Origin of the sequence: Ruminococcus intestinalis (genome assembly GCF_014288065.1) — a bacterium.
Classification (GTDB): Bacteria; Bacillota; Clostridia; order Oscillospirales; family Acutalibacteraceae; genus Ruminococcoides; species Ruminococcoides intestinale_A.
In genome coordinates this window covers 230687-288357 of record NZ_JACOPS010000002.1, presented here as the reverse complement: position 1 = coordinate 288357, position 57671 = coordinate 230687, and the positions used below count along the sequence as shown (strand labels likewise).

The 57671-nt window shown below is 47.6% G+C and carries 52 protein-coding genes (2 of these 52 running past the window's edge); 8 read left to right on the top strand and 44 right to left on the bottom strand.

Going from position 1 to position 57671, the window contains the following annotated elements; translation table 11 throughout:
- The 17 genes from H8R91_RS05525 to H8R91_RS12075 all read right to left on the bottom strand — a co-directional run.
- Nucleotides 1–239, bottom strand: the 5' portion of a protein-coding gene (locus tag H8R91_RS05525) for a metal-dependent transcriptional regulator (protein ID WP_186935196.1). It extends 136 nt beyond the left edge of the window; only the first 239 of its 375 coding nucleotides appear in the window; it begins with the start codon at nt 237–239; the stop codon falls past the left edge of the window.
- Between the two features lie 16 nt (nt 240–255).
- Nucleotides 256–2004, bottom strand: a complete 1749-nt coding sequence (locus tag H8R91_RS05520; RefSeq protein WP_178877570.1) for an ABC transporter ATP-binding protein — start codon at nt 2002–2004, stop codon at nt 256–258.
- Nucleotides 1997–3805 carry an ABC transporter ATP-binding protein gene (locus H8R91_RS05515; protein WP_186935195.1) on the bottom strand — a complete coding sequence of 603 codons (1809 nt, stop codon included), beginning with the start codon at nt 3803–3805 and terminating at the stop codon, nt 1997–1999. Before H8R91_RS05515 ends, H8R91_RS05520 begins: the two co-directional genes overlap by 8 nt.
- A gap of 122 nt (nt 3806–3927) precedes the next feature.
- Nucleotides 3928–5409: an ABC transporter ATP-binding protein gene (locus H8R91_RS05510; protein ID WP_015535773.1), complete on the bottom strand. Its 1482-nt coding sequence runs from the start codon at nt 5407–5409 to the stop codon at nt 3928–3930.
- Nucleotides 5409–6086, bottom strand: a complete 678-nt coding sequence (locus H8R91_RS05505) for an energy-coupling factor transporter transmembrane component T family protein (protein WP_186935194.1) — start codon at nt 6084–6086, stop codon at nt 5409–5411. Before H8R91_RS05505 ends, H8R91_RS05510 begins: the two co-directional genes overlap by 1 nt.
- A 3-nt stretch (nt 6087–6089) precedes the next feature.
- On the bottom strand, nt 6090–6695 hold the full coding sequence (locus tag H8R91_RS05500; protein ID WP_005423602.1) for an MptD family putative ECF transporter S component: 606 nt from the start codon (nt 6693–6695) through the stop codon (nt 6090–6092).
- 117 nt (nt 6696–6812) lie between these two features.
- On the bottom strand, nt 6813–7868 hold the full coding sequence (locus tag H8R91_RS05495) for a helix-turn-helix domain-containing protein (protein ID WP_366477202.1): 1056 nt from the start codon (nt 7866–7868) through the stop codon (nt 6813–6815).
- Nucleotides 7869–7965: 97 nt separating this feature from the next.
- Complete coding sequence (locus tag H8R91_RS05490; RefSeq protein WP_257324825.1) at nt 7966–8088, bottom strand: TnpV protein; 123 nt, start codon at nt 8086–8088, stop codon at nt 7966–7968.
- Nucleotides 8089–8310: 222 nt separating this feature from the next.
- Nucleotides 8311–9723: a relaxase/mobilization nuclease domain-containing protein gene (locus H8R91_RS05485; RefSeq protein WP_186935193.1), complete on the bottom strand. Its 1413-nt coding sequence runs from the start codon at nt 9721–9723 to the stop codon at nt 8311–8313.
- Between the two features lie 54 nt (nt 9724–9777).
- Nucleotides 9778–10110, bottom strand: coding sequence for a hypothetical protein (locus H8R91_RS05480; RefSeq protein WP_186935192.1), 333 nt, complete (start codon nt 10108–10110; stop codon nt 9778–9780).
- A complete protein-coding gene (locus H8R91_RS05475) occupies nt 10107–10961 on the bottom strand; it encodes a nucleotidyl transferase AbiEii/AbiGii toxin family protein (RefSeq protein WP_186935191.1) in 855 nt (284 codons plus the stop codon). Before H8R91_RS05475 ends, H8R91_RS05480 begins: the two co-directional genes overlap by 4 nt.
- Nucleotides 10958–11566 (bottom strand): type IV toxin-antitoxin system AbiEi family antitoxin domain-containing protein, encoded by a 609-nt coding sequence (locus H8R91_RS05470; protein WP_002576209.1) that lies wholly within the window; start codon nt 11564–11566, stop codon nt 10958–10960. The genes H8R91_RS05475 and H8R91_RS05470 overlap by 4 nt, the downstream gene beginning before the upstream one ends.
- Nucleotides 11567–11661: 95 nt before the next feature.
- Nucleotides 11662–11973: a CD1845 family protein gene (locus H8R91_RS05465; protein WP_002576210.1), complete on the bottom strand. Its 312-nt coding sequence runs from the start codon at nt 11971–11973 to the stop codon at nt 11662–11664.
- 155 nt (nt 11974–12128) lie between these two features.
- Nucleotides 12129–12473, bottom strand: a complete 345-nt coding sequence (locus tag H8R91_RS05460) for a plasmid mobilization protein (RefSeq protein ID WP_186935190.1) — start codon at nt 12471–12473, stop codon at nt 12129–12131.
- Nucleotides 12470–13276, bottom strand: coding sequence for a DUF3848 domain-containing protein (locus H8R91_RS05455; protein WP_186935189.1), 807 nt, complete (start codon nt 13274–13276; stop codon nt 12470–12472). Before H8R91_RS05455 ends, H8R91_RS05460 begins: the two co-directional genes overlap by 4 nt.
- Before the next feature lies 1 nt (nt 13277).
- Nucleotides 13278–20108 carry a helicase-like domain-containing protein gene (locus H8R91_RS05450; protein WP_436286328.1) on the bottom strand — a complete coding sequence of 2277 codons (6831 nt, stop codon included), beginning with the start codon at nt 20106–20108 and terminating at the stop codon, nt 13278–13280.
- 830 nt (nt 20109–20938) lie between these two features.
- Nucleotides 20939–21295 (bottom strand): TnpV protein, encoded by a 357-nt coding sequence (locus tag H8R91_RS12075; protein ID WP_243237752.1) that lies wholly within the window; start codon nt 21293–21295, stop codon nt 20939–20941.
- Between H8R91_RS12075 and H8R91_RS12070 the strand changes: the two genes are divergently transcribed.
- Nucleotides 21282–22049, top strand: coding sequence for a hypothetical protein (locus H8R91_RS12070; RefSeq protein WP_243237751.1), 768 nt, complete (start codon nt 21282–21284; stop codon nt 22047–22049). The two genes, H8R91_RS12075 and H8R91_RS12070, sit on opposite strands and share 14 nt — an antisense overlap.
- 96 nt (nt 22050–22145) lie before the next feature.
- On the opposite strand, the gene H8R91_RS05445 is transcribed toward H8R91_RS12070, so the two are convergent.
- From H8R91_RS05445 to H8R91_RS05330, 24 genes are all read right to left on the bottom strand, one after another.
- Nucleotides 22146–22361 carry a transposon-transfer assisting family protein gene (locus tag H8R91_RS05445; RefSeq protein ID WP_055200194.1) on the bottom strand — a complete coding sequence of 72 codons (216 nt, stop codon included), beginning with the start codon at nt 22359–22361 and terminating at the stop codon, nt 22146–22148.
- Between the two features lies 1 nt (nt 22362).
- A complete protein-coding gene (locus H8R91_RS05440) occupies nt 22363–25764 on the bottom strand; it encodes a YodL domain-containing protein (RefSeq protein ID WP_186935187.1) in 3402 nt (1133 codons plus the stop codon).
- A 6-nt stretch (nt 25765–25770) separates the two neighbouring features.
- On the bottom strand, nt 25771–26049 hold the full coding sequence (locus H8R91_RS05435; protein WP_118596745.1) for an immunoglobulin: 279 nt from the start codon (nt 26047–26049) through the stop codon (nt 25771–25773).
- A complete protein-coding gene (locus H8R91_RS05430) occupies nt 26046–28154 on the bottom strand; it encodes a type IA DNA topoisomerase (protein ID WP_186935186.1) in 2109 nt (702 codons plus the stop codon). Before H8R91_RS05430 ends, H8R91_RS05435 begins: the two co-directional genes overlap by 4 nt.
- Nucleotides 28141–28344, bottom strand: coding sequence for a hypothetical protein (locus tag H8R91_RS05425; RefSeq protein ID WP_009003368.1), 204 nt, complete (start codon nt 28342–28344; stop codon nt 28141–28143). The genes H8R91_RS05430 and H8R91_RS05425 overlap by 14 nt, the downstream gene beginning before the upstream one ends.
- Complete coding sequence (locus H8R91_RS05420; RefSeq protein WP_186935185.1) at nt 28341–29105, bottom strand: DUF4366 domain-containing protein; 765 nt, start codon at nt 29103–29105, stop codon at nt 28341–28343. Before H8R91_RS05420 ends, H8R91_RS05425 begins: the two co-directional genes overlap by 4 nt.
- On the bottom strand, nt 29095–29352 hold the full coding sequence (locus H8R91_RS05415; RefSeq protein ID WP_009003366.1) for a DUF4315 family protein: 258 nt from the start codon (nt 29350–29352) through the stop codon (nt 29095–29097). Before H8R91_RS05415 ends, H8R91_RS05420 begins: the two co-directional genes overlap by 11 nt.
- 28 nt (nt 29353–29380) lie before the next feature.
- Entirely contained in the window at nt 29381–31117 is a 1737-nt protein-coding gene (locus H8R91_RS05410) for a C40 family peptidase (protein WP_186935184.1), read from the bottom strand.
- A complete protein-coding gene (locus H8R91_RS05405) occupies nt 31110–31493 on the bottom strand; it encodes a DUF3851 domain-containing protein (protein WP_009003364.1) in 384 nt (127 codons plus the stop codon). The genes H8R91_RS05410 and H8R91_RS05405 overlap by 8 nt, the downstream gene beginning before the upstream one ends.
- A complete protein-coding gene (locus H8R91_RS05400) occupies nt 31490–33892 on the bottom strand; it encodes a VirB4-like conjugal transfer ATPase, CD1110 family (RefSeq protein WP_186935383.1) in 2403 nt (800 codons plus the stop codon). The genes H8R91_RS05405 and H8R91_RS05400 overlap by 4 nt, the downstream gene beginning before the upstream one ends.
- Nucleotides 33849–34304, bottom strand: coding sequence for a PrgI family protein (locus H8R91_RS05395; protein WP_002576235.1), 456 nt, complete (start codon nt 34302–34304; stop codon nt 33849–33851). The genes H8R91_RS05400 and H8R91_RS05395 overlap by 44 nt, the downstream gene beginning before the upstream one ends.
- Before the next feature lie 20 nt (nt 34305–34324).
- A complete protein-coding gene (locus H8R91_RS05390) occupies nt 34325–35194 on the bottom strand; it encodes a VirB6/TrbL-like conjugal transfer protein, CD1112 family (RefSeq protein WP_005335866.1) in 870 nt (289 codons plus the stop codon).
- Between the two features lie 69 nt (nt 35195–35263).
- Nucleotides 35264–35482: a Maff2 family mobile element protein gene (locus H8R91_RS05385; protein ID WP_003525154.1), complete on the bottom strand. Its 219-nt coding sequence runs from the start codon at nt 35480–35482 to the stop codon at nt 35264–35266.
- Nucleotides 35483–35699: 217 nt separating this feature from the next.
- Nucleotides 35700–37529: a VirD4-like conjugal transfer protein, CD1115 family gene (locus tag H8R91_RS05380; protein WP_186935183.1), complete on the bottom strand. Its 1830-nt coding sequence runs from the start codon at nt 37527–37529 to the stop codon at nt 35700–35702.
- Nucleotides 37526–38026 (bottom strand): PcfB family protein, encoded by a 501-nt coding sequence (locus H8R91_RS05375; protein WP_015518807.1) that lies wholly within the window; start codon nt 38024–38026, stop codon nt 37526–37528. The genes H8R91_RS05380 and H8R91_RS05375 overlap by 4 nt, the downstream gene beginning before the upstream one ends.
- A 101-nt stretch (nt 38027–38127) precedes the next feature.
- The gene (locus H8R91_RS05370; RefSeq protein WP_015527911.1) at nt 38128–38439 is read right to left on the bottom strand and encodes a DUF5720 family protein; all 312 of its coding nucleotides are present in this window, start codon (nt 38437–38439) and stop codon (nt 38128–38130) included.
- Nucleotides 38432–38794 carry a DUF7768 domain-containing protein gene (locus tag H8R91_RS05365; protein WP_015537377.1) on the bottom strand — a complete coding sequence of 121 codons (363 nt, stop codon included), beginning with the start codon at nt 38792–38794 and terminating at the stop codon, nt 38432–38434. The genes H8R91_RS05370 and H8R91_RS05365 overlap by 8 nt, the downstream gene beginning before the upstream one ends.
- Before the next feature lie 48 nt (nt 38795–38842).
- Entirely contained in the window at nt 38843–39721 is an 879-nt protein-coding gene (locus H8R91_RS05360; protein ID WP_148393248.1) for a DUF6017 domain-containing protein, read from the bottom strand.
- Between the two features lie 67 nt (nt 39722–39788).
- Nucleotides 39789–39974 (bottom strand): hypothetical protein, encoded by a 186-nt coding sequence (locus H8R91_RS05355; RefSeq protein WP_118582688.1) that lies wholly within the window; start codon nt 39972–39974, stop codon nt 39789–39791.
- A 29-nt stretch (nt 39975–40003) separates the two neighbouring features.
- Nucleotides 40004–40279 carry a DUF5720 family protein gene (locus H8R91_RS05350; RefSeq protein ID WP_186935182.1) on the bottom strand — a complete coding sequence of 92 codons (276 nt, stop codon included), beginning with the start codon at nt 40277–40279 and terminating at the stop codon, nt 40004–40006.
- A 12-nt stretch (nt 40280–40291) separates the two neighbouring features.
- The gene (locus H8R91_RS05345) at nt 40292–41221 is read right to left on the bottom strand and encodes a ParB/RepB/Spo0J family partition protein (protein WP_186935181.1); all 930 of its coding nucleotides are present in this window, start codon (nt 41219–41221) and stop codon (nt 40292–40294) included.
- On the bottom strand, nt 41178–41999 hold the full coding sequence (locus H8R91_RS05340; RefSeq protein ID WP_186935180.1) for a ParA family protein: 822 nt from the start codon (nt 41997–41999) through the stop codon (nt 41178–41180). The genes H8R91_RS05345 and H8R91_RS05340 overlap by 44 nt, the downstream gene beginning before the upstream one ends.
- A gap of 119 nt (nt 42000–42118) precedes the next feature.
- Entirely contained in the window at nt 42119–43606 is a 1488-nt protein-coding gene (gene rlmD / locus H8R91_RS05335) for a 23S rRNA (uracil(1939)-C(5))-methyltransferase RlmD (protein ID WP_186935179.1), read from the bottom strand.
- A gap of 70 nt (nt 43607–43676) precedes the next feature.
- Entirely contained in the window at nt 43677–44975 is a 1299-nt protein-coding gene (locus H8R91_RS05330; RefSeq protein WP_186935178.1) for a hemolysin family protein, read from the bottom strand.
- Nucleotides 44976–45156: 181 nt separating this feature from the next.
- On the opposite strand from H8R91_RS05330, the gene H8R91_RS05325 reads away from it, so the two are divergent.
- The 6 genes from H8R91_RS05325 (at nt 45157) to mscL (ending at nt 53658) form a co-directional block, all read left to right on the top strand.
- Nucleotides 45157–45957 carry a ClpP family protease gene (locus H8R91_RS05325; protein WP_022233909.1) on the top strand — a complete coding sequence of 267 codons (801 nt, stop codon included), beginning with the start codon at nt 45157–45159 and terminating at the stop codon, nt 45955–45957.
- Nucleotides 45958–46052: 95 nt separating this feature from the next.
- A complete protein-coding gene (locus H8R91_RS05320; protein ID WP_186935177.1) occupies nt 46053–47015 on the top strand; it encodes an undecaprenyl-diphosphate phosphatase in 963 nt (320 codons plus the stop codon).
- Nucleotides 47016–47039: 24 nt separating this feature from the next.
- Nucleotides 47040–49814 (top strand): FtsK/SpoIIIE family DNA translocase, encoded by a 2775-nt coding sequence (locus H8R91_RS05315; protein ID WP_243237749.1) that lies wholly within the window; start codon nt 47040–47042, stop codon nt 49812–49814.
- A 17-nt stretch (nt 49815–49831) separates the two neighbouring features.
- Nucleotides 49832–51754: a YgiQ family radical SAM protein gene (locus H8R91_RS05310; protein WP_186935176.1), complete on the top strand. Its 1923-nt coding sequence runs from the start codon at nt 49832–49834 to the stop codon at nt 51752–51754.
- A 123-nt stretch (nt 51755–51877) separates the two neighbouring features.
- Complete coding sequence (gene tyrS / locus H8R91_RS05305) at nt 51878–53101, top strand: tyrosine--tRNA ligase (protein ID WP_186935175.1); 1224 nt, start codon at nt 51878–51880, stop codon at nt 53099–53101.
- A gap of 128 nt (nt 53102–53229) precedes the next feature.
- Nucleotides 53230–53658 carry a large conductance mechanosensitive channel protein MscL gene (gene mscL, locus H8R91_RS05300; protein WP_022233914.1) on the top strand — a complete coding sequence of 143 codons (429 nt, stop codon included), beginning with the start codon at nt 53230–53232 and terminating at the stop codon, nt 53656–53658.
- A 272-nt stretch (nt 53659–53930) separates the two neighbouring features.
- On the opposite strand, the gene H8R91_RS05295 is transcribed toward mscL, so the two are convergent.
- From H8R91_RS05295 to H8R91_RS05285, 3 genes are all read right to left on the bottom strand, one after another.
- Nucleotides 53931–55403, bottom strand: a complete 1473-nt coding sequence (locus tag H8R91_RS05295; RefSeq protein WP_186935174.1) for an LCP family protein — start codon at nt 55401–55403, stop codon at nt 53931–53933.
- Entirely contained in the window at nt 55387–56184 is a 798-nt protein-coding gene (gene srtB, locus H8R91_RS05290) for a class B sortase (RefSeq protein WP_186935173.1), read from the bottom strand. The genes H8R91_RS05295 and srtB overlap by 17 nt, the downstream gene beginning before the upstream one ends.
- A gap of 123 nt (nt 56185–56307) precedes the next feature.
- Nucleotides 56308–56790: an LPXTG cell wall anchor domain-containing protein gene (locus H8R91_RS05285; protein WP_186935172.1), complete on the bottom strand. Its 483-nt coding sequence runs from the start codon at nt 56788–56790 to the stop codon at nt 56308–56310.
- A gap of 256 nt (nt 56791–57046) precedes the next feature.
- Here H8R91_RS05285 and nadA point away from each other — a divergent pair, with 256 nt between their 5' ends.
- On the top strand, nt 57047–57671 hold the 5' portion of the coding sequence (gene nadA / locus H8R91_RS05280; RefSeq protein ID WP_022233918.1) for a quinolinate synthase NadA. Its footprint extends 293 nt past the window's final position; 625 of the gene's 918 nt are visible here — the first part of the coding sequence; the start codon lies at nt 57047–57049; its stop codon lies beyond the right edge, outside the window.

Here is a 57671-nt window from a genome sequence, read left to right as displayed (position 1 = left end):
AAGCAATGGCGCTCGTAGATTTTTTCGGCAACCTCGCGGCCCACATCGGTCAGATGGAGAAAGTGATCTTCGTCCATTGTAAGAAAGTCGCCGTCCCGTAAGGTAGCCACTGCATGGCACACGCTGGGCTTTGACATCTCCATGTGCCGGGCCACATCTACGGAGCGTACCATACCGAGTTTCTTTTGGAGAACAAGGATGGTTTCCAGGTAGTCCTCCCCGGACGCATGAAGTTTCATCAGTACCTTTTATGAATTAAACGCTTAACTTCCAATTTGCAGAAGCTGTCTGCAAATCGACCAGCCTATGATAGAGGCCATTTTCTTTCATAAGTTCTTCGTGAGTTCCGTTTTCGGCTACAATACCATCTGACAATACAACGATGTTATCGGCAGCTTCCACCGTCCTCATTCTGTGAGCGATTATAAGAACTGTCTTGCCTTTTACCAGCCTGGATATTGCGTTTTGAATTTCAGTTTCGTTATCTACATCAAGAGAAGCAGTAGCTTCATCCAGAAGAATAACAGGAGCGTCTTTCAAAAGAGCACGTGCGATAGAAAGGCGCTGGCACTCACCGCCAGATAGTGTTGAACCATTTTCTCCGATCACCGTCTGATAGCCGTCCGACAATTTTGAAATAAATTCATCACACTGCGCTGCTTTAGCTGCGGCAATCACTTCTTCATCCGTTGCGTCCTTTTTACCGACACGAATATTTTCCATGATGGTGTTATTAAACAGCACAACATCTTGAAAAACGATAGAGAAGTTTTTCATCAACATGGTTGAATTTAGCGGAGCAATATCGGTTCCGCCCAACAGTATTCTTCCTCCGTCCAGAGGATAAAATTTGGCTGCCAGTTTTGCGACTGTACTTTTGCCGCCGCCGGACGGGCCAACCAATGCAGTGACCTGTCCCTGTTTTGCAGTAAACGAAACATCCCTCAGTACCGGTTTGCCCTTTTCGTAAGAAAACTGGACATGATCGAATGTAATATCGTACCCGTTTGTATGGATATTCTTCTCACCGGTTTCTTCCGGGTATTCCTCTATTTCTTTCAAACGGTTCACCTGAAGCTGTACAGAAAACAGCTCTGCCATATTTGACATCGCCCCGGAAAGCGGATCGTACAGGCGGGAGGCAGCAATCAAAAACAGAATATAGGTAAACAGAGAGGTATCTCCACTTACCACAAGACTATTACCTACTACAATCACCGTTGCCAAACCGAGCCGTAAAAACATCTGGCCGGTTGTCAGCAGACTTGCCGTTGTCATTTCGGATGAAATCTGTGCTTTTTCCGCAGCATCCATCTTTGCGTCCAATTTGCGAAGATAATCTTCTTCCTGATTGCAAGCCTTTATATCCTGTACGGTTTCCAAACATTCCTGAATGCCTTCTGCAAGCTCCAGTCTTGCGTTCATGTGCTTTTTGCTGAGTTTTTCCTGCCATTTCCGTGACAGAATAACGATTGCAAATGAAATCGGAGCTACCCAAAGAAGAGCCAAACCCATTTGCCAGTTGAAAATCAGCAGGCCGATACAAACAATCCCCGTAGAGATAACTGCTCCAAAGAATTGTGGAACCGTATGAGAAAATGCGTGTTCAAAGTTTGCACAGTCGCCCATAATTGTGCTTGTCAGGTCAGCAAGATCACGCTGGTGGAAGAAGGTCAGCGGAAGGGTACGCAATTTTTCCGCAAGCCCGATACGCCGCCTTGCGCTTTCATCATACGTTCCGAGATATGTCGCGGTGTACTGGCAATAATGAAAAATAAAAACAACAGCTAAAATCACAATTCCAATCACAGTGTAAACGGCGGCACTGATCTCTGGCGCACTCGCTCCCAAAACAGGCGCAAGAAGCTGATTGAGGACGATAGCCAGAAGAATAACAGGAAACATAAGGCTGATATTGGCCAGCACCGAATAAACGATCCCTTTTAACAGGTCTTTTGCACCCTGATCGCTTAACGCATACTTCTTTTTTAACGCCTTAATCATGCTGCTCATCCTCCTTTCCGACCTTCCAGGCAATCGAGGTCTGGTAATCCTTCCACATAGAAGAATAAATACCATTTAAGGCTACCAATTCTTCATGCGTACCTCTTTCTGCAATCTGCCCCTCCTTGAACACCAGGATAAGGTCTGCGTCTTGTATCGTAGAGAGCCGGTGGGCAATCATCATAACCGTTTTGTTTTGGGTCAGCCGCTCAAAAGCGAGCTGTATCTGATGTTCATTTTCGGCATCTGCAAATGCTGTGGCTTCATCCAGTACAATAATAGGGGCGTCTTTTAAAATTGCCCTTGCAAGAGCAATTCTTTGATTTTCACCTCCTGAGAGATATGTGCCTCCTGTTCCAACGAGCGTATCAAGCCCATCCGGGAGGCGGTCAATAATATCTTTGCATTGTGCTTCATCAGCCGCTTTCAGGACTTCTTCCCTGGTAGCGTCCGGGCGGGCCGCCTTAATATTATTCAGCAAGGTGTCCTTGAACAGACAGGTATTCTGAAACACGAAAGCAACTCTTTTCATCAGTTCCTGCTTCTCAATATTGCGTACATCCACGCCGCCAATCGTAACGGAACCTGACTGAACATCATAAAATCGGGGAATGAGGCTTGCCGCTGTACTTTTACCGCTGCCGGAGGCACCAACAAGCGCCACTGTTTTTCCTGTCGGAACCTCAAAGCTGATATGGTCTAAGGCCTTCTCTTTGGCCCCTGGATAGGCGAAGGAAACATCTGAAAACACAATCGAAGCATCTGCCGGGATCAGGGGATGTTCCGGCTCCTTCAAGGGCTTTTCCTGCAAAATTTCATCCACCCGGCTGACTGCACTTTTAGCCGCCATAAGCTGCTCGCTGGCAAACATGATACGGTTCATCATAGTTGCACAGACCGGAGTAAACAAACTGTAAAACAGAAAATCCAGCACAACATTTTCATAAGCCGCCTGGCCGCTGACCCCGGACAAAATAAACATGGCGACTGGAATAAGTAAAACAAATGTGCCGTTCAGTGTTACTGTAAATCCCGTAAGAGGAATACGGCATTTTAAGGCATACCCGGAAGCAAATTTTTCGTATTCTTCTATTGCATCGTGAAAATTTTTGAAGGAATAAATAGTTTGCTGAAATACTTTTACAACAGGAATACCGCGAATATATTCCACAGCTTCTTTATTCATTGTTTCCAGTGCAGTCATATACTTGCCCATAAACTGCGCATTATCTCCGCCCATCATCTGTTTGAGAAAGATGACACTGATTCCCATAGGTATCAGGCAGCAAATTCCCAGCCGCCAGTCAAAAAGGAAAATCAAAATAATAACGGCAACCGGCATAACTGCGGCTCCGGTCAGATCGGGAAGCTGATGGGCCAGAAATCCTTCTGTAAGCCCTGCATTATCATCAATGATGTTTCTGAGCCGTCCGCTTGCATTTTGGCTGAAATACCCCAACGGCAGCGTCACGATATGATGAATTGCAGATTTTCTCATATTGGTGGCTGTACGAAACGCCGCCAGATGAGTACAGTTCAGGGCAATAAAATAAATTAAAATACTTGCCGCTGCAAACACAACCGCCATCCACGCATAATGGGCGCTCCCCGTTGCAAGAGATATATCCCCGGCAGCAAAAGCGTGGATTAAATCGCGGATGACGAGCCAAATGCAAACAAAAGGCAGCATAGATAAAATGGTACTGATTCCGGAGAGAACACATCCTAAAACAGTCAAAACATGGAATTTCCCTGCATATCCGAACATTCTGGACAGTTCTCCATTTTTTTGCTTCTCCATAAGCAAGTCTCCTTTCGCAATAATAGACGGGTTAGCATTTTATAACCCGTCTATTATCATAAAATCATTCAGTTGTTTCTGCCACTCCATACAGAGCGTATCTATCCAATCGGACACATAATTCATTGACACATAAGGCAGGAGTATAAGCGGGACAAATTTTCCTGTAACGGAAATGTTTCTACATGACCTTCATCAACGAAATGCAGAACCCGATTGCAAGTCATAGCGGCAAATTCATAATCGTGTGTAATGATTAAAATGGTCTTTCCTTTTTGCGCCAGAGCTTTCAAATGCTCCGATATTCTCATCATATTTTTGAAATCAAGACCGCTGGTAGGCTCATCCAAAATCAAAACGGGGGTATCTATCCAATCCGATACTGCGAGAGTGAGTCGTTGTTTCTGCCCGCCGGAAAGAGTAGCGGGATGCCGTTCTTTCCATTCAAACAAGCCATATAGTTTTAGCAGATCATCGCGTTGCTCCTGGGTACTGCCTTTTCCGTTTAATAGCAGTTCTTCTTCTACGCTGTCCCCAAACAACTGGCAATCTGTATTTTGCATAACAAAGTAGGCAAAATTCTTCCGTTTGCCTTTAGATACCTTTGTCCCGTTATATATGACCTGACCCTCTTTTTCCTTTTGCATACCACAAAGAATATTCGACAAAGTAGTTTTTCCTATTCCGTTATGGCCTACAATCGCAATCAGATCACCAGCATACGCCTGAAAAGATACATCATGGAAAACCGGATGTTTGCGATAGGAAAACGCCAAATCCTTTACCTCCATCGTCATATCTTTTTCTTTTACAGGGGAAATATCTACTTCAATATGGTGCAAATCTGCCGCTCGTATTCCTATGGCTCGTCTTTTTTCTTCTGGAATAGAGCGCAGTTCTCCCGCCGTCCATTCTTCTTTTATGCTCCCGTTTTCCATATAGAGAAAACGGTCTGCAAGGTCAGTAAGATAATAAAGCCGGTGTTCAGCAACAATGATTGTGTGGCCTTCCGCTTTAAGTCCACCCATCAAATTTTTAAGCGCCTCAACGGAATACATATCCAAATTGGCCGAAGGTTCATCAAACACATAAATTTCCGGATCAACAGCATTGACGGAGGCCACCGCTATTTTCTGTTTTTCCCCGCTGGACATCGGATAAATTTCTTTCCCTCGCAGCATATCTCCGTTAATACGCTTGATTGCACTTGAAACCCGCCTATCCAATTCTTCATACGGAACGCCATAATTTTCACACCCAAACGAAATCTCATCCTCTGTAATACTGGCAAAAAACTGGCTCTTTGGATCTTGAAAGATTGAACCTACTTTTTTCCCGATTTCATACAGAGGATATTCCGATATGTTGCGTCCCAACAGTGTGATGCGCCCTTTCAGTGTCCCTTCGTAAAATTGTTCGCCTAACCCGTTTACCAATCGTGTTAAAGTTGTCTTTCCGCAGCCGCTCCCTCCAGTCAGAACAAGAAACTCGCCCTCTTTTACATCGAGGCTGATATGATGGATACTATCTGTTTCGGCTCCCGGATATTCAAAAGATACATCTTCAAACTGGATAACGGATCGCCTTGCTTTATCATTTACCATTATGCTACCGTCCTTTCCAGCACAAAATAGAATGCAGTTACACAAACAGCAATCACGCACATAATCCAATCTCTTTTTTGAAATTCTATTTTTCTGCGGCAGGTATGTTTCCCAGGATTGGAAATCCCCCTGCTTTCAGCAGAAGCGGCAAGTTCTTCGGCTATTCTGGATGAACGGAAAATAACAGGCGTAACAATATACTCCATTGCGTCCAGAGGGTGTTTCCATGACAACAGCTTTCGCAGTCGAAGGGAGGAAAACACATCAGAAAATTCACTGCGCACAGTAGGGAAGAAACGCAGCATGAAGGTTACGGGCAGGGCAATTCCATTAGGCGCGTGGATTTTCTTAAAAACTGCTACAACTTCTCCCGGCGGCATACCAATCACGGGCTGCGCAGCCATAACCATCATCAAAATACGCAGCACCATGAACAGGAACATTTCCGGCATAAGAATGGTAATGCCCTGTCCTCCTGAAAGCAACCTCAACACGATAAAAATACCGCAGACGATCAAATATTTTATTGTCTGCCTGCCAAAGCCCTGAATAATCAGATACACGCTCAAAACGCCAAAAAGTGTGTATATCAAAATGTCGCTTGTGAGCACCGCCACAAGCGACATAGTGAGAACTATGACAAGCAATTTGGTTCGAAAATCAAATTTCATGCTCATAGTTTATTTAATCGCACCACTCTTTCTGAAATGCTTCACAATCAGTTTGTTACTAATCATGCAGCCAAGGACGGCCAGGATAGCGGTGACAGCCAGGCTCAAAAGGACGTACTTCGGATCGGTGTAATACTGGGTCTGAACCTGAACCTGCTGCTCGCTGACGCCGGTGGCAAGAAATGCGTCTTTGAAAAACCAAATTTCTGACATACCATGTGCAGCGCGAACCAGTGCCGTGATTACCCACGAAATAGACACACGCTTAATGTCATGGTAGGCATCCTTTCCGCACATGGAAAGCTCTGCGATGATACCGCCGCCCAAAAACCACGGAATCATAAATGGCCCCATCATCAATCCGGCGATAATCGCCCACATGATATTGTAGACAAGAGCGGGGCCATGCTTGCCGACTTTCATGCACATATAAACATAGAACGGTGCGAGGATAAGTGCCGCACCAGCGGCGTTAAAAATCATGGAATAGAACAGTGAAGCGCCGGTCAGGATCGAATAGACCATAAATACAACGAACATGACCGCACAGAAGATACCGATGATTGCCGCGTCTTTGACAGTGTACTTGTTACCTGTCGATTTTTCATTTTCCATTTGGAAATCCTCCTTTGTCTTGCAGAAAGTTAGCAACATCTAACCCGCTATTCAAAAAACAGGCCAGCTTCAAGCGGTCTTTCTGCTTTTATCTGACAAAGGATATTCTAATACAGCTCAGATTTCTTCGCCACTCCATACGGACCCGTTTCTATCCAAACGGACACTCTTTCTGAATTCCGTTGGAGAGCTGCCATACGTTTCTTTGAAGGCAGAAGTGAATTTATTCGGATTTTCATATCCGATTTTACTTGCAATCTCCGTTACTGACGACTCGGTTTCCAGCAACAATTTTTTGGCGACTTGAAGCCGATAGGTACGAAGATAAGAATAGACAGAGGTTCCATAGACGCCTCGAAAGCACTTTTTCAATGCTGTTGTAGAAATCTCGAATTTCTGGGAAAGCTGTTCAATCGTATGATGTGCTGTCAAGTCCTCCGTAATATAGGACGCTACTGCTTTAATCAATGCGACCTGATTTTGATTGAAATAATCCGTCTGTAAAACTTCTTCTGCCGTATTGAGATCACTTAAGAACAGAAGCAGTTCCAGCATTTTGACTTTCATGTATCCTGGTTTTCTTTTTTCCCGGACATGATAGAGTTCCGAAAAAATATGTTCAATAGACGGATTGGCCCGCATGATGCAGCAACGGTTTCCTTCGCAAATATATTTTTGTATGTAGTGCAAATCAATATTCAATAGCTCCATGATTTGCCGTACTTCCGGCAGCAATTCATCCAGATTGATGACGATAGAAATACCGTGATAGTGGTTCAGCGGAAAACACGAATTTGACTTTTTCTTCATCATGGAGCTGATCGACAAATCGCCTTCCGCCATATAGCAGCAACTATTTTCACCAAAGCTACACTCAAAACGTCCTATCAGACAATGGTTAATCTCTATCATGTTTTTAGCTGTGGCTTGATTTTGATTGCAATATCCCATGTGCATATCGTTATAGTAAAGCTCAATACCAGAAAAAACCTGATAGACTGTAATGCGTCCATGCCCTGTTTCATTTGACAGCCGAAAAATTTTACAGTCCTGCCGTAGTTCATCTTCTTCGAGAGAGCCGTATAACTTTGTCCCTTCAAATTCGTCTGGCAATTCAGACCGCAATAATACTTCAATCGTACCAGAGAGTGCTTGTTTTTCATAGGTCAGCACCACCCATTCCTCCTTTCGGTTCGTTATAGCTAACCATTCTAAGTATAGGCGCGAATAATGGCAGTGTCAAATGGTTTTCTGACAAAAAGAAAAAGTTCTAAATATAAATAAACTCTTGACAAATCATTTCCTCCACCTGTGCTTTCAGCGTGTTCATCAGCCCCACCCAGCGTATGGGGTCATGGGCTTTCAGTTCCTCGGTGACGCCCGCTGCCTCCATCATGCGGAATAGCGAGAACGGTGGTTATTCCGAAATTATTCTGATTCGGGATAATACTGGCAAGCAATGCCTGTGTTAATACACACAGGCCCGCAGAGAAGAAAATCCCTCCGTGATTTTCCTCTCCGCTTGCTTGTTGAGGGCAGCGCCCCCAACCCCCTTTGAACACAGAATTTCATTCTGTGGCTGCGCGTTCTGCGAACGCTTTTGACCAGGACCAGCTTACCGCTGGCCGTGGTCTTTTTCTTTTTCAACATCCTGTTCTACCTCCATTTTCAGCACTCGATCTACATTTGCCTTTGCCGTTAAAAGCTCCCGCATTTCCTCACGGGAACGCCGGTACTCGGCATAGGTCTTTTTCTTTTCTTCCAGCAATTTCGCGTACTCCGTCTGCAACTCTTTGACCTTGGGAAGCTTCTTGACTCCCATCTCATCAAAGGCATTCTTAGCAGCCTGGTGGAGCAGAATTTCTTCCTCATGTTCCTCCCGGAATTTCTTAGAGTAACCCGCCTTGCGGTATGCCACATAGACCTCACGGGTCTTGGCATAATTTACGATGTGAGTACGCAGAACAGCAATCTCTGCCATGCGCTTTTCAGCCGCTTTGATCTGCGCCGAAAGTTCATTGTGATGTGCCGTGGCAGCCGCAGCCTTTTTTTCCAAAACCGCATACTCCAGCAGATTGTTCTCTGACAGGTAATTCATGGTCTGCGCCATTTGTTTCAGATTAAAAACTTTAGCCCATCGAGCATAGCCAGCACCTTTTCCAGCCTGCAATTTTGCCTGAATGTCCACCAGCAGATTGACCTTCGGCGGCTCTGCCTGTGTGACTGTTTTCTTTCGCGGGGTATGTGCTTTCTTCCCTAAGAGAACTGCCCGCAAATCTTCCAATCCATATCCTTCGCCCAGACTGTCCATGCGGGCGGCTTTCTCCCAACCAGAGAGCTTCAGTCGATACGATTTTCCGCGCTTTGAGACTTCGCAACCATACTCTTGCAACAGCTTCAGCAGTTCTTCAAAGTCAGCAGGACTTTGTGATAATGCGTTGTCAATCGCCACACGAAGCAGCTCTCGGTGAGAGGGCTTTGCCTGATCGCCCAGCCATTTGTTATAGCTCTTTCCGTGAGGTTTCGGATTCTCTACAATGGACAATCCGTTCTCGATGCAGATGGTATCGCTCAAGCGCCGGACGGCTCTGGTGCTGCCCCAAAAGTTGCGGAACTTTCGGTCACAATCTGCATTGACCGCCGACCAGATGATGTGATTATGAATGTGCGACTTGTCTATGTGAGTGCAGACCACAAAGGCATGATTGCCTTTAGTAAAACGCCTTGCAAATTCTACGCCCAGACGGTTGGCTTCTTCCGGGGTAATCTCACCGGGGCGGAAGGACTGGCGCACATGGTAAGCGATCACATCGTCCGCCCCGCGCACCCGCCCGGTGGCGGCGATATACTGCCGCTTCGCCAGCAGAAACTCTGCATCGGCGGTCCGGCTGTCACAGCCATAGCCGGTAATTAGTTTTCCGTTGTCAGTCTTTTGCGGATTTGCCACATAATCAATAATATCGCTGATTGCTCGGCTCTCAGTGCGCCCCTTTCCGATATGCAAGGGCATGATGCGTGTGGTTGCCACAGAAGGGCCTCCTTTCTAAAAAAGAAACGGCCTGCATGGTGCAGACCGCTTTCGTTATTCTATAAAATCATTCTCATCAAGAAAATCAAAATCGTCATCGGTGTCCTCTAACTGTTTTGGAGGAAACCTCATCTCGTATTGTTCTTTTGCCAGTGCACGAACTTCCGGGCGCTTATCTTTCATTCGGTTTTTCAGCCAGGAAATCTGCTCCTTTGATAACCGCCAAGGGAGATTCCGTAAGCGGTTTACCGTCATTTGCTCCGCTTGTTTCTCCGGCGATAAAGAAGCACAGGATTTACAGATGTGCGCCGCATGACCTTTGCCGGAAAATTTTTCGTTAGCCTTATATTCTCCGCAGACTTTACAATAATGTCCATGCTTCTTCATAGGCTCGATTCCTTTTCACAGAGCGCATATAAACTGCGAACCGCCCTCATGATGATGTTCCACTCCAGATCTGCCGCATAGGAAAACTTCCTGCGGTAAGATTCCCAAAGTTTCTGCATCACAGGACTGCTTTCCACTTCATTCAAAACATCCATAGCTTCTGCAAGATGCCGTTCGGTTCCGCGTTTTTTGGCAGTTGCCAACAGTGCATCATAGAGCGTCTGCCGGTTCAATGTGTTCCCGTGGAGCTGATCCAGAATATAAATGTCATAGAAATCTCTCATGCGGGTGTTGGTGGTGGTTCTGGTGATGATTGTTTCCAGCTTTTCAGCCAGAACGGTTTCCAGATTGTATGCCCAAATGTCAATGGAGCGATCTTCCAGCATCAGCTTGAAAGAGTAGCGTACCTCCCTGGGGGTAATGGCATCCCCTGTGGAAATGTCAATCTTCAAAGGTGTCACCACACCGTCAAAGGTTGTAGTCATGCTGACCCGAATCCCAGGATACTCCGCTTCATCCATAATCTCTGAAATGCTTTTCAGCTGAAATTTGACGCCATCATCAATCGGCACACTCACAATAGCAGAAATCAGGTCCTCGATCTCCTCTACATTAACATTGGCTCCTTTTACAGTAGCGTCCAAGTCCATCGTGGAACGGGCATCCAGTCCAACCATTGCCGCTACCAGCATCCCGCCTTTCAGAATAAATTTATCACGATATTCAGAAAGGGAAATACGCTCCAGAAAACGCTCCATCATATAGTTTCGCATTAAAAGCTGTGCATCCGCAGATTTTTCTCTGGAAAGATTGCGAATCAAATCTTTTAGCTGCCTTGCTGTCTTTATCATAAAAGCACCTCCAAATACTGCCGTAAAATTTTTTCAACCCGGAACATACCGGCATACCGCATCAAAGTCCGCAGATCCTTGTCCTTTCTTCTGGCATACATCTTCAGCGCACCTTGAAAAGTCTGTATTTCCATGCTGCTTCGGCTGCGGAGCAGATCGCAGATGGTGCGCTCCATATCATAGACAGGAACCGTATGCCCAAAAGGTGTTTGGCCAGTTGTCAGCCCTACCTCATATAGTTCTGGTTTGATGGTGTAAACAGAAAGGCCCTCTGCCTTTAAGCGAGTGGTGCTGTACCCTCTGCGCACCGTGATAGCGTATGGAGATGGTTCCCGGTCTGTCAAGTCATGGAAAAATAGCGCTGATTCATGGGAAAATACTGCCTGACCACATCGCAGATGTAACAGAAACATCGCATCAATCCAGGTGTCCTCGGAGACATAAATTCCGTGAGCAACCTGCTGAAGATTTTTCTCTTTGACATATTCATAAAAAATGGGTTTTACAATTCCGCTGGCGATTACCTGTGCGGTTTGCAGCATCCCATCATGCTCGGTCAGAAGTCTGTCTAATTGCTCAAACCGTTCTGATTTGGTCACATCCATCACTTCCTTTCGTGCTACTATTATACACGGATGTAGCACAGAAGTAAATATAGCAATTTAACAGACACTGTCTGGCATTTTTGTGACCGCGCATTTTATCCATAAACCAAATCCTGAATGGCAAACTTCAAGTCCTGCACCTTGCCCAGCAGCCAGATGGCAGCCATCGGCAGACCATAGGGACTAATAAGGAATGCCATCACCAGCAGGATAATGCCGTTTTGCAGGGAACAGGTCAGCAGAACCGCCACACCCAGCAGGGCGATCACCATGCTGATAAGCCCCAGCACCAGACCGGAGACATAGACGATCCCCACACAAATCCAAACGAACAGGGTCAGCGCCAGAATCACCGGAACCATCACGATCTTCAACAGCAGTTTCAACAAAAATACCAATGCCCTCATTGTTATGCCTCCTCCCAAAATCACAGTTTCTGTTCCTGATTCCATTATCCCTGTCTCACAGCCAAAAGGCAAGGATACGGGCAAAAAGAAAAAGCGGAGGAAGGCGCGGCGAAGAAACGCCGTTCCTCCCTCCGCAGATGGGGTATTTGTCCCGGTTACGAAAGTTTGGAGAGTTGTGTCAGTATCTCTTTAACTCCGTCCCATAACTGTTCCTGCCGCTGGGATATATCCTCCAAATCGACATCATAAATCCGCCCGGTCTCATGCACCTTGCGGGTCAGCTGGTTTAAGTTGTTGCTGCTCCTGCGCAGCAGGGATACCAGTTCTTTCAGTTCCGGCAAATCCAGCTGCACCACATAGCCGTCCACAGCCATTTTCCGCAGATAGGCGCTCAGGTTTTTTGTCCCAAACTGTGCCATTTTCTGCTGAATCAACTTCATTTCATCAGCGGATACCCAAAACAGAACCGGCACATCCCGCTTGCGCTTGGGGCTGCTCATCGCTCCGGCTCCTGTTTCTTCGGGGCGGCAGGCTTATGGGCAGGCGGTTCCTGTTTGAGCTTTTGCAGGACAGAACTTTTCTGCTGTTCCTGCATGGTTTTTCTGGCCTGCCTGGTAAACAGATCGGTCAGACCGGGATTGACCCCATCCACAACCAGATAGGCGCAGTGGCGGGAAGCGCCGCTGTCCTCCGGCATGGGAATGGTTTTTGCCCAGGCTTTATTGTCCTGAGAGATACGCCCGTCATGGTTCTTGTGCTGGATGGTGTTTGCAAGAATGAACTGTACCCGTTCCGCCCCGAACTTTTCCAGCACATCTTTGACCGCCGCCTCCGTATCCAGTCGGTTCTCTGCATAGTGGGCGCTGATGGTCTGCTCAATGGCTTCTTTGCAGGCGCTGTTCGCCTGATACGAACGGTTATATTGTGCCATCTCTCCATGCTCGGACGCATAGGCGGCAGAATGGGGGTAGAGAGGGGCAGTTAGTAATTCTTCCTGCGCCTTGCACACATCATCGGCACGGTTTTCAATGCTGTCCCGGATCACATCCATGTAGCCGGTCTCCAGCTTTTCAAAATAACGGTACACATCCGCCAGCGGCGAGGGAGATTCCAAAAGCGCCTGGGCCTGTGCGTCGGTCAGCTCCAGCTCCTCCATCGCCATCACAATATCCTCACGGACCGTGTATTCATAGGTGTGGTGCAGGATTTCTTCCGGGGGCTGGCTTTTCAGCCAGTCCCTATATTTTTCCTGCTCAGTGGCCATCTTTTCATAAAGGGCTGTATTCAGATTATTGGTATTCATGTTATCGCACCTCCTCATGCTGTTTTGGTTTCTTGTCTGTACTGCGGGGCGTCGCCGGACGTTTCAGATGATCCAGCACTGAAGGCCGTGCGCTTTTGGCAACAACAGCCTCGGCGTGTGCCTGTCCCTTTCCGTCGATGTTCAGCAAAGTATCCAGCTCCACCAGACGGGCATTTTTGCTTCGCAGTTCTTCTTCATAAAGGAATGGCTTTCCGACTTCCTCCTTTGCGGCAGCCTGCTGCTGATAGAGGTTATCCAGCTGGGCCTTTGCCGCCTCCAGACGCTGGGGCATCTGAGCGAGGGCATTGTCGATACGGGTAAGATTTCCGCGAGGGTCTGTACCAAGGGTTGCCCGGTGGGTCATCTGTCCTTTCAGCAGGAGCGTATACTCCTGTTTCCAAGCGGAAAATTCCACGGATATGGCATATCCCCGGTAGCTGCCGATCTGCACCGGATCGGAGGTTTTGACCTCCTTGCAGGCATCCAAAAGGGCTGCGCCGGCGTTCTCCTTATCGGTCAGCAGATCGCCACGGATTTCCATACCAGCAAAACCGTCCTCCGGGTGCGGGTGCGCTGCCAAAACCTCCAGATCGGATTCAAAGCCCTTGATAAAACCTTTGTGCTTTTCAATCTCCTCCGGGAAGTATTTGAGCAGCTGATCCTCCAGACGATACTGCTTGCTCTGGTGGTCGGCTTTCATTAGCTTCAGGCGGGATACCTCCACATCCAAATCCATACGCTCCTTGATGCGGGGATCTCCGGCGCACAGGGCTTTGATCTCGGCAAAGGAAAGCGCCGTTTCGTCCACATCATCGCAGGAACGCACCGGCGATTTAGAAGTCATGATCTGACTGATGAATTTTTGCTTATTCTCCACCGTCTGCCAGAGGTATGCGTCAAAGGTTCCTTCGGTCACATAGCGGTACACATGGACAAGGGGATTCTGGTTGCCCTGTCGCTCAATACGGCCCTTGCGCTGGGCAAGGTCTCCCGGTCTCCACGGACAGTCCAGGTCATGAAGTGCCACCAGACGGTCCTGCACATTGGTGCCTGCGCCCATCTTGGCGGTGCTGCCCAAAAGGACACGCACCTGACCGGTACGGACTTTAGAGAACAACTCCTTTTTCCGCACTTCGGTGTTGGCTTCATGGATAAAAGCGATCTGGTCGGCAGGCATCCCCTGAGCAATGAGTTTCTGACGAATATCGTCATATACCGTAAAGACCGGTTCCTGCTCCGGCAGAGGCACAGCGCCTTCCAATGCGTGAAGCAGTGGATTATCCAGCGTTTTCGCCGCCTTGCTTGCAGGAGCTTTTGCCTGCGGTGTAGAAATGTCGCAGAACACCAGCTGGGTCAGCTTGTCAGCTTTGCCATCCCGCCAGATCTGCATGATGTTGTCCACGCACTGATTGACCTTTGTGCCAGGTTCATCCGGGAGCATCTGGTTGACGATTCTCTGGTCCAGGCCCAGCTTACGGCCATCCGAGGTAATCTTGAGCATATTGTCCTGGGACGGGTCCACGGTTCCGCTGTGTACCAGCGATGCGCGCTCCGAAAGGGCCTTGACCATTTCCTGCTGATGTTCGGTAGGCTGCGCCACGATGTTGTGGTATTCCACCTCCGGGGTGGGCAGGTTCAGCTGATCGGCAGTCTTAATGTCGGCCACTTCTTTGAACAGGTTCATCAGCTCCGGCAGGTTAAAGAACTTGCTGAATCTCGTTCTTGCCCGGTAGCCGGTGCCTTCCGGTGCCAGCTCCAATGCTGTGACGGTCTCTCCAAATCGGGAAGCCCAGCAGTCGAAGTGGGTCATGTTCAGCTCTTGCAGGCGTTCATACTGAAGGTAACGCTGCATGGTGTAAAGCTCGGTCATGGAGTTGCTGACCGGTGTGCCGGTGGCAAAAATCACGCCACGGTTTCCGGTGATCTCATCCATATAGCGGCATTTGGCAAACATATCGGAGGATTTCTGTGCGTCCGATGTGGAAAGGCCAGCCACATTCCGCATTTTTGTATATAAAAACAGGTTCTTATAGTTGTGAGCCTCGTCTACGAACAATCGGTCTACACCCAGCTGCTCAAAGGTTACCACATCGTCTTTTCGCCCCTCGGCTTGCAGCTTTTCCAGTCTGGCTTCCAGAGATTTTCGGGTACGCTCCAGCTGCTTGACGGTAAAACGCTCGCCGCCGCTGGCCTGCACCTCTGCGATGCCCTCAGTGATCTCGTCGATCTGCTCATAGAGAAGCCTTTCCTGGCGCTCCCGGCTGATTGGGATACGCTCAAACTGGCTGTGTCCCATGATGATGGCGTCGTAGTCACCCGTCGCAATACGAGCGCAGAACTTCTTTCGGTTATGGGTTTCAAAGTCCTTTTTGGTGGTGACCAAGATATTGGCGGAAGGATAGAGGCGCAGAAACTCCGACGCCCACTGCTCGGTCAGGTGGTTTGGAACCACAAAAAGAGATTTCTGGCACAGTCCCAGGCGTTTGGCTTCCATCGCAGCGGCCACCATCTCAAAGGTTTTACCTGCGCCTACTTCATGTGCCAACAGGGTATTTCCTCCATACAGCACATGGGCGATGGCGCTTTTCTGGTGTTCCCGCAGGGTAATGGCCGGGTTCATCCCTCCAAAAGTGATATGACTGCCATCATACTCACGGGGACGGGTAGAGTTCATTTCTTCGTTGTACTGGCGCACCAAAGTCTGGCGGCGTTCCGGGTCTCTCCAGATCCAGTCCCTAAAGGCTTCCCGGATCGCCTGCTGTTTTTGAGCCGCCAGGGTGGTCTCCTTGGCGTTCAGCACGCGGCGCTCTTTTCCGTCTGCGTCCTCTATGGTGTCATAGATGCGGACATCCCGCAGGTTCAGGCTGTCCTCTAAAATCTTGTAGGCATTGGCACGACTGGTCCCATAGGTGGTATAAGCTGCCACATCGTTGTAGGATACAGAAGATTTCCCCTTGATCTGCCATTCAGCGGTAAAGGACGAATAGTTGACCTCGATACTGCGCTGGAGATAAAACGGGGTGTTGAAGGTCTCGTACATAAACTGCTGGATATATTCCTTGTCAATCCAGGTAGCGCCCAGACGCACCTCAATCTCCGACGCATCCAGGTCTTTGGGCTGGGCGGCGGTAAGAGCTTCCACATTGACTGCAAAAGAAGGGTCCTGCTGTGCGGCCCGTTGCGCCTGACGCAGTTTGCGGCGTACATTGCCGGAGAGGTATTCATCAGCAGTCACATAATGGGGTGTGCCGTCTTTCTCCAGCTGTCCCGGTACACGGAAGATTACGCCTTGCAGCTCTCCGGCCAGTTCTTCTTTTGTTTTTCCGGTAAGCTGGCTCATATAGTCCATATCCACGCAGGCTTTTTCCGAGATGGACACCGCCAGTGCTTCACTTGCCGTATCCACCACAGCCACCGCCTGATGGGGCTTGATGGTCCGCTTGGTGAACATATCTGCCTTGCGTTCCAGCTTTCCGTTCTCGTCGATGACTTCCAGCGCACAGAGCAGGTAATAGGAAGAATCGTCTGCATAGGCCAGACGGTTTGCACGGTCATTGATGAGACCGTATTGGGAAGAAAAGCTGTCATAGAGGCTGTTCAGTTCCGCCTGCTTCTCCCGAATGGTGCTGTCCGGAACCGCTGCATCCATCTGAAGGTCGATCAGTTCCTGCACACAATCACGCAGTTCCACAAGACCTTTTACACGGGCTTCGGCGGTGGCGTTGAGGTCAGGGCGCACCATACGGCTGTTTTCCCGGTAGTACACCTGCCCGTCTACAATGGCATAGGAATAGTTCTTCACATTGGGGTCGGCAGGAATGGAGGTGTCAATAGCTTCGCCTTCGCCCAGCTCCGGCAGCTCTGCCTCCTGATAAGTGCCATGAATATACTTCACCGCATCATGCAGCTGGTCGGAAAGCTCCAGTCCCTCGATAGGGTTCACGGTGTAGTCCATACCATGAGCAGTGCTTACCGGCTCCTGTCTGCCCAGCACCATTTCCGGGTGGTCGATAAAATACCGGTTGATGGCAAATCCGTCCTCCGTCTGTCCGGTTTGAGTCCATTCCGGCACAATGTCCAGCGGGCGGTTCCGCTTTTGGAGGAAGATGATGTCCGATACCACCTCGGCACCGGCATTCTTTTTGAACGCGTCATTAGGCAGACGGATAGCTCCCAGCAGCTCGGCACGCTGGGCAAGATAGCGGCGCACGGTGGAATCCTTGGCGTCCATAGTATAGCGGGAGGTTACAAAAGCCACCACGCCGCCGGGACGCACCTGGTCCAGTGCTTTGGCGAAAAAGTAGTTGTGAATACTGAAATTCAGCTTGTTGTAGGCTTTGTCGTTGACCTGATACTGGCCAAAAGGCACATTACCAATGGCAAGGTCATAGAAATCTCGCCTGTCGGTGGTCTCAAACCCGGCCACGGTGATGTCGGCCTTGGGGTAGAGCTGCTTTGCAATCCGTCCACTGATGGAATCCAGCTCAACGCCATACAGACGGCTGTTTCGCATTTCTTCCGGCAGCATACCGAAGAAATTGCCCACACCGCAGGACGGCTCCAGGATGTTGCCGGTCTCAAAACCCATGCGGCCCACGGTCTCATAGATGGCCCGGATTACCGTGGGACTGGTGTAGTGCGCGTTGAGGGTGGAACCTCTGGCGGCGGCATATTCCTCCGGGGTCAGCAGTTCTTTTAGCTGGGCATACTCTAAAGCCCATGCCGGTTTCTCCGGGTCAAACGCATCAGAGAGACCGCCCCAGCCCACATATCGAGAAAGAACCTCCTGCTGTTCGGGGCTTGCCTGCTGTCCGGCAGCTTCCAGCTCTTTCAGCAAACGAATCGCATTGACATTTGCCTGGAACTTGGCTTTCGGACCGCCTTCGCCCAAATGCTCATCGGTAATGCGGAAGTTTTTTGCATTGCGGCGCAGGTTAGCCTTGTATTCCTCATAAGATGCTTCCTCGGCAGCTTTGGCATTGGGAAAGGTCTGCCACTGGCCATTGACCTGAATGGAAACCGGGTGTTCGTCCAGCACTTCCTCAAAGGTTTTCTCCGGCTCAGTCACAGGGGCTGGCGGCTCCGGCTCCTCGATATGCAGTCGTTCCACCACCACATCATAAGGTAGATGGTTCTTATCGCCCGGATAGACGGCCATGGTCTCGGAATGGAAGGTCGGGGATTCGGTAGTCGGTTGGGGCTGTTCCTGTCCAAAACCGTCCTGCTGACGGGCATACATCCCGCGCAGCAAAGGCGCAACTTCATCCCAGCGGAAATACAGCATAGCCAGACGCTTTTCCTCTGCATCCATGACTTCCAGTTCTATGCCCTGTGCCGTGGTACGGTAATCGGCAATATCGCCGGTCTCCAGATTCAGGGTCTCGATCTCACCGGAATAGGCTCTGCTCAGCCAGTAGGCGATCTCGCTGTTGCTCCTGCCGGATTGCAGCAGCGTGGAAACCTGCTGTTTATCTGCTTCATCCATCAGTCCATGAGCCAATACATCCCGCAAGTCCTGATCTGCCTTGTCCGGGTCAATAGGAAGAAACTCGGTATAGTAAGCATTGCGGCGGTCTGCCCGAAGCAGCTGCTCGAACTGTTCTTTACGCTCTGCCCGGTAGATGGGATATACCATACCGATGGGCAGAAGCTGTACGGTGTCCTCCCGCAGCTCGGTGATCTGATAGGCGTCATCCTCGATATACACGGTATCGCCCACGACATAGACCGGGGCGGCTGGGTCATAGGAGGTTCTTTGCGGAGTTGGGCGGCGAACTGCATCATATTCCTCATCGGAAATGGAAACTTTGGAAGTCTGCTCTGTCTCGGCATCTGCGATCTGCTCGGCATCTGACATCACCTGTTGGATAAACGGGGCATTGTCCAGTTTTTCCGTGTCTGCCACCTGGCCGTTGACGATCCCTCTTTCTTCCAGAGCTTCCCGGATGGCGATGGGGTCGATGTCGTCAAAACGGTCCTGTTCTTCTTCGGTATAGAACCGGTCCTCCTGAATGAGCTGGGCAATCCGGCGCTGTACCTTCGGCCAGGGCAGCTGCGTTTCCTCCGGGCTGCCGGCACGGACAACGAACAGGCTGTTGCTGTTACTGCCGCCGTATTCCTGAGCCAGCCATGCGGCGGTATCTTTTTCTCTTGCATGGTCTTTCATATAGCGGACAACAGCGTGTTTACTCTCGATATTGCCGTTCCATGCACAAAGGGCAGTATCAATATCTTCCTGAGAAAGAGGGCGCAGAAGCTCATGGAGCTTTGGATAGGTCTCGTCGATCACTTCCCGGTGTAAACGCTGGCGGAACTCCGGCACATCCGAATAGAGTCGGATCAGCTCCATATCCTTAGAACCAAGGACTGCACGGCGCACAGCGGCATTACCCTCGATGACAGCATTTTCACGGTCAGAATGACCGCAGGCATTGCGATATGCGGTATCCTCGGAAATGGTGGCAGTCACCACAGGCTTATACTGCTCAAACTGCTCCCCAAGGGTAGGCTTTGGCGTTTCTTTCTCCACCTCCGGCTGCTGTGCTTGAATGGCATCTTCTTCTGCCAGTTCCTTTTCAGCCTGGATTTTGTCATACTGCGCCTGTTCCTGTTCGGTAAGATAGCGGTCTTTCTGGACAAGTGAGGTAATGCGCTTGGCAACCTTTTCCCAGTTCAAGTGAACATCCGGGCAGTCCTGCTTTTTATAGTGCAGTCCTTTCCCATCGTGATCTTCGCCGCTGTGTGTTGCGCCGGACAGGGCATGAGAGCGTCCGCCAATGCCATACTCGTCTTTGAGAAATCTCACTTTCTCCTTATCCGTATGGTTTGCCATGAAGAACGCATAGATACGGCCTTTTCCTCCGGCGAAACTGCTGCCGCCGGTCATAGCGGCGTCGATCTCATCCTCGGTAATGAAGTGCTGGACGGTTGGCACTTGGGAAAGCTCTGAAGAAAAGGTCCTGCGGGGCAGGTCAAGGTCCTTCAGGTTCTCCCAGATCTCCCTCGGTCTATGATAGCGAAAACGCAACAGGTCACGGTCCTGCTGATAGGCAGTCCAGAAGGCGGCGTATTCTTCCTTGAGTGTCTGGCGGAAAGCCGGGTCACTCAGCTGCTCCGTCAGGCGGCGGGTCTCCTCCGGGAAACCATTGCCTTTGATCTCTGACAGGCAGGACAAATATCCGGCTTCTCTGGCACCCTCACTGAGATCGTGATACAGATACCAGAGCTTTTCTGCAAGGAGGGATCGTTCATAGCCTGCCGCTTCAGCAAGCTCCACATTGGAGGCAAACTGGCCGCTCTCCAAAAGCTCCCCGATACGCTCTGCGGCGCTCTCCCAGGAAATGACCTGGGCAGACCTGTCATAACGGACAGACTTCCCGTGGGAAAGATGGATACCATCCTCGGCATACCATGCGCTCACACTGCCAAGGCCATTGCCGCCGTGGTACAGCGTTTTCAGTATCTCGGCAATCTCAGCGGTGGTTTTCTGCTTTTCAAATGCTGCAACCACACGCTCCCTTTGACGGTCTGTATTGCCGCCCAAACGCAGCACATGGTCGATGTCATTTTGGGCAAAAGAAAAAGCAGAGGATGTATGCGCTACATTCTCTGCTTCATCTATGGATTGGATCTGTTCCGCTTCGGAGAGGAACAGGTTTAGAGTCAGCTGTTGATAAGCTCCGCCATCAGGATTTCCTCGGCCTGGGCTTTGCAGGTGTTCATCAGCCCCACCCACTTCATGGGATCGCTGGCTTTCAGTTCCTCGGTGGCTCCCGCTTCCTTCGCCAGCTGGGGCATCATCTGCTCCAGTCTGCTCTGGGCGGTCTCGTCGATCTCCAGAAGGTGCGGGTACAGCTTCTCGCTCAGCAACATCTGGTTGTAGAGGATGGGACGGTGTTCCTTCAGGTAGGTTTTCCTCATCCTGCCGTACTTGCCCAGGGTTTTCTCCGGCTGCTGGCTCAGCTTCAGGTCGGGAATCAGATAGTCTCCGTTCTGGATATAGGTCATGGTATTGTTCATCTTGTTTGCTCCTTTCTTGGTTGGCTTCGCGCTCTGCATTTCGGACGGTAACGCCGATCTGCCGCAGCACCTGCTGGTTGATCTGGCTGACCGCTGTTCCCAGCGCTCCGATGGTTGCCGGAGTATTGAAATCAAAGATCGCCATGAAATCTTCGTGGTCGAAGTAGCGTTCCGGCTCCAGTCCACAGCGGGACATCAAAGCGTAAGTGATACTGACGGTGGCTGCTGCCTTGAACTGTACTCCGATGTTAAACTCATCATATTCCTCCAAAAAGGAACCGTCAACGATATAGAAGAAGTCCTGCTGATGCTCCGTCCAGTATTCCTCAGCCAGTTTTCCGGCTACCTCAGTGAGCTGTCCGGCAAGATCCTCACCGGAAACATCATAGGTGCGCTCCAGCATGGCCTGCACGGAATCCAGATAGCGCTCCTCCAACTGCCACAGCCAGGGAGTGCGGGAATGTTCACGGGTTCCGGTGTCGGAAATGTCAAAGACATAACGCAGGCGAGGTCTGTCCCCGGAATCATCCACCAGAGCGATTCCCTTGGAACCGCGCCTTACATAACGGCCCATCTTTTCATTCCACAAATCGTACTCCGCACAGGCGGTGGCGTCCGGTCGCTGGGCATAGATCATCAGCTGCTCATGGAACGGGTACTTGTAAAGGCGGGAAGCAGTAGTGAGAAACCCTGCCCATTCCTGCCAGCTCCCCGTGAGCTGTGTTGCCACTTTGTCCGCCATCTGTGCATATAGTTCAGCTTTGGTTGGCATAGTGTTCTGTCCTCCTTTCAGTTTTGGGGTAAAAAGGTGGGGTGGCATATTGCCACCCCATCCCTGCGATTATGGTGTTTACTGGTCAAAATCCGGATACAACTCCAGCTCGGCAAACTCGGCATCACTCATGGCCTGGAGCTTGCCCAGTGCGCTGTCTGTCAACTCCCGCAGCTCGGTTTCCTCCGGGGCCAGCTCGCCGCGCATATCACGCAGGCTGTCGATCAGTCCGGTGCGGCTGCCGGTATTGTAAATGCACATCAGGTTCATTTCCTCAAAAGTAAAGTTTCCCATATCAAATCTCCCTTTCCGCACTCTTTTTTGGAGCTATCTTTTTGTGTTCTGCCTTGGGCTGGCTTTTCAGCTGCTCCATGACGGACTTTTTCTTTTCCCGTTCCTCCCGATGGGCAGCGGCAGCCAAATCCATGAGGGAAATGGGCTGACCGTTGCGGGCCTGCTGTTCCAGCTCTGCCACCGTAGGCTCTTTTGCGCCATTGTTGATGATACCGTCGATCATGCCGTAATCGTCCTCCACGGCCATCTCCGCATTTTTCAGCGGATTTTCCGGCAGGAATCCGGGGATCTGGGTAAAACCAACACTGTCACAGTAATGACAGGATACCTTACCATCCTGCTTGATCGCAACGATGTCACTGACACTCATAGAAGGACTGTGAAAATCCGCCGGCTTTTGCAGATTAAACTGCTCATATAGTTTTTCCAGCTGCTCCGGTACCGTGCCAGACTCCCTCAGCGGAGCTGTGTAAATGAGGTCATAATTGCTGCGGTCTATGGAAATGTCATGGGACTTTAACCAATCCAGATTCATAAAGCGCACATTCTGCGGATCGTCACGGCTCACCTGATAGATAGCAAAGCAATCTCTGTTCTGGGATAGAAATGCCTGTTCGCGTTCCTGCTGATGTTCCTGACGCTCCATGACCTTTTCGTGGAACTGAGGGCTTTTCTCCCATTCCTCACGGTCCACGCCAAAAAGACCGCCATGATCCATGATTTCCTGCGGGTCAAACACCATGCTCTCCGTATTGTCCTCATGCAGCACATAGACGGTCAAACCAGCGGCATCCAGTTCCAGCGCCCGTTCTCTGGTGACAGGGAGCATCCCATCATAGAAGTAGCCGTATTCCTGCATATCCGGTGTGGATACCTGCTCATCAGGCATAGGGTATTCATCCAGCGCCTGCTCTTGTGCTTCCGGCAGCTGAGAAGAAGCAGCCATCTGACTGGCCTCTGCCTGCATCTGCTGGTAGGCAGCTTCCTGCAAGGTCTCAATCATGGACAACGGTGCGTATTTTACCGAGTCTCTGCCCAAATCGTTGTCATCACAAATCTGGAGAACTGCCTTCATGCGGGAAATCTCCGGCATATCCAGCTGACCACCATCCAACTCTTTCATGGACGCGGCATCGTAAAGGGTATAGTCCCAGCCGCTGTCACAGGACTGGATATGAAGATAGGTGGCATCGTCAATCAGAAACAAAGCCTCCTGCTGGTTGGCATCCGCCCCCAGCACTTCCATTTCCGGCATTGCCGCAGCCAGTTCCTTTACCGCTTTTTGCACCAGAGGATTATCACGGTAATAGTCGATTGCCTGGATGGTGTCCAGGTCAATGGTCTGGCCGGTCAAAATCGGAAAAGGTCCTTCATAGTCGCTTCCGTCTTTCAGCTCAAAACCAATGCCCTTGATCCCGTTCATTCGCTCTGCTGGAATCTCCTGATAAATGCGGACAGCTTCCTCCAAAGACAGGTTATCGTGGTATTCTCCGAGGTTTGGAAATTCCATGCACTCTGCTACATAGTAGGTCAGATCGCCGGTCGGCAGCCTATCAGATACCTTAATGGCATCTGCTGGCTGCTCTATCGGGGCGGTTTCCGGCTCTACCTTTGCATGAGGGTCGATTCCGCGCTCTTTGCAGATTTCCTTATAGTGGCGCTCAATGTCGGAGATCAAAGTGCCGGAGGTTTTGTTGATGGTCTCCAAACTGGCTCTCAGTTCTTTCAGTTCCTTGCCCTGACTCCAACTGGCAATATAGCCAAAGCTGTTTTCTCCAGTCTCGATGCCAAAATACTTGCAGACCGCATAGGAGATGCTTTCAGCCTCCACTTCTTCCGTGTGACGATCTTTCCTCTGTTTCTGCAAAAACTGGGAGAGGGTAGAAAAGCCACCGGTAAAATTCAGCCCTTTTTCCTCGGTCAGCATCAAGCGTCCATCTTCCGTCAGTTCCAACGGCTCTGTCAGCAGAACGGAGCCTGCATGGTTTACAACCACTCGTTCTTCCACACAGACCGGATCTCCAGGATCGTAGTCAGAACCGCGCAGGTCATAGCAATAAACGCCCTCTGGCAGATTATCGCGAGTAATCCGTCCGTTGGAGAACAGACCAAGTTTATCAAACAGCTCGATCTCCTGATATTGCTCGTCATTGGCAATCTGGATCTTTTTCTGATTGTGGAGCTTGCTGTGAGCAATCTCGTGAACCGTGGCCGAAACCGTCTGCACCTCGCTCATGCCCTGACGAATGGCAATTTTCTGATGATCGGCAGAAAAATAGCCGTCCGTATCGGCGGCCATTGCTTCAAAAGTAATCGGCACCGGTGCGCTGCGGCGCAGGGCCTCCATGAATGCCTCATAATTTGGCACATTGCCGGAAAGGGAGGAAGCAAGCTCCGGCAAAGGTTTCCCGTCGGTCTGACTCACATCAAAGACCTTGACAGGGCGAAACATGGGAATCTCGATTTCTTTTTCCTCTGTGACGATCTTTCCGTCTTTATCCAGAATCGGAGCCTTGGTATCTGGGTCCAGCTTCTGCTCCTCGATTTTCTTCTTATACGGTGTGGGAGCGATGATGGTAATGCCATGCTCGCCCTTTTTTACATGACGCTCAAACTGGTCTTTCCACTTATTGTATCCGGCTACCAATGTAGCGTCCGGCTTCTGCATATAGATGAGCATGGTGTTGTTTACCGAATAGCGGTGGAAGCGGGACATGACGGACAGATAGCGCATATACTTTTCACTCTCAAACAGTTCCTTGATCCCCTGCTCGATGCCATCTGTGATTTCCCTTAGCCGTTCTCGGTTGGTGGGTTTATTCTCAGCCATGATTTTCAATCTCCTTTCCAAGTGTGTGATTTCTGCTGTGTGTTCTGCAATCCATTCCTTTTGTTCTTCTTCACTTTCATAAAGAAAAAGGTCCAGCAGGTACTCCACATAGGTTTTCTTCTGGATTGCTTCCACAAAGCGGGGGTGCGGTTCTTCCTCCGGTGTCCGGGGAGAATTGTCGGCCTCCCATTTTTTCAGCAGATAGTAGTAATCGGACAGTACGCGATAACACCGCTGCCGGTCCTCCCGAAACTTTTGTGCCTCTGTTTTCTGCCGGACATACCTCCTGCGGGGAGGGGCCTGACTGTCATAGATCAGGCCAAAGTCCTGTGCCAGTTTCTCCGCCGCTTCTTTTGGGGAGAGGTCAAAGAGCTTTGCGGTAAAGTCGATCACATCCCCATCTTCACCGCAGCCAAAGCAGTGGAACCGCTGGTCTACCTTCATGCTGGGGTTCTTATCATCGTGAAAGGGACAGCAGGCCATGCCATTTCGTTTGACCTCGATCCCATAAAACGCTGCCGCATCTCTGGTGCTGACCGATTGCTTGACTGCTTCAAATACATTCTCTGCCATGTGCCTTTAACTGCCAGACTTTCTCACAGGGGGCTGGTATCCGGCGGCTTTCGCACGCTCACTGGCAGCTTTGCGGCGTTCTGCACTATATGGCTCCCGGACTGATACACACCGCTTGGGGACGGTAAAGTTATGGGCGTCCTTTCGGGTGATCTGGTCGGGGTGCTTTTTTGCCAGCAGTTCCAGCTTCTCCATCAGACGGGGATCGTGGGTATAGACCTCAGCCATTGGTTCTGCCTGGTTATAGAGGAGAATGGTTTCCCGTTCCACTAAAGAGAGCTTCATCGGCTGCCTCCTTTCCGCTGGTCAAATTCCAGCTTGAAGTTGGCGTACTGTCCATCATCCTCCAAAACCACAGCGGCATCGTAGGTCTTGCCGGTTTTCTCCGAATATAGCCCCGTCACACGGACACGGCCATCGTTCAGCAGTGCAGACACCACAGCCTTGGTCGGCTGTTTTTTCTTGGCAGCCCACCATTTGTTATTTTTCCAGATTGCAAATTTGCAAGAATCATTCTGACAGAAGAAGCCTTTTTGCAGTTCTGCAACTTCACCGCCGCAGCGAGGGCATTTGCCCACCACCTCACGGGGCGGAGTGAACAGGTACTCAGTTCCTTTGATGACCTGATAAGTTCCCACCAGATCTTTCAGCATGGTGCTGATCCCGTCCAGGAACTCCTCCGGGGCAAGCTGCCCGTGCTCGATTTCCCCCAGGCGGTACTCCCACTCGGCAGTCAAAAGCGGAGATTGCAGCTGTTCCGGCAGAACGGTAATCAGGGAAACTGCATCGTGGGAAGGGAGAAGCTGCACCGTTTTCCTGCTCTTTTTTCGTTCCAGAAAACCGGCAGATACCAGCTTTTCCAAAATACCGGCACGGGTGGCCGGTGTCCCCAGACCTTTTCGCTCGGCATCCTCCGGCATATCCTCTTTTCCGGCAGTCTCCATCGCGGACAATAGGGTGTCCTCCGTAAAGTGCTGAGGCGGACTGCTTTTGCCTTCTTTGACGATTGCCGCAGCAACCGAAAGGGTCTGTCCTTCAGTCAGCTCCGGCAGGGCTTTTTCTGCACCCTCTTTTTTTGGCTCTGCATCCTTCGTTTTTGCACGGTAAGCGTCCTCCAGTGCTTTCCATCCGGGATACTTCACCGTTTTTCCTTTGGCGGTAAACTCCCCACCGGCACACGTTGCAATCACAACGGTTTCCGAATAGATATAGGGCTGGGCTACGGCGCACAGCAGGCGCAGGGCCACCAGCTCCAGCACTGCTTTTTCTCCCGCAGGAAGGGCAGAAAGGTCTGCATCCTTGAGATTTCGGGTGGGAATTACTGCGTGGTGGTCGGTTACTTTCTTATCGTTGATGACCGCACCGGCATCACAGGAAATGGCGATCTCTTTCCGAAACGGCATAGCATAGGCAACCAGATTCACCAGCACCGGCAGGCTGTCTGCCATATCACCGGTCAGATAGCGGCTGTCAGTACGGGGATAGGTGCAGAGCTTCTTTTCATACAGGCTTTGCAGATAGTCCAGGGTCTGCTGGGCCGTAAATCCAAGCAGACGGTTGGCATCTCTTTGCAGGGTAGTCAGGTCATAGAGGGCAGGCGGCTTTTCGGACTTTTCCTTGCGCTCCACCTTTTTGATTGTGACATTTGCACCCTGACAGGCTTCTTTCAGCTGCTCAGCAGCAACCTTATCCGCCATGCGCTCCCCGGATACGGTAAGACCGGGCAGCTCCAGCGCCACGGTATAAAAGGGAATCGGCTGAAAGGTGTCGATCTCAGCTTCTCGCTGAACAATAAGCGCCAGCGTCGGGGACATCACGCGCCCGATGTTGAGGGTTCGGTGATACAGCACGGAAAAAAGCCTTGTCGCATTGATCCCCACCAGCCAGTCGGCCTTGGCACGGCAGAGGGCAGCATCCCGAAGTCCGTCATAATCCGCACCGGGGCGCAGGTTTGCAAAGCCTTCCCTTATGGCAGAGTCCTCCATCGAAGAAATCCAGAGCCTTTTCATCGGCTTCTTGCAACCTGCCAGCTCATAGACGCTACGGAAGATCAACTCGCCCTCGCGTCCGGCATCGCAGGCATTTACCACCTCCGAAACATCCGGGGCATTCATCAGCTTTTTGAGAATATCAAACTGCTTTTTCTTATCCTTTCCCACCACCATCTGCCAATACTCCGGCAAAATAGGCAGGTCATCATATCGCCACTTGGCATACTTTGGGTCATAGCTGTCTGCATCCGCAAGACCGGCCAGGTGGCCCACGCACCAGCTGACACGCCAGCCGTTGCCCTCCAGATACCCGTCCTTACGGACGGTTGCACCGATCACCGCCGCCAAACTCTGGGCAACCGATGGTTTTTCGGCAATTACCAATTTATGTTGAGCCATGATGGTTCCTCCTCTCTTTGAGCCATCGGGACATTTCCCGGTGACAGATACCTACGCAGGGTCTTCCATAATTCCCGCAACCATAGCAGGGGTGGCTGTGGGGTAAAGAAGGAGGACGGGAAGTTTCCTTCCCGCCCTCCGGCCTGCGTGTCATCATGCGTTCATAGGGACTGTCTGTGAAACGGGTCATTTCACACTGTCCTCATCATCTTCTTCTGTGCTGCCCCCGTCAGCGTCCGGCTCGTCCGACTCCTCATCCTCGGTTTCCCATTCCTCGGAATCCTCCTCGCCATAATCATAATCGTCCAGACTGTCATTGCCCTTGGTCTTAGGCTTGTTCTTAACGAGCTTCAAGTAGGCAAATACGCCACCGCCACCAAGCAGAGCCAGCAAAAGGACTATCGCAGCCGGGTTCAATCCGGCAGGCTTCTCTTTTTCCGGCTCCGATGTTTCTGCCGGAGGTTCCGGTGCTTTGCCCGTACATTTACTCTTATCAGTTGCGCAGACCGGGCAGGCCGTATTGACTGCCCCTGCTTCACATTTTGTTGAACAGCTACACACAGCAGCCGGCTCCTCTTTGACATTTTCATCTTCCATCAGTGCCATCAAATCCGCTTCATCCACCTGGTTCAGAAAGTGAACAGCAGTCTTTTTATCCTCATTCGCCCTGTCGATCAAAATGTAAAAATAGTTGCCAGCCTTGGTGGTAACGGTAATGAGCTGCTTATTGCCACCAAAATCATCCACCAGAGCGGCATTGCCATCTGGTGTAAGTGCCGGTGCCGGTTCTGTTTCTTCCACAATCACATTGCTGTCATTGGTAGAATCCTCTGCCGGTGCCGCCAGAGCCTGTTCTGACCCCTGTGCGAAAGCAGGGATCGTAAAGCCAAATGCCACAACCATTGTCAGGCAAAGGGCGGAAAGTGTTTTGCAAATTCTTTTATTCTTCATAAGCGGTAACCTCCTGATTATTTGATTCCGACAGTGCTGTATCTCTGCCGTGGTTCATTCCACCGGAAAGCATAGCGTTCAGCTGTGCTGGAGTCATGCGTAACGCACGAACCATCTGAACGATTTCCAGATTCTCTGCCTCCGTTTTCTGTGCTTCCAGGGTCTTGAGCTTTTCCTGATATTCCGCAATCTTCTCACGGGTTTTCTCAATTTCCTGGTCGATACGTTCAATTTTGTTTTTTGCCATAACCGTTCACTCCTTTCCACAAAGTCTGTTACCAGTTCATCAGGCCGTAGCCCTTAATACTTTGATAATTCAGGTCATAACTTTTGATCTTGCAGGCATCGCCGGAATTTCCCTCCACGGTATAAACACGGCTGCCATCCGTACCGATCACGATACCCACATGGTCTGCTGTCCCATCCAAATCCCAATCAAAGAAAATTGCATCTCCGGGAGCCAGATTGTTATAGCCTCTTGCACCCCATTGTCCATGAGACTGGAACCACGGAACGCCCTGCCACTCACAGCCTGCAAAGCGCGGTTCACTTTTTCCAGCCTGGTTATAACACCAGGATACAAAGCAGGCGCACCACTCCACGCGGCTGTCAAAGCCATACCAGCTCCAATAAGGATAGCCGCCCACATTGCCCACCTGACGCTTGGCCAGTTCCACCAGCTGAGGATTGCCGGGGCGGGTACCGTTAATGAACTGCACACCGGACAGATCTTCCGAGCCGCTGGTATCAGGGGAACCGCCGCCAAACAACAACGGCTTATTGCCCATGGTCTGTCGATAGACCTGATACATTTCCATCTGCTCCGGGGTCAGAATCTCCGACGCCACAGCGGAAATGGGCTTGCTGGTGAGTTTCACATTCAAAATGTAATACTCATAGGGGACTTCTTCTGAGGTGGTCTCGCCGGTCTCCGGGTCGGTGGAGGTCTCCGTGCGGTAGCGAATCTCCACTTCCTCAGTAAGCGTCAGCTGATACTGTGCTGCAAACACACGCGCCAGCTCTGCCTGAGCGCTCTGCTGGGTGTAACCTTGCAAGACGGCAGACAGAAATGCTGCCAGCTCATGAGGGTCATGGCCGATCATACCAAGGTCATAGCGATACTCGTCATACCCTGGGTGGCTGCTTTCAATGTTGTCGATTTCCTCCTGCAACTGGACTTCTCTGGCTGCATAATCTGCTTCCACTGCCAGCATTTCCGGGTCATCCGACGGATAAGTGGTGCCGGAGAGAACGGAACCGATGCTCTGCGCCATCATGGAGCAGGAGGACATGGTATTCATCAGCATACAGGTAATGAGGAACAAAACCCCTGCCATCAGGAAACCCTTCTTGTGGCGCATGACGAACGCCCCTGCCTGCTGTGCCTTTTCTTTTACCGTCCTTGCGGCTTTTCCGGTTTTGGATGCAGCCTGGGCGGTATTTCCGGCAGTCTGACCGGCGTGTTTGGCGGCGGCATACTGCCTTTTGATGGCCTGCTTTTGCTGCCAGCGGGAAAGCGGATTGCTGGCAAACTGGGGATTTTCCTGCAAAGATTTCTGGTACAGAACATTTACATTTGCCTTTTCCAGTTGGCGCTCTGCCTGTGCTGCTTTGCGGTACGGCTTCAGCTTGTGGCTGCGATAGCCCTCCCGCACCAGATAAGCGCCGGTCTCCACCGCCTCCTCGGACTTGTGGGCGCTTTCTACACCCACATTGTCCTGCTCTGTTTCCCGGATCTCTTTGTGGAGCTTGCCCGCAACCAGATGGACGGGAGCTTCCCTGACTCCTTGAGAAACTTTGGAAGGTGGCTTTTTCTTGTCCTCAAAGGTCAGCTTCGAGGCCTTTTTTCCGGTATCCGGGTCAATGACCGTCTGCCTGACCTTTTTCTTTGGGATATTGGCCTGCGCCTTATCTGCTCTGGCCGCAGCTTTCTCCGCTTTACGGATCGGCTTTTCCAGTGCAGGGTCAGATCGTTCCTCATCAGTAAAGCGCAGACGCGGTTCCTTATTCAAACCATTCTCCCAGCATGAGGGAGGACATCATGTAGTGCAGCTCTGCATAAATGGCCATTCCCACAGGATCGTTGAACATACAGCCGGACAGGTAGGCATAAAACTGTGCCACCACATCGGACAGGATCTTCGCCTCTGTTCCTTCCAGAATCAGGCCGCCCATACCTTCTTTAGCACGAATGGCGCTCCAGACCTCTGCCAGACGAAGAAGCCCCACCTGACCGGTCTCATTCAGTTCGGCTGCCTGATCTGCCGCCGTGCGGCACTCACTTACCGCATCGGCCATGACTGTAAGCAGCTGGCTGCGCTGGGCATTTACCGCCCTGTCAAAAAACATCAGCGGATTTTTATTCAAAATGTTGGGGTTCATCATCATTCATCCTCCTTCTTTTTCAGTTCCTGGGGTTTGGTGGTCATAATGCGGTAAAGCTCGGTATTCTTCGGGAAGTGATCCACGAAAGGCAGGATTGTAGAGCCATAAAACAGCAAGCCCTCGCCCTCACCGGAGTGGGTCACATAAGATAATTGGTGTGTGGAAATCCCCAGTTGCTTCGCCAAAATCTGACGGTCTCCGCCTGCCTGGTTAAGCATATACACGAAGTCGGAATTTTCAAAGATATTTTCCACCTCGCGGCTGCTCAAAAGGTCTTTGACATTCTGGGTGATACCTGTCGGAATACCGCCCCATTTTCTGAATCGCTTCCAGATTTCCACCGTATAGGCGGCGGTCTGCTCCTCCTTCAAAAGCAGGTGCATCTCGTCGATGTAGTAGCGGGTGGACTTGTGCGCGGCACGGTTGATGGTAACACGGTTCCATACCTGATCCTGAACCACCAGCATACCGATTTTTTTAAGCTGCTTGCCCAGTTCCTTGATGTCATAGCAGACAATCCGGTTATCAATGTCCACATTGCTCTGATGATTGAACACATTCAACGAACCCGTTACATAGATTTCCAATGCCGTTGCAATGTACTGAGCTTCTTTTTCTTCCTGCTCCCGCAACAGGTTATAAAGGTCCTCCAAAATCGGCATATTCTCCGGCTTTGGGTCATTGAGATATTCGTTGTAAACCAACCGTACACAACGGTCAATAATGGTTTTCTGCACCGGCTGCAAGCCCTCCTTACCGCCCACGATCAGCTCACACAAGCTGAGGATAAAGTCAGACTTGAGTGACAGCGGGCTTTCATCATCCGAATAGTCCAGATTCAGATCCATCGGATTGATATAGTTGGTTGAAGTAGGTGAGATCTTGATGACCTGCCCATGCAGACGCTCAACAAGAGGTGCGTACTCCGCTTCCGGGTCACAGATAATGACATCATCGCTGGTAAGCAAAAAACAGTTGGCAATTTCTCGTTTTGCGCTGAAGGACTTACCGGAACCCGGCGTACCCAGAATCAGGCCGTTGGGGTTTTTCAGCAGCTTTCTGTCCACCATGATGAGGTTGTTGGACAGAGCATTGATGCCATAGTACAGAGCTTCTTTCCCGTTCTGGAACAGTTCCTGCGTAGTGAAGGGCACAAAGATAGCTGTGGAACTGGTGGTCAGTCCTCGCTGAATCTCAACCTGATTGAGACCCAGAGGCAGACAGCTCATCAGCCCTTCTTCCTGCTGGAAGTCCAGCCTGGTCAGCTGACAGTTATACTTCTGGGCAATAGAGCCTGCCTGAAAGATGTTGTTGCCAAGCTGACGGGGATTGTCCGCTGTGTTCAGCACCAGAAAGGTCAAAAGGAACATTCTCTCGTTGCGGCTCTGCAAATCCTGCAAGAGTTTTTTCGCTTCACTGCCGTAGGTAGCAAGGTCAGATGGAATGATGTCCATGTCGTATCCGGCACGGACTGCTTTTTTCTGTTCTTCGATCTTACTGCGGTCCAGGTCGGTAATCTTGCGCTTTACCGTTTTGATGGCTTTCACCTGATCCACCGACTGAATGTGCATACTCACAATGAGCGAACTTTCCATATCCAAAAAATCAGCCAGCAGACGGTCATTCAGTTCCGGTGCGAGGATCTGCAAAAAAGAAACAGCTCCGTATTTCTTACCCATACGGAACTGCTTGCCGGTGCGGAACTCAAAGGAGCTTGGTGCAATAAAATCCTTTGTGGACAGACCGGAAAGAGCCAGCCAGTCCCATTCAAACTGAAACGGGAGTTGTTCATCCATGTGGAATACCGCATGAAGCTGAAAAAGCCTTTCTTTACCGTCCAGCGTTCTGGCAGCTACACCAAGACGCTTGAAGTTATTAAGTATATCGGTCTCAATACGCTCCAGACGGGGCTTGGCGGCTTTGATGCTGTCCGCGTCGATACCAAAGGTCAGGTATTTGGTCTTGATGAGACCGTTGTTACCTCTGGCCAGCTGATTTTGCAGCATTGTGGTGTATTCCTCGCGGATACTGTCAAAGGCGTCCCTCTGGGGCGGAATGGAAATGGAGTTAGCAAAGGTCTCCTCCGATGCCGCAAGGTTCAAAAAAGACAGCTGGAAATGAATCGAGCTGTCAAAATAATTGAGGAAATCACACCACCCCTCAAAGATTGCCGTCTTATCTTCGTTTTGGGAGAGCTGATAGTTGATGTCCTGAAACTGGATGGTCTTTGTGTAGTGGCTGTCCGATACGCGGCAGATTCCGTCCGGCCACATCCGTTCATAAGGGATACTGTCCTGCGCAGATTTTCCTTTTTTGTCCGTGCGGTTAGCGCGGGCAATGGCCGCTTCGATCTGCTTCTTATCGGCGCGGGACAGCTTTTTCTTTGTCTTTACCGGCTGCACAGTTTTTTCCTCGGTTTTTCCGAACATCCGATGCAGCCATTTTTTTATTGCGGTGAACAATGTCATACACCTCCTTATCGAGCATTTCCTGCCGCTTTAATACGGCATAAAAGTTGTTGGTCTGGTAAGGTCGCTGCTTGGGACGGATCACAGCTACTTTGAGAATGTTGCCCACGATCTTTTCCAGGGGCTGTCCATGCTTTTCGTACATAGCCAGCATAAAGAAGGGCAACATAACCAGCATCATACACATAGCCGCTACACTGTTTCCGGTAGGTTTTCTGAGCAAAAAGAAAAGCGGTACGCCAATAAGCGCTCCGCCCGTAAAGCAGATAAGCTGCCTCTTGGTCAGATTGAACATGACCTTTGTTTTGACTTTTGTTAAGTCCTTGGGTACGGGTACATAAGCCAATGTGGAAACCTCCTTCCGTTTTAGTGTGCCTGAAAGACTGATTTGGCGAGACTGCCGGTTTTGAACAGCGTAAAACATAGCAGTACAGTGTAGCCCACGCAGCTCCAGATTGCCATGATGATGTCATCTTCCATAGCGATGTTCTGCACCAGCACAGCATAAATTGCCACGCAGACGATAATGAGAAACGCCTGAAAGCCCAGTGCCAGCAGGGATCGGAGGTAATTCTGTCCCATACCGCCCCATTCCTTGCCCATCATTGCAGCCATTGGAACGGGAGCCACCGAAGTTACAAGGTAGATCTCGATCATACGGCCATAAATAACGATAAAGATACAGATATACAACGCCCACATGGTAATGCCAATAAAGAGGGATTGGAACCACAGTCCGAACAGCGGTCCCAAATCCATTTCCATCAGCCTCGGTTCCAGATCGGTCATAACTGAGGAAATATCAATGGACGCATCCGAATTGATAATCCCTGCCGCCTGCGCCACCACGCTCTGCGCCATATCAAAGACGCCCATCACGATATTCCATGTGTTTGTGACAATGAGGATGGCGGCAGCTGATTTGAACACCCACTTGAAAATCATCCAGGTATCCACATCATGCAGGTTGTTCTTGTCTGCAATCATCTGAATCAGGTCTACGGTCATCACGATAGCCAGGATCACACCTGCAATCGGCACCATGATGGAGTTTGACAGATTCTCAATCATATTGAAAATACTGCCATTCCATCCCTGTGGGGTCTGTCCTACCTGTACGGATATATCCGCGACCTGTTGGTTTACACTGTCAAACATCCCCGAAAGGTTGCTCATAATACCGCCCACCAGCATTTCTTTCAGCCAATTCGTCAGGGCTTCAAGTAAGAAATCCATACGGTGTCAACCTCCTTTCCGCCGCCCCCGCAGAGCTGCGGGAGCGGCAAGGATTTCATGCAGGAACGCTTAGACAGAGAACAGCCCGGAGAGCAGAGGTACAAGAACCATACCAACAACGGCTACACCAGCACCGGCCATGAGCTGCTTCATGCCCTGAGATTTTGCGCCAGGGTTGTCGTTGCCGTAACCTTCCAACAGGTTGATGACACCCCAGATACCAAGACCAGCGCCCAGAGCGATAACGAGAGTCTGAAGAACGGTAATTGCCTGTTCAAAAAATGCCATATAGTTTGTTAGCCGGAATCTGATTAAAAAATAGGTTTGTCATGTTTCATAGGCATACAAAAGCCGGAACAATCTGCCCTCGATATATGAGAGCCTGATTCCGGCTGTCCTCCTTTTTCATTATTTTGTTGATGATTGCCCGCTTTGTACGCCAATGGCCTCAACAGAGGCAGTTGCGGCAAATAGATACGATCACTCCTTTCTCAGCGGAACCGTATTACACGCCCTCCGTGTCTACTTCATATACATCGCAGACCTCATCAGGCTTGAGTTTTAGTCTGGCAGACAAAAATGCTTCAATATCAAAGGTATTTCGCTTGTCTGCATCAGCTGTGTACTTGAAATTGGGGTGCTTGGTGATGTCGTACTTATCCGAAAGGAAAGGACGCACACCGCGCAGCTGGAGGATACACTTGCCGCCATCCATAACAGCAAGCTCATCCTGGCTCATCAGCTCTTTCCCCAATTTTTGATAGTTGAGTGAATGGGAGGTTTCCCGCCCACGGCTCTCTCCGGTGTTGTAGGTGTCGATGGTTTCCTTACCCAGCACGGCAGCCAGCTCTTTGAGGGTAGTCGGCTCTTTACCGCCCAGGAAGATGGAAGTATCCATATTGCCGATGATGGTATCGGCATTATCTTTGTAAATTGCCTTGAGCTGGCTCTGTGCCTGCAACACCAGACAGGCAGAGATTTCACGGCTTCGGATGGTGGCCACCAGCTTTTCCAGTTTGGGAATCTGGCCGATGTTGGCGCACTCGTCGATAAGGCAGCGCACATGAACCGGAAGCCTGCCGCCATACACATCGTCGGCCTTTTCACAAAGCAGGTTGAATAACTGGGTATAGCACATGGAAATGAGAAAGTTAAAACTGTCATCCGTATCACTCATAATGAGGAACAGAGCCGTTTTTCTGTCTCCCAGCGTATCCAGTTCCAACTCATCGTAGGATGTAACCTCGCGCAGCTCTGCGATGTCGAACACGGCAAGTCGCGCACCGCAGGAAATCAGGATACTCTTGGCGGTCTTACCGGCGGCCAGCTTGTACTTCTTGTACTGCCGGACCGCAAAATGGTTGGGCTTTTCCGCCTCCAGCGCATCAAACATCAGGTCAACGGGGTTTTTGAACTCCTCGTCATCCTCCCGGACTTCCATGGCGTTGATGAACTCGATGAGGGTGGAGAAGTTTTGCTCCTCCACCGGAGCTTCATAGTGGATATATCCAATCAACGCACAATACAGCAATGTTTCCGCCTTGACCCAGAAATCGTCTCCGGCCTTGCCTTCGCCTTTGGTATTGGCAATCAGCGTTGTTACCAGCTTCAAGATGTCCTTTTCGCTATGGATATAGGCGAAAGGGTTATAGTGCATGGACTTCTTGAAGTTGATGGTATTTAGGACCTTGATTCGGTACGGCTCATAAATGACCTTGCCATGCTTATCCTTCATGGGCTTTCCGTCCTTCCCCAGCTTGGGCGCACCCCTTTGGAGCATTTTTCCGCACTCGACCAAAATGGTTCCCTTCGGGTCTGTGACCACATAGGAACTGTGCATCTGCATCAGGTTGGGTTTCAGCCAGAATCGGGTCTTACCGGAACCAGAGCCACCAATGACCAGAACATTTTTGTTTCTGGCAGTCTTGGGGTCCTTGGGGCGGCTGCTCATGGTCAGGCTCTCCGTTTTCGTCAGAATCACATTGTTCTGAAATACAGGATCAACGTAAGGTGCAATATCCTCACGGGTTCCCCAGCGGGCCGAACCATATTCCAAACCATGTCGATATTTCTTGGCGTTCTTGCTTTTAAGATACACCGCCAGCCTCAGACCAACACCGCAGCACAGCCCTACCAACAAGTCCAATGGATGCAGGCTTGGCCAGAAACTTTCCAGCGCCCCAGGCAGAACTGCAACCAGCGAAAGAAACTTTTCTGAAGCATCCGCCCCTTGTGCCATTCGCCATGCCTCTCCAAAATTGGTAGCAAACAGCCCCAGCAGGATATACGGCATATTCAGCAAAATGAGCTTTTTGATGTCCAATGTCTTTTTCATCGTTCCAGCTCCTTTCGCTTGTTCCGGTCCACGACGGCGTGTTTCACCAGCTCTTTGAACTGGCTCAACTTTGCCAACACAGACGGACGCTCGGATTTCTCCGCCTTCCTGACCTTTTTCCCGGTGTACTCGGTAAAAGCAGCGGTCAGCGCATCGGCGTCACGACCTTTGAAAAAGATCAGGTACTTGGGCGGGGAGCTGCTGCGGTCCTTCTTCACCGCATAGTCCACGCCGTATTTCCGGGCGATCTTCTCAAACTCCTTGATGGAGGGGTCGGTGATCTCGATATTGGAAACGCCCTGATTCTGGCCGATCAGCTGCTTCACCGTCTGCTTGCCGTGGGGAATCACGGGGGTATCCCGGCTTTTCTGCTTTTGCAGCTTCTTTTCCTTGCGGTGGGCAAGGTACTTGGTGATGGCGGCTTTCATCAACCGCCCGGTAAACTTTGTTCCGCTGACTACCAGCGTCAAAGTCCTGTTTTCCACTTCCTCCTGCATAGGTCATCGCCTCCTTTCAACGGATTTTGCAGGGGTGGCACTTGATACTAAGGCGGGACCACCAGCCGCCGCAGCAGGTATTTCAGCATGGCAAGCTCCTTTCAGCGCAGCTGGTCGGAGCGGTCATAGTACAGATGGCCCTGGCGCACTTTGGCATGGCTGAGGATCTTGATGTGGCCCTTTTCCTGGTTCTCCAGGCTTTTCTGGTATCCGGCCTCCGTCAGAAACAGGCGGGTCCGTTCACCTTTCCAGCCCACCGGGGAATCGTCGGTCAGCACATCGAAGATAATCATGTGCCGGGTGTCATCGGCAAACCGCTCCAAATCCATGTACTCATGGCCGTGGTAGTTCTGCGCCCCGGCTTTGAGGCGCATTTCCTCCATCAGCTGGCCCACGGTCTTACGCTCAGGCATGGCGTGCGCCTCCTTTCCCGCGTCCCTGGCCCTTCACGGTCAGGATACCGTCCAGGGTGGTGGCGGTGATCCGCAGGCGCTCGGCGGTGGCAATGTCATTCTTCACGGTCTCGTCGATGCCGTGACCGCAGACCACCAGCACATGGGACCGGCGCAGGTAGTCCCGCGCCATATCCAGCCCGTCCTTGTGTTCCTGGGGAATCTCGTCCTTGAGGAAGGTAGGCAGGAACAGCACCGGGCAGATGGGCGAATACCCGGCGTCGTACACCTGACGACAGTAGGCCGCAGCGTTCTCGGCGTTCTCATACTGGCTGTTGCTCCAGGGAGCCGTAATGTAGGCAAGAGGTCGTTTCATGGCAAAATCCTTTCTCCCGGTGTTTTCGGGTAGCAGAAAAGCGGCTGTTTACCAGCCACCTGCGTACATATCGTGGTTGACTTGTGCGGTGTAGTGGTTGCTGATCGTGGTCGGCGCATTAAACAGCACCGCAAGCAGATACTGCTTCATGTTGCGGATTTCGGTGGTATTGTTCCGCAGGCATTCCATGACAAACTCGATGTGGGAGCAATCCAGCTTCAAAAAACGGGAGCGGACCACCTCATGGGGGAAGTCGCTGCCAGCGATCCGGGTGGTTTTCCGCTTGGCGCAGACGGTCTCCACCATCAGCTCCACAATCTCGTCCAGGTCCTCCCGATAGGTGGTAAACTCCCGGCACAGGTGGTCATACTCGATGTTCTCCAGAATCAAATCCCGATAACTTTCCATCTCTGAGACAGACATCGCATCCCTTCCTTTCCGTTCCGGCAGCTGTGCTGCCGCTGGCTCCCGGAAGGGAATAGAATCGGTACTTGATCCATAAGTAATTGTTTTTTCTGTATTTGATTTCTCTATATTTAATTCTGCGGGCTTTTCCGTATCCGGTTTTACCATATCCGGGTTTTCCGTATCTGGTGAAGCCATATCCGGCTGTGGCGTATCCGGGTTCTTCGGCTGTGGCTGCTCATATATGACATACTCCGTATCACTGATGCGTCCCTGGCGGTCACGCAGTTTGTGCCGCACAATGTAACCGGCAGCCTCCAATTCCCGCAGCGCAGCGCCTATGGCATCCACGCCCTCCTTACAAATCTTTGCAAGACCACGGGTGGTGTAATTCCAGTCCTCTGGCAAAGACAGCATCATGGAAAGCAGCCCCTTGGCTTTTAACGACAGATTTGCATTTCGTAAATGATGATTGCTCATCACGGTATAATCACGGGTCCGTTCAATGCGAAAAACGGCCATCGACCTCACTCCTTCCGAATTTGGGGTACAAAAAAACCGCAATCCTCATTCCAAAGAATTGCGGTGTTCAACACTTTTCAAATTTTCTTGCATAGAGCCAAAACAGCGGCTTTTGAGGACGCGCCTCTGTAAATGGCTCCTCCTGGGTGAAAGGAAGTGTTTGCATCACGCGGTCAATATCCGTTGTATCCATGTCATGCTGAGATTTGCAATCTTCCCGGATTGCTTCTTGAATTTCCTTTACCGTACACATAGTCATTCCTTTCCTTTCGTTGTATAGGTTTATGAGCGGCGGCGTTTTCTTGGTTTGAAATCGAGGATATGTCCCTCAATCACACGAGCGTAACGCTTGATCTTGATCTCCCGGCGCTGCTGGCTTTGCAGAGCGGCCTGATACCTGTCCTCGGTCAAAAACAGCCGCATTTCCTCTCCGGGGCTGCCGTAAGCTGTGCTGGGACGCAGGACGGAAAACTCAATCATCCAGCGGGTGTCATCCCAAAACCTCTCTACGGCGAGAATGTTGTGTCCTTTCAGCTCACGGGCTGAAATATCCCTCATAGGCGGCTCCTTTCATCGTTCCTGGTCTCTCTGGCGCTTTTTCTGCCATGCCTCCAGCAACTTGATGATAGTTTCCTGCATCCGCTGGGGCGTATAGCTTTTGGGGAAATACTTCCGCAGGGTGTCGGAGGTGAAAGTCACTTTGTCGAGATCACTTTTCTTTTCCTCACCCATGATGACACGCATCATATCAAGGGTCAGATGTCCCTCCTGGCTGTATTTCTTGAGCCGCTGGGCCTGGGAGAGAGAGGGGGTAGCCTGTTCGCTGTCCATCGCGTCCAGCAAGTCCCGCTGTTCCTCTTTTTTGAGGAAAGACAGCTCATAAGCCGGGTTGATGGCGATTTTCTTTTCATCTACCATATCCAGCAGTTCGGGGATAAGCTCCGTCAGGCGGATATAGCGTTGCACCTGCCTCTGGCTTTCACCGGCTTGGCTTGCAACAAGCTGAATAGAAGTCTGCGACTTCTCGCCAACTTGGCGAGAAGTTAAGTCAGAGCGTTCCCCCTGATGTTTGATGGCCTCCAGCTTCATGCGGTATGCAAATGCTCTTTCACTGGGGAGCAGGCTTTCTCGTTGCAAGTTGCTGTCCACCATGATGATAGTGGCGGCATCATCGTCCAGGTCTCGGACAATGACAGGCATGGTTTCTTTCTCGGCCAGCTCACTTGCCCGGTGCCGCCTGTGACCGGCAACCAGCTCATAGCCGCCCTCCGGGTCCGGGCGGGCAATCGCCGGAACCAGAACACCATACTGCCGAACACTGTCGGCGGTCTCCATCATGGCCTCGTCATCCTTGACTTTGAATGGGTGGTTCCTAAAGGGATGCAGTTCAGACAATGGAATTTCCTGAATCTTTTCCAGCTTTGCATCCTGGCGGCCTTCTTCGGTGGAGAACAGATCATCTACCGAGGCCAGCTCTATTTTTTTCGCGCTGCTTTTCAAGTTTCAACACCTCCTTCGTCAGATTTCGATACCCCTCTGCCACTTTGCCGCCAGGGTCATGGGCGAAAATACTTTTTCCCTCTGCACTGATTTCCTTTGCCCGGACAGAGTGTGGAATCTCCGTTCCAAAGATTTTGATTTTGCTTCCATAGGTGTCCCGCAGCAAAGCAGCAATCTCTTTTGCAAAGTTGGTGCGGTTATCCACCATCGTCAGCAGGATACCGTCAATCTGGAGCTTTGGATTGATCTGCCGTTTCACCTTACTGACCGTAGATAGAAGCTGTTCCAGCCCTTTGGCGGGCAGATACTCTGCCTGAACGGGAATGATGATCCTGTTCGCAGCCGCCAGCGCATTGACCGTAAGCATCCCCAACGAGGGCTGACAGTCAATCAGGATATGGGAATATTGTCCCTTTAGTGTGTCCAGATATTGCCGTAAAACCGTTTCACGGCTCATGGCGTTTACCAGAGAAACCTCCATACCGGAAAGCTGAATATCCGCAGGCAACAGGTCAACGCCTTCTGCATGATTCAGAATACCTTCTCCGGGGCGTATAGGCTGATCCATCAGAATTTTGCCCATTGCATCCGACAGTGTAAATGGCAGCTTGTCTGGTTGCGGATTTCCTAAGCTGATTGTCAGGCTTCCTTGCGGGTCCCCGTCGATCAGAAGCACTTTCTTTCCGGCCTGTGCCAGACCTATTCCCAAATTCGCACAGGTTGTTGTTTTGCCAACGCCGCCTTTCTGGTTGGCGATGGCGATGATTTGCGTGTTCAAATAAACCTCCTCCTTCTACAAAAAATATCCCTATTCCGAAAAATAGGGATGAAAAAAGCCGCTTACTCAAATAAATGAATAAACGGCTATGTAAGAAATATTCGATTGTAAGTAAAGTTTTATATCACTGCAAAATAACGAAGTGCATCTTTGATTGCTTCTACCTTTTCTGGTGTCGGATGTTTCCTCGGCTGTTTCAATTCTTCTACCGCATTAGGAGCATCATACATCGGCAATCCCAAATTTCGCTTTACCTCTGCGATATATGCGGTATGTACCTTGAAGCCGTATTTCGCTTCTATGTACTCCTTAATCATTTTGTAGGTCACTTTTTCTTTGGGCTTGTACGCTTCGGCTCTTTTAGCAATACTATCTACCGGAATCTTGCCCTCGCCCTCTCCAAACTCCACATCAATGTGGATATAACTGTCGGCTTTTTTGTGGGACAAAAGAACTACCGTCTCAATATGCGCTGTATGTGGGAACATATCTACGGGTTGGATTTTTTGGATTTTATATGTGCTGTTCTTATCTAAGTATGCCAAATCTCTTGCTAAGGTTTCGGGGTTGCAGGAGATGTATACTACTGTTTTTGGCGACATTTTTATAAGGGAAGAGAGAAATTTTTCGTCACTGCCTGCTCTCGGCGGGTCCATAAATACTACATCGGGCTTTTCGCTTTCTTCTGCGACTGCCTCCATAAATTCGCCTGCATCGCCCTGATAAAATCTTATATTCTTCAAATTGTTTGCTCTTGCGTTCTGCACCGCATCCTTGACTGCGTCTTTGTTAAGTTCAACGCCTATAACTTCGCCTGCACCGTGCTTTGCGGCAACAATTCCGATTGTGCCGATTCCGCAGTAGGTGTCAAGCACTGTTTCTTTGCCTTTCAGATTTGCAAATTCAATTGCCTTGTTGTAAAGCACCTCGGTCTGCACAGGGTTAATCTGATAAAAACTCTTTGGTGAAATTCTGAATTTACATCCGCACAAAATATCTTCAATGTATCCTTTGCCGTACAGTACCTTTTGCACATCGCCGAGCACAAGGTTTGTTCTGTACGGATTTATATTTTGAACAACTGTTTTGATTTCGGGAAACTGTTTGGTAATCGCTTTTACAAAATTATTTTTTGACGGAAAAACAGGAGTGCCTGTTACCAAAACAAGCATTACTTCGTTTGTTGCAAAGCCTCTTTTTACAAGTATATGTCTTAAAAAACCTCTCTGCTTGTCCTCGTCATAGGTTGTGAGCTTGAAAGATTTAAGCATTTTTCGTACGGCAACTATGATTTTATCCGCCGTTACATCTTCTGTCATACATTCGTCAATGCCGACGATGTGGTGAGTTCCCGATTGGTAGACACCCGAAATTATTTTACCGTTTTTATCTGTTCTGAACGCTGCCTGAACCTTGTTGCGGTAATGATATGGTGTGTTCATACCGATTATTTTATCTGCTTTGCAAAATTTTGAGAGTAGTTTTTCAACTTTTTTCTGTTTAAAGCTAAGTTGCTCGGTGTAGGTGAGATTCTGCAACTGACATCCGCCGCATTTTTTATATACGGGGCAGCTGCCTCTTTTTATGTTTTCTTTTGTATTGCTCATAATTTATTCTCCGTATCAATATCTGAAAAGAGCCAAGGCTTTGGGTGCTTGGCTCTTTATTTTGTATGTATTATTCTTCTTTTTCTTTTTCGTCTGTTGTTTTTTCTTCGCTTGTACTTTCATCAACAAGTCTTTTTACAACAACACGAATAATTCTCTGATTTGCCACTTCCATAATCGTAAAGCGGAAACCGCCTGCCTCTACGCTTTCACGCTTATTCGGAATACTGCCTGCATTTTCAAGAATGTATCCGCCAACGGTTATGCTGTCACTGTCAATGTAATCTTCGTCAAGATCGAACAGCGCAAGCATATCGTCAAGCTCGAGGTCGCCGTTTACAAGAAATTCATTCTTGCCGATTTTGTAGTAGTTGTGCTCAATTTCTTCGTCCTCGTCCCATATATCGCCGACGATTTCTTCAAGCAGATCTTCCATTGTGAGAATACCGAGAGTTCCGCCGTATTCGTCGGTAACGATTGCAAGGTGAACTTTTATTCTCTTGAAAGTGCTGAGAATTTTTGAAAGAGGTTGAGTTCTGAATACAAAGTACGGCGGCTGCATTATGTCACGCACATCCGGTGCGATGCCGTCCGCAAGTTTTTCGAGATAATCTCTTGTGTGAAGTACGCCGACAATGTTGTCAACGGTATCTTTATATACAGGAATTCTTGAGTATCTGTTTTCAATGATTAAATTCTTAATTTTCTCCGGCGAATCGTCCACGCTTATGAATGTAACATCAACTCGAGGTGTGATGACTTCTTCGGCAGTTTTTTCGTCAAAGTCAAGTGCAAGGCGAACCATCTCGCTTTCGCTTTCTTCAAGCACGCCCTCTTCTTCAATGCTTTCTACTATATATTTAAGCTCATTTTCGGTAACGCTCGGTGCATCCTCTGTTCCGCCTGCAATCTTAAGGGCAAGGCTTTTGAATTGTACAAGGATAAACACAAGCGGGGTTAAAATGAACATCAAGAACTTTATTATGCCTGCTGTTTTAAGAGAAAAGCTGTCGCAATTTTCTTTTGCCAAACATTTAGGAAGCACCTCACCGAATGTGAGTACAAGCAAAGTAGTTGCACCCGTTGCAATAGCTGAACCGTAGTCGCCGAAAAGTGCCATACACAATACCGTTGCAAGTGATGAACAGCTAAGGTTTACTACATTGTTGCAGATAAGAATGGTGGTAAGTGCTTTGTCAAAATTTTCAATAACAAAAAGAGCGGTTGTTGCTTTTTTGTCGCCGTCTTCGGACTTCTTTTGAATACGGATTTTGTTTACAAAAGAAAATGCCGTTTCCGTTGCGGAAAAGAACGATGACAATGCAATAAGTACGAAAATTACTATCGCCATTACTATGTTTGATGCCAATTAAATTCACTCCAAAAAACATTATTACTTTTATACTACTATAATTCTTTTATATCATTATTGTTTTTAAGAAAAAAGAGCAAAAAGATTGAAATATATTGCTATAAATGCTATAATATTTAATTGCCAAATACATTATTAACGCATTTTTGGAAAAAATATTTTTCGGAGGTGCATTAATATGGCACAAAAAGCAAAAGAAAAGAATACCACAGCAAAAAAATCGGGTAAGTCAAGGGTTGATAATACAGTAAAAAATCCGAACGAACAGCCCGAAAAAAAGTCGCTTGAAAAAGACAGTCCCATTGACGAACAGCATACGGATCAGGTAGAAGAAACAGGTTCGGTGCTCACTACGCATAAAGACAGCGTAATTCATTGTCTGACAATTATAGGACAGATTGAGGGACATTACATTCTTCCGCAACAGAATAAAACGACCAAGTATGAGCATGTTATTCCGTTGCTTGTATCTATTGAAGAGGACGAAAGAATAGACGGACTGCTTATTTTAATAAATACGGTCGGCGGAGATGTAGAGGCAGGTCTTGCCATTGCCGAGGTTATTTCGGGAATGAAAAAGCCCACGGTTTCAATTGTGCTCGGCGGAGGACATTCCATAGGCATACCGCTTGCCGTTGCGGCAGACAAGAGTTTTATTGCACCGAGTGCGTCTATGACTGTGCATCCTGTGCGAACTACGGGACTGACGCTCGGCGTTCCGCAGACTTTTGAGTATTTTCAGCGTATGCAGGACAGAATTACAACCTTTGTTGCGGAAAATTCCGATATTTCAAAAGAACGGTACAATGAGCTTGTTCTCAACACGGGCGAACTTGTAATGGACATCGGAACGATTCTTGAGGGGGAAGAGGCTGTCAGTGAAGGCCTTATTGACGAGGTCGGCACGGTTTCGGATGCAATTGACTGCCTGTACACAATGATAAAACGCAATAAGACCCGTAAAAAACGTGGCAGATAATTTTATTTTTTACAGTAACCGCATATAAATAAATGCGGTTATATGGGCGGTCAAAAGTCGCCCTTACATATTTTATGGTTAAAGGAGTACATATTATGTCAATTATTGATGCAATCATTCAGGGCATCGTGCAGGGCTTAACAGAGTTTTTGCCTGTATCGAGCAGCGGACATCTTTCTATTACACAGCATATTTTGGGCGCAACGGAAAATAACCTTTTCTTTAATGTTATGCTCCATGTGGGAACACTTGTAGCGGTAGTTGCTTTTTACCATAAGCTTATATGGAGTCTTATCAAGGAATTTTTCTCACTTGTTAAAGATGTATTTACAGGTAAATTTAAATGGAAAGAGATGAATTACGAAAGAAATCTTATTATGATGCTCATTATAGGACTTCTTCCGCTTTTCCTGTTATTCCTGCCTATTCCGGGCACGGATATGAAAATTAAAGATCTTGCCGATGTTCTTACAGGCGAAAGATACTTGATTGTGGTTTCGATTTCTTTGATGATTACAAGTATTTTGCTTACTGTCGGTATTATCTGCAACAAGAGAACTATCGGTTCAAACGCAGGTTTTAAGCATTTAAAAAATGCAAAGCACAGCGAAAATTCGGCAGGCAAAGAGAGCTTTAATGTTCTTGACGCTGTATGCGTAGGTCTTATGCAGTTTGTTGCTGCAATTTTCCCCGGTATTTCCCGTTCGGGTTCAACTCTTGCAGTCGGTGAGATGAGAGGCATAAACAAGCAGAAAGCGCTTGATTACACATTTGTTCTCGGTGTTCCGTCAATACTTGCGGCAGCTCTTCTTGAGGGTGTTGACGCAATAAAAAGTCCGGAGGGCATATCAATTGACCCTGTGGTAATTATAGTTGGTATGGTAGTTTCTGCAATTGTAGGCTACTTTGCAATTCTTATTTTCAAATGGTTCTTAAAGACCGACAAAATGATAATTTTCGTAGTATATACTGCACTTGTAGGTATAGTATTCCTTGTTATTTCCTGCATTGAAATGAACACAGGAGCAAATGTCTTTACCGGTGCAATGATTCAATAATGCTTTTAGCGGAGGTAGTATAAATTGGCAACCCAGAAAAAGACAACCAAAAAGAAAGCTTCAGGTAAATCAACCTCCTCAAAAGCAAAAAGCACTAAAAAAAGTCAACCGATACCTGAATCACAACCTTTGCTGACACCAAGGATAAGAGCAATTATCCTTGGTGCTTTATCACTGTTTTTTGTAATTTTAATATTTGTTCAGAGCGTAAATTTATGGAGTACGGTTCGTTCCGCACTTTTTGGAGTATTTGGCTTTGCAACATTTCTTGTTCCCGTCTTTCTTATGTATATGGCAATCATTACGGACAAGGAAAAGCAAATACAGCATTTTAAAAGTAAGGTAGCACTCTGCGTACTTATTGTTTTGCTGATAGGAGCATTGATTTATGTTGCAACTGGCACTCCTCATTCGGAAAAAGGTTATCTTGCCTGTGCAGGCGAACTTTATCTCGATATTTTCGAAAGTGAATCTTACTTTACATTCGGCGCCGGTTTTATCGGAGGATTGCTTGGTTATCCTATGGCATCGTTAATCGGAAATGTTCCGACGGTATTGATTTGTATTCTTGTATTGCTTGCCGTTATTTTCGGCATTACAAATCTTTCAATCAATGATATTGCAGAAGCTGCCGCATCAAAGGTTGAGCAAGGTGTTACATATGTAAAGCACAAGAGCGAAGAAAAAGCAAGGGTAAGGCGTGAGTACATTGCCGAGCGTGAGACGGAAGAGGCACAGCGTGAGATGTTTATTGCAGGTGGAGAGAATGACAAAACCATAGTTTCTCCTCAAAAGAAAAAACGCAGAGGCAAGAGGAGCGGCATTGATATTCCTCTTGATGAAAGCACTCACGATGATAACAAAACAAAGCTTAACAGAAAACTTGAGGTTGACTGCGACTACAAAGCAGATGCTAAAGATGCGTCAAAAGTTGCAGATGAAGTTGAAGAGCCGCAGTTTTATGAAAGTCCCGAAAAGGAAGTATACGGTGAAGAATACGAAGAAGAAATAATACAGAATGAACATAACGAAAATGAAAATGTTTCTGACGATTTGATGGACATAATCAACAGAGCAAGCAAAAACTTTGATGAAAAGAATCATAAAGCAGAAACAGAACCCGAGCCGGTTCCGTCATACGAAGAGAACAGACATAACGAAGAAAACAGCTTTGAAGAAGAACTTGAAAATGCAAGCTATTCTCCTGTTGAAATCAGAGAAAAAGAAGAAAAGCCCGAGTATCATTTTCCGCCTATTCAGCTGTTAAGTCTTTCAGAAAACAATAACGATAAAAATGCTGCGGAAGAAATGCATAACAATGCGAAAAAACTCATTGATACGCTTGACAGCTTTAATGTAAAGGCGTCTATTGTAAATATTTGCCGTGGTCCGTCTGTTACAAGATATGAACTTTCACCTGCTCCGGGTGTAAAGATAAGCAAGATTACAAACCTTTCAGACGATATTGCACTTAACCTTGCCGCAAACGGAGTAAGAATCGAAGCTCCTATTCCGGGCAAAGCCGCAGTCGGTATTGAAGTACCGAACAAGGTTGTAAGTATGGTTACTATGCGTGAGTTGATTGACTCCGATGAATTCAGAAGAGGAAAGAGTAAACTTACCTGCGTACTCGGTAAAGATATTTCAGGTGAAATTGTGGTTACCGACCTGTCAAAACTTACTCACTTGCTTATTGCAGGTACAACGGGTTCGGGTAAATCTGTTTGTGTAAATTCAATTCTTATGAGTATCCTTTACAAAGCTACACCCGACGAAGTAAAACTTTTGCTTGTTGACCCCAAAATGGTTGAATTTACAAAGTACAGAAGTATTCCGCATTTGCTTATTCCTGTAGTAACCGACGCTAAGAAAGCGGCGGGTGCGCTTGGATGGGCGGTTTCCGAAATGGAGCAGAGATATAAGATTCTTTCGGAATACTATTGTAAAAATATTGACGCATACAATGAGCTTATAGAAGAAAATCTTAAGTATATGGCAGAAAATCCGCCTGTAGAAAATGAAGACGGCGAGCTTGTTCAGCCTGTACTTGAGAGAAACGGACTTCCTGTGCCAAAGGAAAAAATGCCGAGAATTGTAATTGCCATTGATGAGCTTGCCGACCTTATGATGGCAGCTCCGAGCGAGGTGGAAGAGTACATTGCCCGACTTGCTCAAAAAGCAAGAGCCGCAGGTATGCATTTGCTTGTTGCAACGCAACGACCTACGGTAAATGTAATTACAGGTCTTATCAAGGCAAATATTCCAAGCCGTATTGCGCTTAAAGTAAGTTCAAATATTGATTCAAGAACTATCCTTGATTTCAGCGGTGCGGAAAAACTCATAGGCAGAGGCGATATGCTTTTCTTGCCTGTAGGTGCGCCAAAACCAATGCGTGTGCAGGGTTGTTATGCATCCGATGAGGAAATTGAGGGTGTAACAAATTATATTAAAAAATCTTCTTCCGCTCAATATAATGCGGAGATTGAAGAAAAAATCAAGAGAATTGCCGCAGAAGAAATTACTCAGGGTAAAAAAGGCGATGACAGAGGCGGCGATGATATTGAAATTGACTCAAAAATGGAAGATGCAATTAAATGCGTAATTGAAGCAGGACAGGCATCTACTTCACTTCTTCAGCGCAGACTCAAGGTAGGCTATGCAAGAGCCGGCAGAATGATAGACGATATGGAGCAGATGGGTGTTGTAGGCCCTCACCAGGGTTCAAAACCGAGAGATGTACTTATGACCTATAATGAATGGCTTGAACACCGTAATATTATGGGCAGTGACGATGAATAAATTATATAGGTGATATTATGGCATTTTTACCGATGAATATAAAAGAGGTTAAAGCCCGTGGATGGGACGAAGTTGACTTTGTATATGTAATGGGTGACAGTTATGTTGACCATCCGTCTTTTGGTGCTGCCATAATTACAAGAGTGCTTGAGGACTGTGGCTATAAGGTTGCAGTCCTTTCTCAGCCTGATTGGAAAAATGACGCCGACTTTTTACAGTTTGGCAAACCGAGGCTCGGATTTTTTGTTACGGCAGGCAATATAGACAGTATGGTTGCACATTATACCGTTGCAAAGCGTAAGCGAAGTGATGACGCTTATACGGCAGGCGGTAAAAACGGCAAGCGTCCTGACAGAGCTGTAACTGTTTATTCAAATATAATCCGCAGACTTTATCCCGATTCGGTAATAATTATCGGCGGACTTGAAGCCTCGCTAAGAAGATTTGCTCATTATGATTATTGGAAAAACACCGTAATGCCGTCTGTACTTTTTGACAGTAAAGCAGATATTATTTCTTACGGAATGGGCGAGCTGCAAACTATTGAAATGGCAAAGCGCTTGTCGGAGGGTTATCCCGTAGAGGCTTTGTATGACATCCGTGGTATTTGCTACGCTGTAAAGACAAGCGATTATGTTCCGAAAACCGTTGTGGAACTGCCGAGTTACGAAAGAGTTTGTGAGAGCAAAAAGGACTATGCAATTGCTGCCAGAAAAGAGCTCGAAGAGGCAGATGCGGTAAGAGGCAAAACTCTTATTCAGCGCCACGGCAACTGTATTTTAATTCAGAATCCGCCTATGCAGCCGCTTGACACAAAACAGCTTGATTATGTGTATTCGTTACCGTATGAAAGATGGTATCCGCAGTGTTACGAAAAACTCGGCGGTGTACCGGGTATTCAGGAGGTGCTTTTCTCAATTACTCATAACCGTGGTTGCTTTGGCGCTTGTAATTTCTGTTCGCTTGCATTTCATCAGGGAAGAGCGGTAACGGTAAGAAGTAAACAGAGCGTTATTGACGAGGCAAAGTCTTTTCTTAACGATAAGAGATTTAAAGGATATATAAGTGATGTGGGCGGCCCTACAGCCAACTTCCGTCTGCCGTCCTGCGAAAAACAGAAAAAGGCGGGACTTTGTAAAAGCAGAAAGTGTCTTGCTCCGACTCCTTGCCCTAATATGCAGGTGTCGCATACGGAGTATCTTGATATTTTGCGAGAATTGAGAAAACTTGACGGCATTAAAAAAGTATTTATTCGCAGCGGTATTCGTTTTGATTATCTTATGGAAGATCAGAGTGACGAATTTTTCGAAGAGCTTGTAAAGTATCATATAAGCGGTCAGCTAAGAGTTGCGCCGGAGCATTGCTCGGCTGCAGTTCTTGACAGAATGGGTAAACCGCACATAGAAACTTATAAAAAGTTTTGCGATAAATTCTATAAACTGACAGGTCGTATGAGTAAAGACCAATACATAGTGCCGTACCTTATGAGTTCGCATCCGGGTTCTACTTTGAAAGATGCGGTGGAACTTGCACTGTTCTGTAAGAGGGAGAATATACATCCAAAGCAGGTGCAGGACTTTTATCCGACTCCGGGTACAATTTCGACCTGTATGTTTTATACAGGCATAGACCCTTATACAATGAAAGAGGTTTATGTACCGAAAACCGAGGAAGAAAAGTCAATGCAAAGAGCACTTTTGCAATACTTTATTCCCGAAAACAAACAGAAAGTAATTAAAGCACTTATAAAAGCAGGCAGAAAAGATTTGATAGGTTATGATTCAAAATGTCTTGTTCAGCCAATGAGTAATCAAAATAATTATAAGGGAAATAATAAAGGTCAGAAATCTTCTTACAATTCAAATAAAAACAATTCCCGTAACAGAAACGGAAAACAGACAAAAGATAAGTTTGCAAAATACAGAAGAAAAAAGAAATAAATTAACTGTAAATGCAAACCGTCAAAGCCCTGTTCTTATATGTAAGTTTAGGTATTGACCTATTGTAAATTTTGATTTATAATTAACAAATGAAAACAAAATCAGAAAGGATTTTATAATAAAATGGGAGTTTATGAGGAATTAGTAGCCAGAGGTCTTATCGCTCAGGTTACAGATGAAGAAGAAATCAAAGAGCTTGTCAACAATGGTAAAGCTGTATTTTATATCGGTTTTGACCCTACAGCTGACAGCTTACATGTAGGTCACTTTATGGCACTTTGTCTTATGAAACGCTTACAGATGGCAGGCAACAAGCCGATTGCTCTTATCGGCGGCGGTACAGCTATGATCGGTGACCCGTCAGGCAGAACAGATATGCGTCAGATGATGACTACAGAAACTATACAGCACAATGTTGATTGCTTTAAAAAGCAAATGGAGCGTTTTATCGACTTTTCAGACGGTAAGGCACTTATGGTAAACAATGCCGATTGGCTGCTCGACCTCAACTATGTTGATGTTTTGCGTGAAGTCGGTGCTTGTTTCTCTGTAAATAATATGTTAAGAGCAGAGTGCTACAAGCAGAGAATGGAAAAGGGATTAAGTTTCCTTGAGTTTAACTATATGATTATGCAGAGCTACGATTTCTATGCTCTCTATAAGAAGTACGGTTGTAATATGCAGTTCGGCGGTGACGACCAGTGGAGCAATATGCTCGGCGGTACAGAGCTTATCAGAAGAAAACTCGGTAAGGACGCATACGCTATGACTATTAATCTTCTTCTTAATTCCGAGGGTAAGAAGATGGGCAAAACCCAGTCCGGCGCTGTATGGCTTTCAGCCGAAAAGACAAGTCCTTACGATTTCTACCAGTATTGGAGAAATGTAGCCGACGAAGATGTAATCAAGTGCTTAAAGATGCTTACATTTTTACCGCTTGAGCAGATTGATGAGCTTGCTAAACTTGAGGGCAGTGAGCTTAACAAGGCTAAGGAGATTCTTGCATATGAGGTAACAAATCTTATTCACGGCAAGGAAGAGGCAGACAAGGCACAGGAGGCTGCAAGAGCATTGTTTGGCAGCGGTGCAAATACAGACAATATGCCTTCTACAGAGCTTACGGACGCTGACTTTACAGGTGACGGTATCGCAATTCTTGATCTTCTTACAAAGTGTGCGCTTATTCCGTCAAAGGGTGAGGGCAGACGCCTTATTCAGCAGGGCGGTGTTGCCGTTGATGATGAAAAGGTAACAGATGTATATGCAAATGTTCCTAAGTCTGCTTTTGAAAAAGGCTATGTTGTAATTAAAAAAGGCAAAAAGAAATTCCATAAGGCTGTTTTATAATTCAGTTTATTAACTTAATCAAAAACACTTTCCCACTATTATTAGTGGGAAAGTGTTTGTCCTGCATTATTCTGTATTTTTGCGGTTATGGCAACTGCTAAAAATATCTTAACAGAGGAGTTTAGGAAATGAAAAAGTTTTTTGGCGAGTTTAAAACCTTTATTATGAGAGGCAATGTGCTTGACCTTGCAGTCGGTGTTATTATTGGTGCTGCTTTTCAGGCAATTGTAACTTCACTTACTTCGGATATCATTTCACCGATTCTCGGTTTGTTCGGCGGAATGAATTTTGACCAGTATGCGCTTACAATAGGCGATGTTTCGATTGGATACGGTAAGTTCTTAACTGCGGTTATTAACTTTATTATAATGGCATTTGTCATTTTCCTTATTGTTAAATTAGTAAATAAGATTATGGCAATCGGCAAAAAGCCTGAGGAACCGGCAGAACCCACAACAAAGATTTGCCCGTTCTGTCAGAGCGAAATTTCAATCAAGGCTACAAAATGCCCGCATTGTACAAGCGATATTCCTGCAGAAACAGAAACTAAGGAATAACTTTAATACATAACTGTAACTAAAAGCTCCCGATACAAAAATCGGGAGCTTTTGTGTTGATTTATAATTTTTGTTTAGCGGAATAAATTTGAAAAGCAATTATAAAAGTTTGGTCGACCTTTGAAAAGGTCGTGGGTGTGGGCAAAGTCCACAAATATTTTCCCACATTTTTCCGTGATGAGGGATTTGTTTTACGGGTTTTGTTGGAATGATAGAACGCAATTCAAAATAAAAAGCTGAAGTCGTTTTTTATATCGACTTCAGCTTTCGCTTTATCCGTTATACGGTTTGTAATAAGTATCAAGAATCAGTTTATAAAACTCGTCTTCGTTTACATAAAACTCGGTATAAACTTCACCTTTTTTCAGCTCACCCGGTACTGAAACCATTGTCATATTCATACCGTTGTGGCTAAGCATATTCTGTGATAAATAGCAAATTTTCGACGGGTTCAGATTTGTGCATGAGTATGGGGCAGAGGCATTAAACAGGCTTACAGGTGTTGTAATGTCATTTTTAGTCTGCGCAAGAACCGTATTCATAAATGAATCAAGATATACCTGCTGTCTTTGCATACGCTTGCTGTTTGCGTCTACGCTTTCCATATCTCGTGAACGAACAAAAGCTTCTGCATTCTGACCTTCAAGGTGATAGCTTTCGCCCTCTTTAAAATCGCCTATGGTTTCGGGAGAAACAACATCAACTCCGCCTACGGCATCATTAAGAGCTGATATACCGTCAAGGTCAAGCGCAAAGTATGAATTAATCGGAATGTTGTAGAAAAGTCTTTCAACGGCGGTAACAGTATTTGCACAACTTGACTCCTTGCCGTCGCCGTAAGCATATGAAAGACAAATCTGTTCTTTTACAGTTTCCACATAATAACCGCTTGCCGAATATACCGCAACATCGGTCATTGTATCTCTTGATATATTAATAAGCTTAGTTTCGCCTGTCGAGGTGTCCATCGCAACAAGTATAAGAACATCGGCTTGACCGTTTTCGCCTTTTATATCGCTTGCACCGTCAAAAGAACTTTTATCGATGCCCATACAAAGAATACTTGTCATATTCTTGTTAAATTCATATGTTTGTCCGTTATACACAACATATTGACCGCCGTTTTGAACAACTACATTTGACGGAGCCGAAATTATATTTGTATTGTCAAGCAATTCTTTAGAGCCGTTGTAAATAAAACATACCAAAAGCCCGCTTACAACAAGAACAAGCGCAAGAATTGTACTGATAATTGTGAGTATTACTCTCTGCCATTTTTTAAAACGCCTTTTCTTGTTTTTTTGATTTTCTCTAATTGCTTTTTTCTGTTCCTTAGAACCCATCGCAGGGTGATTGCTTTTTACAAGTTCGTCGTATTCCAGCAAATATTTTTCGTTGCCTGTACTCAAACTTTTTTTCTTTATTTTATTTGAACTGCCTTTTGCAGGGCGTGAGCTTTGTACCAATAATACATCATCGGCATTTTCTTTGCTTGAATGATGATGGTGATGGTGTTTATGATGACCGTGGCTTTTATACGATTTAACAAACTTATAGTCGTTAATATCATCTCTTATACTACGGTCGGCGTATTGCACATTTCCTTTTTCATCATTACTTGCCACGCTTTCGCCTGTTTGAGAAGGCTGCTTATTTGAATTGCTGTAAATATTATCGTAATGTTTGGTTTCTTTATCGGCAGTATCCGTATTATTGCTGTTTTCGTTATTATTTTGTGAGTTCATCTTTTATTAACACCCCCTGTAAAAGAAGTCGTCCGTCACCTGAATTAAGGCAGGTGCTTAGCGTGACAATTTTGTCATTGATTGTCAGCTCCGAATTATCTCTTACAACTTTTGTGAATGATCTGGGATTTTGAATATAATCAAGGTATTCCTGAAAAACCTTGTCGTCATCAAAATCAAACGAATTCATTATATGTCGGTCGTCATATGAATAAACCGACACTATACGGTAGGTAAGTTTGTGCTGAGGTCTGTAGATGTAAAAATACTCATGGTCATTGAAAAAATCCGTATTTGTAAATTTATATAAATCGGCAAACATACTTCCGTCTGCCATATTGTGGCCGTAGAGTACGGTTACCCTGTCATGCATATATATAGAATTACAATACTGTGAATAAATAGAGCCTGAAAAGCTGTAATTTCCGTAAATATCATGATCCAGGTAAAAATTATCGTTTGTGTTACTCCTGCAAACAGGGTAATTTATGTTGGTATCGGGAATATATATCCAAGAATAGATTTCGTCATTTTGAGCTTGTAGCGACTCAAAATCTATGGGATTATCTATAATAGGATTGTCGGCAAGAGTTTCGTCAATTGACGGGGAAGTAACTTCTTCAGCTATGCTCGGAGCCACAGAACTTGCAAGTTTGCTGTAATCGTCCTGCTCTTTGTGTTGAGTATTCATTTGATACATAACATAAATTACGCACAGAATTAACAGAATAATTGTAATAACAAGAATTGTGATAAGAATTTTATTTCGATTTTTTTTCATAATAAATCACATCAAATAATTATAACAAATATTGACAACCGTGTCAATATTTCTGTAAATTTTAACTATAATAAGCATTAAAAAACAGCTTTCGAAAACCGAAAGCTGTTTTTATTAGCAAAATTAGTTTGATTTCTTTGACTTAACAATAGTTACGCTGACAGCAACAGCTATAAGTGATAAGCCGATTATTACATACGGCATTGCGCTTGAAGGACCGGTCTGCGGCGATTTATCAGAAGTATCTGTTGTTACAGCCTGTGTAGGTGACTCACCGTTGATTGTGTAATAAGGAGTTACCTTAATATCACCTGTGATTGTAATATCAAGATTTCCATCTGTAAGCGGCTGATCGGTTCTGTAAGGACCGTCAATTACCCAATGGTCAAAAGAATAACCGGACTTTGGCTTTGGAGTAAGGTGAACATTCTGGTTACCGTCCTCATCAATGCCTGTAGTGAACTCATAGTCACCGCTGCCGCCTGTGGTAGGAATAACAACTACTACATAAGTGTATGTACCTGTAGGACTTGGTGCGGCAAATACCGGAATAGACGCTGCAAGCATCAGCACAAGAGCCAATGCGAGGGAAACAACTTTTTTCATTGTACTAACCTCCTATTTATATTATCCAATTAAAATATTAAGCAGAATAACCTCTACTTGTATATATTAAGTATTATATCACAATTAAAGTATAAAGTAAAGACAAAAATTCAAATAATTTTCGGCAATTGTGATAATTTATAATTCTTTTAACTATTAAACATAAACAATATTTTTAAAATAAAAAGACCTATTGCAATAGTAGGCAAAAAAATGTATAATAAACTTAAAAGGAAAAATGAAGGGAAATGTATGTATGAATATTTCTGAAATTCAAAATAAAATTCTTGAGTTAAAAAAAGAAAAAGATGTTTGTATTCTTGCCCACAGCTATCAGGCAAGAGAAATTTGCGAAATTGCCGATTTTACAGGCGACAGCTATAAATTAAGTGTAGATGCAAGCAAAGTTACAAATAAAAACATTCTTATGTGCGGTGTTCGTTTTATGGCAGAAACCTGCAAAATTCTTTCACCCGATAAAACGGTTTATCTCGCTCAGCCGAGCGCAGGCTGTCAGATGGCTGACCAGATGGATAAAGAAATGATTTCTTCCGTAAAAGAAATGTATCCCGATTATGCGGTAGTTGCATACATAAATACCACAGCAGATTTAAAAACTATTTGTGATGTTTGTGTAACAAGTTCATCTGCCGTTAAGATTGTAAGCAATATGCCTGAAAAGAATATTCTTTTTATCCCTGACTGCAACCTTGGCGATTATGTAAGCCGTCAGCTTCCGGATAAGAATTTTAAACTTTTGCACGGCGGTTGTCCGATTCACGCTTGCGTTACAGCGGAAGATGTTAAAAAGGCAAAGGCACAGTTCCCAAATGCCGAACTTCTTGTTCATCCGGAGTGCCAGCCTGCTGTTGTTGATCTTG

Excerpts from the sequence above, each read along its gene's own strand:
- H8R91_RS05520 (WP_178877570.1), bottom strand. The coding sequence starts at position 2,004 with ATGATTAAGGCGTTAAAAAAGAAGTATGCGTTAAGCGATCAGGGTGCA.
- H8R91_RS05515 (WP_186935195.1), bottom strand. The coding sequence starts at position 3,805 with ATGGAGAAGCAAAAAAATGGAGAACTGTCCAGAATGTTCGGATATGCA.
- H8R91_RS05510 (WP_015535773.1), bottom strand. The coding sequence starts at position 5,409 with ATGGTAAATGATAAAGCAAGGCGATCCGTTATCCAGTTTGAAGATGTA.
- H8R91_RS05505 (WP_186935194.1), bottom strand. The coding sequence starts at position 6,086 with ATGAGCATGAAATTTGATTTTCGAACCAAATTGCTTGTCATAGTTCTC.
- H8R91_RS05500 (WP_005423602.1), bottom strand. The coding sequence starts at position 6,695 with ATGGAAAATGAAAAATCGACAGGTAACAAGTACACTGTCAAAGACGCG.
- H8R91_RS05490 (WP_257324825.1), bottom strand. The coding sequence starts at position 8,088 with ATGGAGGCAGCGGGCGTCACCGAGGAACTGAAAGCCCATGACCCCATA.
- H8R91_RS05480 (WP_186935192.1), bottom strand. The coding sequence starts at position 10,110 with ATGAAGAAGCATGGACATTATTGTAAAGTCTGCGGAGAATATAAGGCT.
- H8R91_RS05475 (WP_186935191.1), bottom strand. The coding sequence starts at position 10,961 with ATGATAAAGACAGCAAGGCAGCTAAAAGATTTGATTCGCAATCTTTCC.
- H8R91_RS05470 (WP_002576209.1), bottom strand. The coding sequence starts at position 11,566 with ATGGATGTGACCAAATCAGAACGGTTTGAGCAATTAGACAGACTTCTG.
- H8R91_RS05465 (WP_002576210.1), bottom strand. The coding sequence starts at position 11,973 with ATGAGGGCATTGGTATTTTTGTTGAAACTGCTGTTGAAGATCGTGATG.
- H8R91_RS05460 (WP_186935190.1), bottom strand. The coding sequence starts at position 12,473 with ATGAGCAGCCCCAAGCGCAAGCGGGATGTGCCGGTTCTGTTTTGGGTA.
- H8R91_RS05455 (WP_186935189.1), bottom strand. The coding sequence starts at position 13,276 with ATGAATACCAATAATCTGAATACAGCCCTTTATGAAAAGATGGCCACT.
- H8R91_RS05450 (WP_436286328.1), bottom strand. The coding sequence starts at position 20,108 with ATGGCAAACCATACGGATAAGGAGAAAGTGAGATTTCTCAAAGACGAG.
- H8R91_RS12070 (WP_243237751.1), top strand. The coding sequence starts at position 21,282 with ATGGTATTGTTCATCTTGTTTGCTCCTTTCTTGGTTGGCTTCGCGCTC.
- H8R91_RS12075 (WP_243237752.1), bottom strand. The coding sequence starts at position 21,295 with ATGAACAATACCATGACCTATATCCAGAACGGAGACTATCTGATTCCC.
- H8R91_RS05445 (WP_055200194.1), bottom strand. The coding sequence starts at position 22,361 with ATGGGAAACTTTACTTTTGAGGAAATGAACCTGATGTGCATTTACAAT.
- H8R91_RS05440 (WP_186935187.1), bottom strand. The coding sequence starts at position 25,764 with ATGGCAGAGAATGTATTTGAAGCAGTCAAGCAATCGGTCAGCACCAGA.
- H8R91_RS05435 (WP_118596745.1), bottom strand. The coding sequence starts at position 26,049 with ATGAAGCTCTCTTTAGTGGAACGGGAAACCATTCTCCTCTATAACCAG.
- H8R91_RS05430 (WP_186935186.1), bottom strand. The coding sequence starts at position 28,154 with ATGGCTCAACATAAATTGGTAATTGCCGAAAAACCATCGGTTGCCCAG.
- H8R91_RS05425 (WP_009003368.1), bottom strand. The coding sequence starts at position 28,344 with ATGACCCGTTTCACAGACAGTCCCTATGAACGCATGATGACACGCAGG.
- H8R91_RS05420 (WP_186935185.1), bottom strand. The coding sequence starts at position 29,105 with ATGAAGAATAAAAGAATTTGCAAAACACTTTCCGCCCTTTGCCTGACA.
- H8R91_RS05415 (WP_009003366.1), bottom strand. The coding sequence starts at position 29,352 with ATGGCAAAAAACAAAATTGAACGTATCGACCAGGAAATTGAGAAAACC.
- H8R91_RS05405 (WP_009003364.1), bottom strand. The coding sequence starts at position 31,493 with ATGATGATGAACCCCAACATTTTGAATAAAAATCCGCTGATGTTTTTT.
- H8R91_RS05390 (WP_005335866.1), bottom strand. The coding sequence starts at position 35,194 with ATGGATTTCTTACTTGAAGCCCTGACGAATTGGCTGAAAGAAATGCTG.
- H8R91_RS05385 (WP_003525154.1), bottom strand. The coding sequence starts at position 35,482 with ATGGCATTTTTTGAACAGGCAATTACCGTTCTTCAGACTCTCGTTATC.
- H8R91_RS05380 (WP_186935183.1), bottom strand. The coding sequence starts at position 37,529 with ATGAAAAAGACATTGGACATCAAAAAGCTCATTTTGCTGAATATGCCG.
- H8R91_RS05375 (WP_015518807.1), bottom strand. The coding sequence starts at position 38,026 with ATGCAGGAGGAAGTGGAAAACAGGACTTTGACGCTGGTAGTCAGCGGA.
- H8R91_RS05370 (WP_015527911.1), bottom strand. The coding sequence starts at position 38,439 with ATGCCTGAGCGTAAGACCGTGGGCCAGCTGATGGAGGAAATGCGCCTC.
- H8R91_RS05365 (WP_015537377.1), bottom strand. The coding sequence starts at position 38,794 with ATGAAACGACCTCTTGCCTACATTACGGCTCCCTGGAGCAACAGCCAG.
- H8R91_RS05360 (WP_148393248.1), bottom strand. The coding sequence starts at position 39,721 with ATGGCCGTTTTTCGCATTGAACGGACCCGTGATTATACCGTGATGAGC.
- H8R91_RS05355 (WP_118582688.1), bottom strand. The coding sequence starts at position 39,974 with ATGTGTACGGTAAAGGAAATTCAAGAAGCAATCCGGGAAGATTGCAAA.
- H8R91_RS05350 (WP_186935182.1), bottom strand. The coding sequence starts at position 40,279 with ATGAGGGATATTTCAGCCCGTGAGCTGAAAGGACACAACATTCTCGCC.
- rlmD (WP_186935179.1), bottom strand. The coding sequence starts at position 43,606 with ATGAGCAATACAAAAGAAAACATAAAAAGAGGCAGCTGCCCCGTATAT.
- H8R91_RS05325 (WP_022233909.1), top strand. The coding sequence starts at position 45,157 with ATGGCACAAAAAGCAAAAGAAAAGAATACCACAGCAAAAAAATCGGGT.
- H8R91_RS05320 (WP_186935177.1), top strand. The coding sequence starts at position 46,053 with ATGTCAATTATTGATGCAATCATTCAGGGCATCGTGCAGGGCTTAACA.
- H8R91_RS05310 (WP_186935176.1), top strand. The coding sequence starts at position 49,832 with ATGGCATTTTTACCGATGAATATAAAAGAGGTTAAAGCCCGTGGATGG.
- tyrS (WP_186935175.1), top strand. The coding sequence starts at position 51,878 with ATGGGAGTTTATGAGGAATTAGTAGCCAGAGGTCTTATCGCTCAGGTT.
- mscL (WP_022233914.1), top strand. The coding sequence starts at position 53,230 with ATGAAAAAGTTTTTTGGCGAGTTTAAAACCTTTATTATGAGAGGCAAT.
- H8R91_RS05295 (WP_186935174.1), bottom strand. The coding sequence starts at position 55,403 with ATGAACTCACAAAATAATAACGAAAACAGCAATAATACGGATACTGCC.
- srtB (WP_186935173.1), bottom strand. The coding sequence starts at position 56,184 with ATGAAAAAAAATCGAAATAAAATTCTTATCACAATTCTTGTTATTACA.
- H8R91_RS05285 (WP_186935172.1), bottom strand. The coding sequence starts at position 56,790 with ATGAAAAAAGTTGTTTCCCTCGCATTGGCTCTTGTGCTGATGCTTGCA.